51 protein-coding genes (1 of these 51 only partly in view) are annotated in these 51,851 nt (G+C 40.3%); 12 read left to right on the forward strand and 39 right to left on the reverse strand.

Annotated elements, in window-relative coordinates:
* From ACFSBH_RS21130 to ACFSBH_RS21220, 19 genes are all read right to left on the reverse strand, one after another.
* Window positions 1-345, reverse strand: partial view of a (2Fe-2S)-binding protein gene (locus ACFSBH_RS21130; RefSeq protein ID WP_251512271.1) — the 5' portion only. Its footprint begins 144 nt before the window's first position; the window shows 345 of its 489 coding nt (coding positions 1-345); the start codon lies at window positions 343-345; its stop codon lies beyond the left edge, outside the window.
* Between the two features lie 72 nt (window positions 346-417).
* Window positions 418-1,758: a 5'-deoxyadenosine deaminase gene (locus ACFSBH_RS21135; protein ID WP_379599626.1), complete on the reverse strand. Its 1,341-nt coding sequence runs from the start codon at window positions 1,756-1,758 to the stop codon at window positions 418-420.
* Between the two features lie 25 nt (window positions 1,759-1,783).
* Complete coding sequence (locus ACFSBH_RS21140) at window positions 1,784-2,926, reverse strand: M20 family metallopeptidase (RefSeq protein WP_379599628.1); 1,143 nt, start codon at window positions 2,924-2,926, stop codon at window positions 1,784-1,786.
* Window positions 2,927-3,544: a DUF1989 domain-containing protein gene (locus ACFSBH_RS21145; protein ID WP_251512274.1), complete on the reverse strand. Its 618-nt coding sequence runs from the start codon at window positions 3,542-3,544 to the stop codon at window positions 2,927-2,929.
* 12 nt (window positions 3,545-3,556) lie between these two features.
* The gene (locus ACFSBH_RS21150; RefSeq protein WP_251512275.1) at window positions 3,557-4,240 is read right to left on the reverse strand and encodes a cyclase family protein; all 684 of its coding nucleotides are present in this window, start codon (window positions 4,238-4,240) and stop codon (window positions 3,557-3,559) included.
* 10 nt (window positions 4,241-4,250) lie between these two features.
* Entirely contained in the window at window positions 4,251-6,062 is a 1,812-nt protein-coding gene (gene ade, locus ACFSBH_RS21155) for an adenine deaminase (protein WP_379599631.1), read from the reverse strand.
* A 21-nt stretch (window positions 6,063-6,083) separates the two neighbouring features.
* On the reverse strand, window positions 6,084-6,347 hold the full coding sequence (locus ACFSBH_RS21160) for a EutN/CcmL family microcompartment protein (protein WP_251512277.1): 264 nt from the start codon (window positions 6,345-6,347) through the stop codon (window positions 6,084-6,086).
* Between the two features lie 4 nt (window positions 6,348-6,351).
* Window positions 6,352-7,104: a hypothetical protein gene (locus tag ACFSBH_RS21165; RefSeq protein ID WP_379599633.1), complete on the reverse strand. Its 753-nt coding sequence runs from the start codon at window positions 7,102-7,104 to the stop codon at window positions 6,352-6,354.
* 2 nt (window positions 7,105-7,106) lie between these two features.
* The gene (locus ACFSBH_RS21170) at window positions 7,107-7,385 is read right to left on the reverse strand and encodes a BMC domain-containing protein (RefSeq protein ID WP_251512279.1); all 279 of its coding nucleotides are present in this window, start codon (window positions 7,383-7,385) and stop codon (window positions 7,107-7,109) included.
* A gap of 33 nt (window positions 7,386-7,418) precedes the next feature.
* Window positions 7,419-7,835 (reverse strand): BMC domain-containing protein, encoded by a 417-nt coding sequence (locus ACFSBH_RS21410; RefSeq protein ID WP_465264483.1) that lies wholly within the window; start codon window positions 7,833-7,835, stop codon window positions 7,419-7,421.
* 8 nt (window positions 7,836-7,843) lie between these two features.
* A complete protein-coding gene (locus ACFSBH_RS21180; RefSeq protein ID WP_379599635.1) occupies window positions 7,844-8,788 on the reverse strand; it encodes a hypothetical protein in 945 nt (314 codons plus the stop codon).
* Window positions 8,789-8,843: 55 nt separating this feature from the next.
* Window positions 8,844-9,107, reverse strand: a complete 264-nt coding sequence (locus ACFSBH_RS21185; protein ID WP_251512281.1) for a BMC domain-containing protein — start codon at window positions 9,105-9,107, stop codon at window positions 8,844-8,846.
* 30 nt (window positions 9,108-9,137) lie between these two features.
* Window positions 9,138-10,484, reverse strand: a complete 1,347-nt coding sequence (locus tag ACFSBH_RS21190) for a UbiD family decarboxylase (RefSeq protein WP_251512282.1) — start codon at window positions 10,482-10,484, stop codon at window positions 9,138-9,140.
* On the reverse strand, window positions 10,481-11,050 hold the full coding sequence (locus ACFSBH_RS21195; RefSeq protein WP_251512283.1) for a UbiX family flavin prenyltransferase: 570 nt from the start codon (window positions 11,048-11,050) through the stop codon (window positions 10,481-10,483). Before ACFSBH_RS21195 ends, ACFSBH_RS21190 begins: the two co-directional genes overlap by 4 nt.
* A gap of 9 nt (window positions 11,051-11,059) precedes the next feature.
* Entirely contained in the window at window positions 11,060-11,653 is a 594-nt protein-coding gene (locus ACFSBH_RS21200; RefSeq protein ID WP_251512284.1) for a cysteine hydrolase family protein, read from the reverse strand.
* Between the two features lie 16 nt (window positions 11,654-11,669).
* The gene (gene allB / locus ACFSBH_RS21205; RefSeq protein ID WP_251512285.1) at window positions 11,670-13,151 is read right to left on the reverse strand and encodes an allantoinase AllB; all 1,482 of its coding nucleotides are present in this window, start codon (window positions 13,149-13,151) and stop codon (window positions 11,670-11,672) included.
* Between the two features lie 378 nt (window positions 13,152-13,529).
* Window positions 13,530-15,056 (reverse strand): NCS2 family permease, encoded by a 1,527-nt coding sequence (locus tag ACFSBH_RS21210; RefSeq protein WP_379599639.1) that lies wholly within the window; start codon window positions 15,054-15,056, stop codon window positions 13,530-13,532.
* A 428-nt stretch (window positions 15,057-15,484) separates the two neighbouring features.
* Window positions 15,485-15,859 carry a Na-translocating system protein MpsC family protein gene (locus ACFSBH_RS21215; RefSeq protein WP_251512287.1) on the reverse strand — a complete coding sequence of 125 codons (375 nt, stop codon included), beginning with the start codon at window positions 15,857-15,859 and terminating at the stop codon, window positions 15,485-15,487.
* 434 nt (window positions 15,860-16,293) lie between these two features.
* On the reverse strand, window positions 16,294-17,469 hold the full coding sequence (locus ACFSBH_RS21220) for a M20 metallopeptidase family protein (protein WP_379599641.1): 1,176 nt from the start codon (window positions 17,467-17,469) through the stop codon (window positions 16,294-16,296).
* A 181-nt stretch (window positions 17,470-17,650) separates the two neighbouring features.
* Between ACFSBH_RS21220 and ACFSBH_RS21225 the strand changes: the two genes are divergently transcribed.
* Window positions 17,651-19,066, forward strand: coding sequence for a YfcC family protein (locus ACFSBH_RS21225; protein WP_379599643.1), 1,416 nt, complete (start codon window positions 17,651-17,653; stop codon window positions 19,064-19,066).
* A 70-nt stretch (window positions 19,067-19,136) separates the two neighbouring features.
* On the opposite strand, the gene ACFSBH_RS21230 is transcribed toward ACFSBH_RS21225, so the two are convergent.
* Window positions 19,137-19,370, reverse strand: a complete 234-nt coding sequence (locus ACFSBH_RS21230) for an NINE protein (protein ID WP_251512290.1) — start codon at window positions 19,368-19,370, stop codon at window positions 19,137-19,139.
* Between the two features lie 190 nt (window positions 19,371-19,560).
* Between ACFSBH_RS21230 and ACFSBH_RS21235 the strand changes: the two genes are divergently transcribed.
* Window positions 19,561-20,439 carry a PucR family transcriptional regulator gene (locus tag ACFSBH_RS21235; RefSeq protein ID WP_251512291.1) on the forward strand — a complete coding sequence of 293 codons (879 nt, stop codon included), beginning with the start codon at window positions 19,561-19,563 and terminating at the stop codon, window positions 20,437-20,439.
* 46 nt (window positions 20,440-20,485) lie between these two features.
* On the opposite strand, the gene ACFSBH_RS21240 is transcribed toward ACFSBH_RS21235, so the two are convergent.
* The 9 genes from ACFSBH_RS21240 to ACFSBH_RS21280 all read right to left on the reverse strand — a co-directional run bounded on the left by ACFSBH_RS21240 (window position 20,486) and on the right by ACFSBH_RS21280 (window position 29,928).
* Complete coding sequence (locus ACFSBH_RS21240) at window positions 20,486-21,454, reverse strand: sugar phosphate isomerase/epimerase family protein (protein ID WP_379599646.1); 969 nt, start codon at window positions 21,452-21,454, stop codon at window positions 20,486-20,488.
* Window positions 21,455-21,493: 39 nt separating this feature from the next.
* Window positions 21,494-22,534, reverse strand: a complete 1,041-nt coding sequence (locus ACFSBH_RS21245; RefSeq protein ID WP_379599648.1) for a Gfo/Idh/MocA family protein — start codon at window positions 22,532-22,534, stop codon at window positions 21,494-21,496.
* A 55-nt stretch (window positions 22,535-22,589) separates the two neighbouring features.
* Window positions 22,590-23,612 (reverse strand): Gfo/Idh/MocA family protein, encoded by a 1,023-nt coding sequence (locus ACFSBH_RS21250; RefSeq protein WP_379599650.1) that lies wholly within the window; start codon window positions 23,610-23,612, stop codon window positions 22,590-22,592.
* 50 nt (window positions 23,613-23,662) lie between these two features.
* A complete protein-coding gene (locus ACFSBH_RS21255) occupies window positions 23,663-24,379 on the reverse strand; it encodes a ThuA domain-containing protein (RefSeq protein ID WP_379599652.1) in 717 nt (238 codons plus the stop codon).
* Window positions 24,380-24,401: 22 nt separating this feature from the next.
* Window positions 24,402-25,223 carry a carbohydrate ABC transporter permease gene (locus ACFSBH_RS21260; protein ID WP_379599654.1) on the reverse strand — a complete coding sequence of 274 codons (822 nt, stop codon included), beginning with the start codon at window positions 25,221-25,223 and terminating at the stop codon, window positions 24,402-24,404.
* Window positions 25,224-25,235: 12 nt separating this feature from the next.
* Entirely contained in the window at window positions 25,236-26,555 is a 1,320-nt protein-coding gene (locus ACFSBH_RS21265; protein ID WP_379599656.1) for a carbohydrate ABC transporter permease, read from the reverse strand.
* A gap of 92 nt (window positions 26,556-26,647) precedes the next feature.
* Complete coding sequence (locus ACFSBH_RS21270; RefSeq protein WP_379599658.1) at window positions 26,648-28,000, reverse strand: ABC transporter substrate-binding protein; 1,353 nt, start codon at window positions 27,998-28,000, stop codon at window positions 26,648-26,650.
* Window positions 28,001-28,169: 169 nt separating this feature from the next.
* Window positions 28,170-28,925 (reverse strand): SDR family oxidoreductase, encoded by a 756-nt coding sequence (locus ACFSBH_RS21275; protein WP_251512299.1) that lies wholly within the window; start codon window positions 28,923-28,925, stop codon window positions 28,170-28,172.
* Window positions 28,926-28,944: 19 nt separating this feature from the next.
* Window positions 28,945-29,928 carry a LacI family DNA-binding transcriptional regulator gene (locus ACFSBH_RS21280; protein WP_251512300.1) on the reverse strand — a complete coding sequence of 328 codons (984 nt, stop codon included), beginning with the start codon at window positions 29,926-29,928 and terminating at the stop codon, window positions 28,945-28,947.
* Between the two features lie 356 nt (window positions 29,929-30,284).
* Between ACFSBH_RS21280 and ACFSBH_RS21285 the strand changes: the two genes are divergently transcribed.
* Window positions 30,285-31,382, forward strand: coding sequence for an ABC transporter ATP-binding protein (locus ACFSBH_RS21285; protein WP_379599661.1), 1,098 nt, complete (start codon window positions 30,285-30,287; stop codon window positions 31,380-31,382).
* 76 nt (window positions 31,383-31,458) lie between these two features.
* Here ACFSBH_RS21285 and ACFSBH_RS21290 read toward each other — a convergent pair whose 3' ends face one another.
* From ACFSBH_RS21290 to ACFSBH_RS21330, 9 genes are all read right to left on the reverse strand, one after another.
* Window positions 31,459-32,751, reverse strand: coding sequence for a YhfT family protein (locus ACFSBH_RS21290; protein ID WP_379599663.1), 1,293 nt, complete (start codon window positions 32,749-32,751; stop codon window positions 31,459-31,461).
* 11 nt (window positions 32,752-32,762) lie between these two features.
* Window positions 32,763-33,122, reverse strand: coding sequence for a DUF2620 domain-containing protein (locus tag ACFSBH_RS21295; RefSeq protein ID WP_251512303.1), 360 nt, complete (start codon window positions 33,120-33,122; stop codon window positions 32,763-32,765).
* Between the two features lie 12 nt (window positions 33,123-33,134).
* Complete coding sequence (locus ACFSBH_RS21300) at window positions 33,135-33,500, reverse strand: PRD domain-containing protein (RefSeq protein WP_251512304.1); 366 nt, start codon at window positions 33,498-33,500, stop codon at window positions 33,135-33,137.
* A gap of 93 nt (window positions 33,501-33,593) precedes the next feature.
* Window positions 33,594-34,745 carry a YhfX family PLP-dependent enzyme gene (locus ACFSBH_RS21305; RefSeq protein ID WP_251512305.1) on the reverse strand — a complete coding sequence of 384 codons (1,152 nt, stop codon included), beginning with the start codon at window positions 34,743-34,745 and terminating at the stop codon, window positions 33,594-33,596.
* An 11-nt stretch (window positions 34,746-34,756) separates the two neighbouring features.
* The gene (locus ACFSBH_RS21310) at window positions 34,757-35,971 is read right to left on the reverse strand and encodes a phosphopentomutase (RefSeq protein ID WP_379599666.1); all 1,215 of its coding nucleotides are present in this window, start codon (window positions 35,969-35,971) and stop codon (window positions 34,757-34,759) included.
* A 30-nt stretch (window positions 35,972-36,001) separates the two neighbouring features.
* A complete protein-coding gene (locus tag ACFSBH_RS21315) occupies window positions 36,002-37,114 on the reverse strand; it encodes an aminotransferase class V-fold PLP-dependent enzyme (protein WP_251512307.1) in 1,113 nt (370 codons plus the stop codon).
* Between the two features lie 9 nt (window positions 37,115-37,123).
* Entirely contained in the window at window positions 37,124-37,975 is an 852-nt protein-coding gene (locus tag ACFSBH_RS21320; RefSeq protein ID WP_379599668.1) for a phosphotriesterase family protein, read from the reverse strand.
* 141 nt (window positions 37,976-38,116) lie between these two features.
* Window positions 38,117-39,043: a GntR family transcriptional regulator YhfZ gene (gene yhfZ / locus ACFSBH_RS21325; RefSeq protein WP_251512309.1), complete on the reverse strand. Its 927-nt coding sequence runs from the start codon at window positions 39,041-39,043 to the stop codon at window positions 38,117-38,119.
* 311 nt (window positions 39,044-39,354) lie between these two features.
* A complete protein-coding gene (locus tag ACFSBH_RS21330; protein WP_379599670.1) occupies window positions 39,355-40,281 on the reverse strand; it encodes a threonine/serine dehydratase in 927 nt (308 codons plus the stop codon).
* A gap of 203 nt (window positions 40,282-40,484) precedes the next feature.
* Between ACFSBH_RS21330 and ACFSBH_RS21335 the strand changes: the two genes are divergently transcribed.
* The 3 genes from ACFSBH_RS21335 (at window position 40,485) to ACFSBH_RS21345 (ending at window position 44,546) form a co-directional block, all read left to right on the forward strand.
* Entirely contained in the window at window positions 40,485-41,282 is a 798-nt protein-coding gene (locus ACFSBH_RS21335) for an arginase family protein (protein WP_251512311.1), read from the forward strand.
* Between the two features lie 221 nt (window positions 41,283-41,503).
* A complete protein-coding gene (locus ACFSBH_RS21340; RefSeq protein ID WP_379599683.1) occupies window positions 41,504-43,792 on the forward strand; it encodes a penicillin acylase family protein in 2,289 nt (762 codons plus the stop codon).
* A gap of 478 nt (window positions 43,793-44,270) precedes the next feature.
* On the forward strand, window positions 44,271-44,546 hold the full coding sequence (locus ACFSBH_RS21345) for a hypothetical protein (RefSeq protein ID WP_251512312.1): 276 nt from the start codon (window positions 44,271-44,273) through the stop codon (window positions 44,544-44,546).
* 302 nt (window positions 44,547-44,848) lie between these two features.
* On the opposite strand, the gene ACFSBH_RS21350 is transcribed toward ACFSBH_RS21345, so the two are convergent.
* Window positions 44,849-45,373, reverse strand: a complete 525-nt coding sequence (locus ACFSBH_RS21350; protein ID WP_251512313.1) for a transcription repressor NadR — start codon at window positions 45,371-45,373, stop codon at window positions 44,849-44,851.
* 187 nt (window positions 45,374-45,560) lie between these two features.
* On the opposite strand from ACFSBH_RS21350, the gene nadC reads away from it, so the two are divergent.
* The 6 genes from nadC to ACFSBH_RS21380 all read left to right on the forward strand — a co-directional run bounded on the left by nadC (window position 45,561) and on the right by ACFSBH_RS21380 (window position 51,743).
* Window positions 45,561-46,406: a carboxylating nicotinate-nucleotide diphosphorylase gene (nadC, locus tag ACFSBH_RS21355; protein WP_379599673.1), complete on the forward strand. Its 846-nt coding sequence runs from the start codon at window positions 45,561-45,563 to the stop codon at window positions 46,404-46,406.
* 26 nt (window positions 46,407-46,432) lie between these two features.
* On the forward strand, window positions 46,433-47,437 hold the full coding sequence (locus ACFSBH_RS21360; RefSeq protein ID WP_379599675.1) for a TAXI family TRAP transporter solute-binding subunit: 1,005 nt from the start codon (window positions 46,433-46,435) through the stop codon (window positions 47,435-47,437).
* Between the two features lie 34 nt (window positions 47,438-47,471).
* A complete protein-coding gene (locus tag ACFSBH_RS21365; RefSeq protein ID WP_379599677.1) occupies window positions 47,472-49,415 on the forward strand; it encodes a TRAP transporter permease in 1,944 nt (647 codons plus the stop codon).
* 318 nt (window positions 49,416-49,733) lie between these two features.
* Window positions 49,734-50,300, forward strand: a complete 567-nt coding sequence (locus ACFSBH_RS21370) for a sigma-70 family RNA polymerase sigma factor (protein WP_251512317.1) — start codon at window positions 49,734-49,736, stop codon at window positions 50,298-50,300.
* 207 nt (window positions 50,301-50,507) lie between these two features.
* Window positions 50,508-51,170 (forward strand): nitrilase-related carbon-nitrogen hydrolase, encoded by a 663-nt coding sequence (locus tag ACFSBH_RS21375; RefSeq protein WP_379599679.1) that lies wholly within the window; start codon window positions 50,508-50,510, stop codon window positions 51,168-51,170.
* A gap of 435 nt (window positions 51,171-51,605) precedes the next feature.
* A complete protein-coding gene (locus ACFSBH_RS21380; RefSeq protein ID WP_251512319.1) occupies window positions 51,606-51,743 on the forward strand; it encodes a hypothetical protein in 138 nt (45 codons plus the stop codon).
* Window positions 51,744-51,851: the final 108 nt, after the last annotated feature.

A 51,851-nucleotide genomic window follows, 5' to 3' on the forward strand; every position in this document is an offset into this window, starting at 1 on the left:
GTTTATAAAAGCTTTCGCAGAAACGATAATTCCCGGAGTGCAATATCCACATTGTGTCGCACCTTCATCGACAAAAGCCTGCTGCATGACATCCATGCCCCCGACTTGGCCGATACCTTCCACGGTTGTAATATTTGTATTCTCGGTTTGGCCGACAAGCATAAGGCAGGAACAAACGACTTCACCATCAACTTCAACTGAGCACGAACCACATTCACCTTTCCCACAGCATTCCTTTGCACCAATTAAATCCAATTCATCTCTGAGTACATCCAACAGAGTTGAAGCAGGCGGACTCTTTATGGAAACCTCCTCACCATTAACTTTTAATTGAATTTCTTTCAAGCAGTTCACCCCCTACTTTCACACTGGATTAAATTACTAAATATTACAAAAACTCATTAACTGATTCTTCCTTTATACTTTCATAATGGAAGGTACTCGCTTTAATAACCTTTTTATTGATTTGTCTGCTTCATACAAGACAATATCTTTATCCACTGTTTTCACTTCGCCTTTTTCCATAACAACTTTACCATTGATAATCGTTGTATCCACATCTGCCCTTGTAGCAGAATAAACGATTCGGGAAATCGGGTCGACATCAGATGAAGGGTACGTATGAAATTTATACAAATCCAAAATCGCTAAATCAGCTTTCTTACCAACTTCAATACTGCCTATTTCATTTTCCATCCCAACTGCTCTGGCCCCACCAATCGTTGCCATCCGGAACACCGTCCGCGCGTCCATATGCGTAGGTCCGAGATGTGGCTTTTGAATCAATGAAGCAAGCCGCATTTCATTAAACATATCCAGATTATTATTACATGGTGCTCCGTCTGCCCCCAAACTGACATTCACATCTCTGTCAAGCATATCCGGTACTTCCGCAATTCCCGATGCCAATTTTAAATTGGAGCCAGGACAATGGCTCATCTTCACGCCACGTTCTTTAATAATCCTTTTTTCTTCGTCATCCAACCACACACAATGTGCGAGAATCAGATTTTCATTTGCAAGGCCAATCTGATCCAAATAAACAACATTTCTCATTCCTCGTTGCATCTCGACTATTTGAATTTCTCCTCTATTTTCGGAAGCATGGGTATGGACTTTTACCTGATAATGCTTCGATAGATCTCGGACGGCAGTTAATAGTTCTTCCGTACAAGAAACGACGAAACGTGGACAGAAAGCGTATTGAATTCGGCCATTATCGTACTGATGCCATTTTTCAAGAAGGTCGACACTTTGCTGAATCGATTTCGTCGTATCTTCTACAAGTAAATCAGGAACGTTTTCTCCCATATCCATCATGACTTTCCCAGACAGACAACGGATCCCGCTTTCCGCCATAGCCTGAAAAGCAGCATCAGTATGATTTACCGTTTCCATATCGACAATGGTCGTTGTACCACTTTGAATCAATTCTCCAAGCCCAAGCATGGCGGAATAATAGCTGGATTCCTCATCATGGGCAGCTTCGAGCGGCCAAATTTTCTTCTGCAGCCAGTCCATTAATTCCAGATCATCAGCTTGGCCACGGAATAGCGTTTGACACAGATGGATATGGGTTTGGATGAATCCGGGAATTACTGTCTTATTCTTTGCATCAATAATTTGATCCGCGGCATAACCTAAATCACCACCGACTTGCATGATTCTGTCGTTTTCTATATACAAGTCACCTTCAAGAATTTCTTCCCCAGCATTCATCGTAATGATTTGTGCATTTTTAATTAACACACTCGCCATGGAATTCCCCCAGTTTATTTTAGTTTCACTCCTTACTTGAAATCGGTTGACCGGCAAGACGTAATGCCAATTCTTTGTAAAAAACGATGGAACGCATATATGCATAGATATCAACATATTCGTTCGGCTGATGGGCAAGCTTCTCATCACCTGGCCCATAAATCAGAGTTGGAATAAGGCTCGCTGGGTTTAATACCGCAGCATCTGTGTAATAGGAAACTCCGTGTACGGAATCCTCTTCTTTCAACTGTAACGCTGTCGTAATGAGCTTATGTGACTTTTCGGTTAGAATCGATGGACGGTCCAATAACTTCATTACAGAAAAATCCGGAGCGTCTTCACTAGAAAAGATTTCTTTTAGGTTCCGTTTGATTTCATTCAGCAACTGTTCATGTGATTGCGGAGGGATGGACCGGATATCGATTTTCATACTAGCTCGGTCCGGAATCACATTCGTTTGAACTCCACCTTGTAACATCGTTATCGCCATACTGCTTTCTCCAAGCGGTTCACTGGATATTTTCCACTTCCCCTTTAATGATTCAATCATTTCCATCACGGGCTTCATCCATTCCACAGCGTTGATCCCCCGATCAGGCATGGCTCCATGAGCCGTCTTGCCATGCAGGATGATTTCCAGCCACAATGCACCTTTATGTCCAACGACAACTTTCTCATTCGTCGGCTCCCCGATAATTAATGCCTCTACATTCTCTAAACCTTCATCTTGCAAATATTCCCGAGCACCACAGCTGTCCACCTCTTCTCCAGCCGTTGCAAGAAAAACGATATCTTTCTCCAGTTTGATTTGCTCATTAAATAAAGTTTCTACAGCAAGGAACATGGCGGAGAGGCCGCTTTTCATATCTGAAGCTCCACGGCCATATAACTTGTCACCTTCGATTTCCCCAGAATAAGGAGAATATATCCATGGTATTTCTCCCGGTAAAACAGTGTCCATATGTCCGCAAAACAGAATCTTCCCCTTGCCTTCACCTTTTAATTCGATTTGGAAATTACTTCTATTCGGCTCAATTTCCGTGATGGTATAGGGGATTCCTGTTTTTTCACATCGCTCTGCTAAAAACTTTGCAACTTCATGCTCGTTTCCAGGTGGATTGCAACTATCAATTTGAATCATTTCCTGTAAGAACTTTACAGCTTTCATTTATATTGCCTCCACAATTTGCATTTTGAGAGGAGTCACTTTCCATCCATTGACAGGGGCCATATCTTGAGAACAAGTCGAACAGGCAATGACGACTTCTTCCAATGCTTTAAATCGTACATAATCACCCGGTTTCGATAGTGGTTCATGAATCTCATAATCTCCCACGTCATCCAATACGTTGTTCATGAAAATATTTATTGGATCAGGGATCGGCTCATGATCAAGTCCATAATCTTTCAACGCATTTTTTAGATTGTCATGACAGTTCGGATGGTTTTCGTCTCCGAAATCGATTTTATAGCGGTAATAGTCACATGCGGGAAAAAAGAAATCATGTTTTCCGACTGTATCCGCAGTAAAAGTCATCAGTGGACGACGGCGATTACTATAGAGTCCATCGCCGATTTTCAACCGGATACTGCTCAGTGATGCGCGCATATGGACAGGTGACACAAACTCTTTCGGATCATTTCTATTGAAGCAGACGAAATCTCCGACTTGTTTTCCTTCCACATCAATAATGATTATTTCTTCTCCAGGCTTTAATAAAGCACTTCTCCCCTCATAAGGAGGGATAAATATCTCTTCTTTGATTCTCTGTTGTGAAGAAACCATTTTTAAACCTCCTTATTCTATGAAGACCGCAACTGCCCGAATCGGTGACCCAGTTCCCTTCCGAATTTTCAGTGGCAAGCCGAAGTATAGGAACCGTTTGCCAGCAACCTCATTTAAGTTTGCCAGATTTTCCGTATTGGAGATTCCGTATTCCCTGCAGACAAGATGACCGGAGAATTTGGGATCTTTTGGATTATCAATGGCTGGCGCATCAATTCCAATATTGACAACGCCTCGTTCCGCAAGCCATCGCGCTCCATAATAATCAAGCCCAGTGTAGCGGGTTAGCCATTCATCTGTTCCATAACTTCGGTTATAGTGCCCTGTATAGAGCAGAACAATATCACCTTTTTCCAAGACTTGCTGTGATTGTTTCAATGCCATCTCCAACTCACGAGGTGTAATATAGTCGTCTGGGGAAATATGTGATACATCTAAGCAAACAGCTGGGCCATAGAAATATTCAAGAGGCATTTCATCAATAAATTTCCCATTCGGGTCATATTCGTATGTTGCATCCGTATGAGTTGCACCGTGCTCATTGATTAATAGATTATTTGTTGCAAACTCAAAACCTACTTTTTTCATACTTTCTTCATGAGTAAGATTCGGAAATATCAATGTAGGCTGATGTAATGGGAAAACCGGCATACCCTGATAAATTTCCTGTGAGAGATCAACTAATCTAACTGCCATACTAAACCTCCTATTTTACAACAGGGGATAGAATTTCGAACTTATCGACATCAATTAACCCCATATCCGTGATTTTCCATTCCGGGCTCGTGACAAGCGACCAGAAAGATAGGTGCATAAATGGCACATGAATACTACAACCTAATTCGTCCTTAGCAAGTCGCGTAAGCTCTGCTATCTTTTCACTGACCTCTTTACCGCTTAGCTCATCCGTAATCAAACCGCCTACCCTGAGCGGCAGATCACCAACAACTTTGCCATCTTTAATCATGGCAATACCGCCATCCATCGCAATGACGCGATTTACTGCAGTAACCATATCTTCATAATTCGTCCCGGTCACAATTATATTATGGGTATCATGAGCAACACTTTCGGCAATCGCGCCGCTTTGCAGTTTAAATCCGTTCAAAAACGCCTTTCCAATATTACCTGTTCTTCCATGTCTTTCCACAACTAGAACTGGCAGGACATCCTGCTGCAAGCATGGTTGGACTACTCCGTTGGATACATTTAAATCAAATTCATCGGCACCTGTCAGATTTTGATCCGGAATAGCGACAATTGCACGTACACGGGCACGGCTGCCGCTCGCTTGGATATGCAAGTCTTCCAACCGTACAGGGCCTCGCTTAACAGATTTCTTCACACTTTCAGGATACGTATATGTTCCTAGCTCTATCGTCAGTTCGCCTTTTTCAGCTGCCAAGACTCCGTTCAAATACACTTGATGAATCGTCATCTCGTTCAAATCATCAATTACCGCAATATTTGCCCGTTTTCCTGGAGCTAAAAGACCGACATCCTTGAATCCAAAATGTGTTGCAGGATTGATGGTAGCCATTTGGATAGCTTCCACCGGGTCAATGCCTTGAGCAATCGTACGTCTGACAATATCGTTCATATGTCCATCTTTCAATAAATCTTCCGGTACCATATCATCCGATACAAGAATCGCACGTCTGGAATCCATTCCTTCTTCCGTGATAGCTCGGATACATTCCGCCATATTCCTTTGGGAAGAGCCTTCGCGCATGAACACACTAATTCCATAACGCAGCTTTTCCATCATTTCTTCCTTAGTCGTCGTCTCATGACAGGAAACATGGGTGCCGCCGCTAATAATATGGGCTGCCAATTCTTTTCCAAATAATCCAGGAGCATTCCCTTCGACCGTTTTTCCAATACTGTTCGCATAGGAAACAGCTGCAACTAAATCATCTATCAATTCCGGTGCATTTTCATAAACCGGCTGGATATTACTAAAGCTCTGAATCTCACCAATGCCCTGAACATATGGATCGTTAAGCAGTTCTGCCATATGTTTACTATTGACCTCAAAACCTGCTGTTTCAAGTCCCGGAGCATCCGGTACTGCCGCAGGAACAGTAAAATAAATTTGATTCGGCAATGTTTTCGCTTCCTTAATCATTTCTTGCATGCCATGGACTCCAAGCACGTTGCCAATTTCATGCGGGTCAGCGACAATTGTAGTCGTCCCTGTTGGAATCGATAACCGGGAAAATTCTGTACATGTCAACATCGCACTTTCAAAATGCATATGTGAATCAATAAATCCAGGAGATATAAACTTCCCCCTCACATCAACAACCTTCGTCCGGCTGCCGATTAATTCGCTCGCATCACCAACCATCAAAATATGTTCACCTTTTATCGCAACGTCGGCTTCATAAATTTCTCTCGTAATCGTGTTGATGACAAAACCATCTTTTAAAACGAGGTCGGCAAATTGATTGGAATCAAGCAACACGTCGATAAGCTTTCTCCATTGGATAGCTTGTTTGATGTTTTCTGCCTGCATACGTGATCACCACCCCTAATATCATTCTAAATTGTCGATGATACCGACAATCGCAGCATCTACCGGAGAATTTTTATTTTTGACCGCTCGTGAAGCCATACTGCCCTTCACATAAATCACCCTTTCGCCAATACCTGCACCGACGGTATCCACTGTTATGATTGGCTGAGAGTCGAGGGGATTTCCATCTAATCCGATAGATTGCGTGATTAATAACTTGGTACCTACTAAATTTTCATCTTTTCTCGTTGCAGTCACTCGACCGACTACAATTCCCATCTCCATCCCATCATCTCCCTTCCTTCTCACCAATTTCCATATGGTATTCCCGGGCAGTATCACGTGCCAGCGGTGTAATGATCGTTCCTTTATCCACTTCAATATAGCGTTTTCCATCTTTTGCATAGTTCAAAATGGTATCTGCTGTTATTACTGGATTTACTCCTTTTTCAGTTCTATTCAAGAAATGTTGGAGCAAATCTTCCTCTTTTTCTATGAGTCGGATTCCTAATCCTCTGACTTTCTGTAATTGTTGTTTCATTTCTCTTTTCAAATAAGCATTCCCATGATGCAAATCGGCTTCCTGCCAAACAGGATGATACGGGTCGGCACCTTGGGAAAATGCAGTGACACTTCTTCCCTTCATCAGTGCCCATAACAATAACCTGATCGAAGTCCGGGCATCATTAAAAGAAACGAGATCCGAAACGGCCGAAAATGGCAGGTTCGGTATATAAAAATGTTCAAATTGTTCTTTATGTTTTTCGGCATTCTGCAATGTTATCCAATCATCTATCCTTGTCTGACGGGCGAGCTCCGTCACATCATAGAGTTCAAGAAGATGTTCAGCCGGACAGATTCGAATTCTGATTCCATGCTGATGAAAATCTATTAACTCCTTAAAATCCCTTTGCAGTTCGTTCATATGATGGAAAAGCAGCACTAGCATGGTTGAACGATGAGCTTGTTCCGTTCGTACATTTCTTATAAATAGTTCACGCAAAGTTGCGTCAACTACCGAACTTCGCTGCCTGCTGTGCAAACTTATTCACCTTTCAGTAATGCACGCTCAACTTCACTATGTGGCCGCGGAATGACATGAACGCTGATCAGTTCTCCAACCCTGCTTGCTGCGTCTGCACCGGCATCTGTCGCAGCCTTCACTGCACCTACATCTCCACGGACCATGACGGTCACCAGTCCAAACCCAATCTTTTCATAGCCGCAAATCTCAACATTTGCCGCTTTTACCATCGCATCTGCCGCCTCTATTGCACCTACAAGCCCTTTTGTTTCAACTAACCCTAAAGCTTCTCCACCCATTTGGAAAACCTCCTCTTATTGTAAAAAGCGTTTTTAATCTTTATTCTCATCTTTTTTATTTTTTTTAGTTCTTGGGGATGAAGTTAAATCTGATTGATTTTTTGTTCCATCATTAGCTTTCTTCTTTGTTACTCGTTTTGGCTTCACCGGTTCTGGCTCATTTTTCAACATGAATTTGCTCAACAGCTTGGCATTCACGTCATGATGTGTTCTTGCAATCACTTCTGTTGAAACGATGACTCCTACCTTTTCTGCTTGTTTCTTACCTGCTTCAACTGCTGAAGTGACTGCTGCCACATCTCCAGAAAGATGTACGGTTACACCAACATAGCCTTTTACACCTATTATTTTTTCCAGTCCGATAATCTCCACATCCGCAGCCTTTACAGCGGCATCAGCGGCCGATACCGCTGTCGTATAACCTACTGTCTCTATTAAACCCAAGGCCATCAATTACTTCATCCTCCTCTCCTATCCAAACTTATTAATCTGGCAGCCTCTCTTTTCAACTCATCTATTAGACTGGAAACAAAGTCATACTTACCAGATAACAATAAATAATTTTGTTGGATCTCAAAGTTAAAATCCTTCCCATCATGACGTTTCAACAAGGTATCCATCAGTACAATGCTTGTGTAATAGGGTATCCCTTCCAGGACAGCAATACTTTCCACAGATTTGCCAATATCTAAATGGCCAGCAAGCCATCTATCAGGGGATGACAAGGTATAGGCTTCGAAAGCTTTGAGGGAACGGCGATTCAGTTGTTGATATAGATCAAACATGACTTGCTCTAATCTACCTGTATTTTCATCATAAAGTTCCGCCGTGAAAGCTGATATAGCATCTTTCGTCCAAGACACACTGAATTTCATGCCTTGATTGTTACGGATCACTTCATTGATCATCAGCAGCTGACTCGGCAAACACTCTGTCATACTCACTACACCAACCGCCTCATTATTAAGCATTCGACCGAAGCTGCTTCTTAGTCCTGTCACCAACTGCGGGAAAAACCATACAGTACCACCATTTCTCGTCTTTCCGATGATTTTTGATGCATTCGATGAATCATTGCCTGTAAAGGAGTTTTGGTTCGGTACCTTACCTTGTGCAAGTGCCAGGGAACGCAAGGCAGATATTGATTCTTCATTGAACTGTCTCGGCTGGAGCGATGGCCGATTTTGTTTCTCTTTAGGTTTTGAGGCCATGGTGGGAGATTTCGGATTCTTTTGTTTGAAACCAAGCCGCTCCTCTTTATGCATCCGCTGGTAATTCGGCCGCTTAATATGTGCAAGAGCAGGATTTTCAGTTATTTTATTCGGTTGCTCGACCTTTCTGGAGACAATTGTTTTATTTCCTTGTAAAATCTCCTGGACGACTTGTTTCATGACATCGGACAATTAACTTCACCTCACATTCCAATTAATCTGGAGTGGCCGGCATCCTTTTAGCAGTTCAGAGAATCTTCTTCAATTCCGAATGTGGACGTGGGATGACATTAAAAGAAATTAATTCTCCACCTGCTAATTCTGGAGCCAACCTGCCTACTTCTACTGCAGCACTCACATCGGCAACATCACCTTCAATAACTACGGTGATTAAACCGGATCCTACTCTTTTCATATCGACTAAAGTGATGTTGGCCGCTTTTGCCATCGAATCCAATGCTTCTACTGCTGCTGTAAGTCCTCTTGTTTCAACTAATCCAATTGCACTCAAACTGTCTCTCCCCCTTTATGCACGAACTGACTATAGATAATCCTGCAAATTAATATGGTCGTATGGCTCTGGGACAGATGTTCTTCTGAATAATTCTTTCTCAGACAGAGGGTACGTCGCGTCTATCCCCATCTTCGCAGACACGCCTCGTAAATTATGGGACGATTCCAAGGGTGAACCTTTTGCACCTGGTATGATGAAGACATCTTGATCTGCTTGACACCTTGTAGCAATCGCCCATTCGACATCTTCAGGATTAAATACATCCACATCATCATCCACAACAACGACATGCTTCAAATCTTTATCACTGGCAAAGGCTGCAAGCGCTGCTTGTTTTGCATCACCTTCCGACCTCTTTTCAATCTGAATGACGGCATGCAACCGTGCAGCTGCGGCCTTTGTAACATGAACGGCTTTCACATTGCGGACGACTTGTCTTACCGTGCTGAATAGAGTCATCTCTCTGACGAGGCACATAGATAATTTTTCTTCAGAACTTGATGGAAAAATCGTTTGCATGATTGGATTATTCCGGTACGTCACTGCTGTCATCTCCACAATTGGTTCACGTCCATGTCCCCCGTAATATCCGCCGAGTTCACCGAATGCTCCCTCCTGATCTCGTTCATGTGGAAGAATTCTTCCCTCCATCACAATTTCCGCTTCTGCAAGAACCTCAAGATCCACCGTTTTCGCTTTGACAACATCAAGTGGATTACCAAGCAGGGCACCTGCAACATTCAATTTATCTGCATGAAAGAGGTGGGTACTAAACTGGGAGGCAAGTATGACAGCTGGAACAACCCCGAACATAACAGCGACTTCCAACGGTTCCCCTCTCTCCTCCAAGTAAGCATACTGTTCAGCAAGCTCTGGGGAGGTGATCACAATATTCGTCCGATTACCACCAATAAACTTCATTCGACGAATTGAGGTGTATCGCTTTTTCCCATCGAGATCCTTTACAACTAAAATTCCGGAAACATAATATGGCCCATCATCCTCTGCATGAAATGTCGGAATCGGAAAGAGTTCACCTAAATTAAATGGAGGCGTTATCACATTTTCTTGTACCGGAGCCTGTGTAACAAGATTGGTGGGGAGTGGATTGATGATGGAATTGACCATGTTTGGCAGTAATTCCGATTCCTCCAACCCCATACTATCCGCCATCAATTTCCGGCTGCCTCCGAGTCCTCCGACTACCGGGACGGAATAACCTTTCACCTTCTCAAACCACAAAGGCCGTTCCCCCTTTAATGCACGGAGAACTGCACCTAGTTCATACTCTGGGCTTACTTCCCGTTTCACACGGGAGAGGTGTCCGCGCTTCTCCCAATCAGCAAGTAAATCTCTCATATTTAGGGGATTCATTCTTTCTCCCCCCATCTTTCCATTAATTCATGTTCAATCCGAAGTTCGTCCAATATCCGGGCAACGACAAAATTGACCAACTCCCAAATTTCTGTCGGCTGATGATAAAAACCAGGACTTGCCGGTAAAATCGATACACCTGCTTCCGCCAAGGTCATCATATTCCTCAAATGTATGACGTTGAACGGAGCTTCCCTCGGCACGACTACGAAATTCCTTCTTTCTTTCATCACCACACCGGCTGCCCGGCTTACAAGAGAATCACCGACTCCATTGGCGATGGCACCAAGTGTATTCATCGAACAAGGTACAATGACCATGCCATCGGTTTGGAATGAGCCACTTGCAATCGCAGCAAATAAGTTTTTATTATGATAAATAATTGCATACTCCTTCAAATCCTCTATATCTACGCCACATTCAAATTGCATCACCTTTACTCCCATTTCGGTTGCAACTAAATGGACTTCAATTCCCATTTGATGAAGCGCGCGGATCAATGTGTAAGCATAGATTGATCCGCTTGCTCCTGTAATGCCGACGACGATTCTCATCTTACGGCTCATAAAGTCACCTTATATCGTTTGCTGACTTTGGGAGAATTTTTGCTTCGCAGCTTTCATATATTCATCGGTCGTCAAAATCTCTCCGAATAAATCCATATCGCGGAGACCCGCAATATGCATATCTTCATCTTTGGATGCAGTTGCATCGGATAAAGCGATGACGTTATAGCCGTGATAGAGAGCATCAGAAGCCGTACTTCTCACACATACATTCGTCCATACCCCTGTAAGCACAACCGTATCAATCGACTCTTCCCTCAAAAATAAATCGAAGTCGGTATAGCTGAATGCACTATGTCTGCGCTTCTGTACGACATAATCACCTTTATCCTCTTCCGGCTGAAGTTCTGGAATAAACTGTGAGCCCCATGTACCTTTAATCGCATGTACTGGTCTTACTCTGAAATCCGCATCATTTTTTCGGTGTGCTTCTTGAACATGGATAACCTGAATATTATTCTCATGGCAAAAATCAATTGCTTCCCTAATTTTAGGGACAATTTTTTCTCCATCTGGGCACCGTAGCGTTGCATTTTCACCAATAAAATCATTCAGCATATCGATAATCACTAGCGCATGTTTTTTACCTTTCAATTCTGCCAAGTCAACCCACCCTTTCCTAATTACTTACTAACGCTTTCTCTATTCTATGCTTCTCTTCCAGCTCTTTTGCAGATTCTTCATAAACCTCATATTTAATCTCGCGATCTAATCTCTGGATACTTTGACGTTTCACATATTCACCGTAACCCGCTTTTCCGACGATGCCGCCATTGTCTTCATCATAAATAACTTTGCCACGGACAATCGTTTGGATCGGTTTTCCTTTTAATTTCATACCATGGAGCGGATTGTATTTTGCCATGGATTCCGTCTTTTGTTCGTCAATCGTATACTCACGTTCGAGATCGATTACAGTGAAGTCCGCGTCACTGCCAAGTTCAATTGCACCCTTTTTCGGATAAATTCCATAATGGATTGCAGCATTTCTGCTCGTCACCTCTACAAAGCGGGAGAGGGACAAACGGCCTTTATTGAAACCTTCACTAACAAGGATTGGTACCATTGTCTCGACTCCAGGAATGCCCGGGAAACTGTTCCAAATCGTTGAATCTGCTGCAGCTTTTTCTGTTGCAATTTCATAAGGGGCATGGTCTGTTCCGACGAAATCAATCGTACCGTCAGCAAGCGCCTGCCAGTGAACGATATTATCTTCTTTTTCACGGAGAGGTGGTGCAATTTTCGCAAAGGTACCCCGCTCCGACATGGAATCTTGCGCATTCAGTACAAGATAATGCGGACACGTTTCTGCAGTCACTTTAACGCCACGTAATTTCGCCTCGCGAACGAGTTGCACCCCTTCCTTCGTACTCATATGAACGATATGGACACGTGCACCCGTTGCTTCCGCATAGCTGATGACGAGCTGGATTGCCACTTTTTCCGCCAGTGACATTCTTGCTTCCGCCCAAGCTGGACCATCCAATCTGCCTTCACTTTTCAATTTTTCTGTGTAGAACGTACAAATGTCATAATTCTCAGCGTGTACCCCAATCGGTAATCCTGTTGGTGCAATTTTACGGAAAATCTCCAACATTTCCCCATCAGTAACTTTTGGAAATGTCGGCACAGACGGTGTCATATAAACTTTAAATGCAACGACACCTTCTTCAATTTGCGGATAAATATTATCGAGCCAGCCTTCCCGTACATCTTCACCAGTCATGCCGCCCCAGAAACAGTAATCAATATAAGCCTGATCTCTTAGCGGCTCAATTTTTTTATAAAAACTTTCCCTATCTCTTACAGAAGGTTTACTACAGCACGGCATGTCAATATGGGTCGTTACTCCCCCTGCAGCAGCAGACCTAGTGCCTGTCGTAAATGTCTCGCGGTGGGTAAAACCAGGATCCATAAAATGTGTATGTGGGTCGATACATCCAGGTACGACGAGATTTTCTTTTATATCAATGGTTTCCTTCGCCTTCAGCGTACTCACATCGTTCGTGAAGCCTACTATCTTTCCATCATTTACGAGTATATTTGTTTTTACTTTTCGGTCTCCTTGAGGTATAAGTGCATTCGTTAAAATTAAATCCATTAAATTCTCCCCTTTTTACTAGAATAGTAGTTTAAATAAATATCAAAACTTCCAATTAGTTCTAGTTTCCGACATCCCTCCCTTCTCTAATATTTTTTCAATATAAAAAACCGCAGACCTAAAACAATCCCAAAAGGAATTATTTTAAATCTGCGGTTCAACAACTTCCGTATAACAGAAATTTCATGAAACCGCTTTATTAGGTGCTGGAACAATAACGACCTGCGCTAATGTTCCTAAGCAATAAAGGCAGTCTTATATTTGATAATTTCTTATTTTCGTTGGTTAATCATTAGAATAATAAACCTTTTCCATAATGTCAAGCCGTATTCTGATTTTTGGTACTAATACATATATTTTAACTCTTGCAACAACATGTCAATTCGCTTTTCTATCAATTATTTTTTCTTGATCAGTCATCTGTCCCTGTTGTACAAGCCTTGATTTCGACATAATCAAGAAGTATATCCCAATCAGAACATAACCGACGCTATATTCAAAAGATGCATTAAAGGCAACTGCAGAGGCATGAATAATACCAAAGAACGATAATACCGCACCCGCGAATGAAAAGAGAGATGCCTTCTTAAAATCATGATCAATCACACATACTACAATGGCACCTAAAATGATAGCCGATATTAAAGCCCCCTGCCCCAATGGAACAATTGCTGGTGAGATATTGCTGACCACTTCCCCTGCCTCGTTATTAAATCTTGTCATCAAGTAGTTGGAGAAATACGGAATCATGGCAATTGCAATTGCCGGATAATATTTACTATGTGAGGTCTGATAAGCCGTTGCAATCAAGGAAACCCCGACAAACACCATAATCGGTGCGATGGCAGCAAGCGGGATAATCGAAGAAACAACAGCGATCAAACCGAACATCGCTGCAAACATATACACAATTCCATTCAATATACTATAACCTCTTCCCGCACCCATCCATTTGGAGCCTGTAGATGCAAGATAGACAGTCGTTGGAAATGCTCCGCCAAATATTGGTCCGATCATTGTTCCAACGCCATCAGCAATCATACTTTCCTTAATATCATATTTATCTCCAAGTGCTCCAACAGCTTCTACATTGTTCATCGTTTCGATTGCATTATAAATAGTTATTGGAAGCACTACAGCAAAAATAGATACCGAAGTTCCGAACAGGAGTCCCATTCCCTCAATGGTAGCTAATGTCGGCAAGAATGGGAAAAAGCCAAATTGAGAAAGTCCCTCAGATATTCCGTCCAACTTTTCATATCCAAAGAGATAAGCTAACACCGTACCAATAATTACTGCAAATAATGAAGCTGGAATCTTGAACGGCATCGCAATCTTGCCAATGATCCCAACGATAATGATGGCTAATACAACAAGGCCGACAACAGGAATTTGCAGCGTATTGAACATCATTTCACCAGCGATAAACGTTAGAGCCAACCCCGCTAACGCACCAAGCATAGCTGCCCTTGGTATATTCCGGTGTAACCATTTACCGATAAACCCCATACTCGCTTCAATAATTCCCGCTATGAAACAGGCAGCTACAGAGATTTTCCATGCGGTCTCCGGATTATTCGTAAACGCCAATGCCGGTGCCATCACCCCGAATAAAAATACAAACATCGCAGGCGTACTGATCCCGTAAGACAATGCTGTGACGTCGGTACGCTGTTCTTTGACAGCTAGTTTTTTGGCCATATGGGCGTAATACAAATTACCAAATAATACAGCTACCGCCGCTCCCGGAATCACACGGCCAAATACTATATCTGCAGGGTAGCCCATTCCAAGCATTGCCACAGAAATGATGACAAAGTTTGCAAGATTGTTTTGAAATAATGCAAAGAAAGCATCGATATCTTCTTTCTTAAACAATGGGTAATGAAAAGTATTATTATTCATTTCTCCCAACTCCCTATTCTTTGTTTAAAACATAGCAGTGCTTACAATAAAATCATCTGCTCCCCCTTTGAATTATTTTCAAATGTTCACTAGATCGCCCCCTCCTCAAATAATCTTTCCAAATGTTTTTTCTATCTCGGTATGCCATCTGTCAAAGAGCCCAAAAAAACCGCAGACTTAGATTTAATCTAAATCTGCGGTTCAAGCAGCCTCCGTAAAACAGAGACTACATGTAACCGCTTCAAAAACAACTAGGAACAATAGACGAAAATACGTGTAATGCTCCTCGAAGATTATTGAAGTTAGATGAATAGGTTGTTTAATCATATGAAGATGTCCCATTGAACATGCCAACATTCTTTGGTTGAGATTTTATAATAAGAGGAGTAAATATTAGGAAAAACTTGAGTATAAACCGTTCACAGCTTCTAGCTCTCCAGTGTAAAGCTTTCTTTATCAAAGATAATCACACTACATGCATGGTTAGTTTCGGAATCATAATCTTTTAGGACGGCTACTACAGGATGTCCAGTCACTTCTTCGATTTCTTGTTTCAATTTAACTTTAAATTCAGCGATGAGGGCTGCATCTGCATACATTGTTAGTTCTTTATAATTTTTATTTAACACGTGAAAGGCAGCGACTCTTTTCTGTTGGGCAAAAATGATGATTCTATCATCAAAGATTTGAATCCGTTGACTCACTACACCTGTCGCATAAAACTCCTGATTGATCTTATTATAGATTTGAGCAATCGTTTTCTTTAGTAAGCGACTTTCAGCTTTGGTTAAAATAGTGTTCATAGTATCAGCCTCCTACCTGTCATTTTTTGTAATTTCATTTTGAAGATGTTTTGTATGTAAGTATTAAAATTAAGGTTATACGTAAGAAGTGTTGTTGTTGCTTTTCAATAATAGTGGCGTTATACTTTCTAGCATTATTGCTTGTACCATTTCGTAAGAGTCATTTGATTGAAGCCCAGTATTACCCACCATAGTACCATAGCAACCCCACGTTGTAAACAAGTTTTCTATATATTCTACAGATTTTGAATATTGTTTTAGTTTGTCGGTACCTGGTTTCTCTTGCGATATTTCCGTAAAGTTAAACTGATTTTGTCGTGGAGCTATCCAATAAAATTCGACATACTTCACATTAGTTCAACAGCACAAAAAACCTGATCCATAAGCTGCAAGAAAAATCAGCTTCATGGTTCAGGTTTTCTTCGATATCTACCTTATCCCAACAGTTTCATCACCGTATAAACGAACATATTAACAGAGTTTGTTAACGCATCTTCATCTATATTGAACCGTGAATGATGATGCGGGTAATCCGTTTCCTTACCTTTATTTCCGATGCCAGTGAAAAAGTAAACACCCGGTGCTTTTGTCAGATATCCGGAGAAATCTTCAGCACCCATATTTGGCTTCATAGGAACAACGGCCTCCTGGCCAAACAAGCTTTGTGCCGACTCCTCTATGATGGCGGCTAGTTTTTCATCATTAACGACTGGATCAGGCCCTTCTCGATATTCAAAAGAATAGGCGGCTCCATGGGCTTCTGTTATCCCTTTGATGATTTGCTCCATTCTTGTCTTAGCCAGGTCCCTATTTTCTTCAGTAAAAAGGCGGACAGTCCCAGCAATTTCTACTGAACCAGGCAAGACATTCATCGCTGTCCCACCGTGTATCTTTGTAACGGAGACGACTAAACTTTCAATTGGGTCTGCATTTCGGGATACGATCTGCTGCAAATTCGTCACCACTTGTGATGCAATCGTTATGGCATCTACCGCTTGATGTGGTAAACCTGCATGACCAGCGTTACCTTCAACAGTAATATAAAATGTATCGGCCGCTGCCATTACAGGGCCAGCTGCAATACCGATTTTTCCTGTTTCCAATGGTGACCATAGGTGATTCCCGATAACCAAGTCCACTCCATCCATCACACCTGCTTCAACCATTTCTAAAGCACCACCAGGGAAAACCTCTTCCGCATGTTGAAATAGGAAACGCACTTCTCCACATATTTCATTCTTTTTCGAAGCGAGTATTTTGGCAACACCTAACAACACTGCAGCATGCCCATCATGCCCACAAGCATGCATTTTTCCAGGATGTTTCGATGCATATGGCAATACGTTTTCTTCCTGAACTGGTAATGCATCAATATCTGCACGTAATGCGATTGTCTTACCTTCACCAGTTCCAACTAAACGTGCCATTACACTTGTTTTAGTAGGACGGGTTACTTCCAAACCATCAAAATTGTTTAGCGTATCGTATATAAATTGTGAAGTCTCCACTTCTTCATAAGCTACTTCCGGATGTTGATGAAAATGACGTCTCCAAGCGATAACTTCCTCTTGTATTTCTGCAGTCATATTTTTTATTTCTGCTATGTTCATTTCGTTTCCTCCTTTGAAGATCATTTAACGGTAATAAGCAGAGTCCATTCTATAATGAATTAGTATACCATTAATTTTGCTGAAAAATTAAAAGATACACCCAATAGCTAAGATTATTATTGTTTTTTTCTAAATTTAATGGTAAATTCAATAGAAATAAACGAATAAAAGGTGATTATTCATGCAAAAGACGGAAAAACATCATATTGAACCTCAGAAAAAATCCTGGGTACCTCATATTTTTGTACTTCTATTTGTACTCATATTTTTAGCCTCCTTAGCTACTTACATTGTACCAGCTGGATCATATGAGCGTGTAACGAACGAAGAAGGAATGGAAGTAATTGATCCCGAATCTTTCGAGTATATCGACCGTACTCCAGTTGATTTATTTGGCTTTATGCTCGCCATACCAAATGGACTTATTGAAACAGCGGAAATTGTTTTCGGGATCATTATTATCGGTGGGATGTTTGCTGTTATCGAGAGGACTGGCATCATCAACCTCGGTGTCGGAAAACTCGCAAACACCTTTGCCAATCGGGGTTTAATTGTTATTCCCATATTAATGATACCTTTCGCACTTATAACTGCATTTACAAGTCAAATCGAATTATCATTAATTTATTTACCTGCCATTTTACCTCTCATCTTACGACTAGGTTTTGATAAAGTTACAGCAGCTGCAACAGTACTCATAGCTACGGTTGCTGGGTTTACTCTCGGAATCACTTCACCCGCAAACGTCGGGGTTGCCCAGCAAGTATCCCAGCTTCCATTATACTCCGGTATGAACTACCGTATTATCATGCTGATCACTATACTGACCATTGGAATTTTCTATGTCATGCGCTATGCGAAGAAAGTACGTGATAATCCTGAATTAAGTGTTACATACGATGAATACGAACGGATACAAAATAATGTAGTGGAAGATAATGGCGAACAAAAAGCGACGAAGCGACAAATCGCCGCTTCGTTCATTTTACTAATTGCATTTGGTGTTTTAATTTGTGGACTCCTCGTACATGGCTGGTATTTCCGTGAATTGGCAGGTTTGTACATTCTGACAGGTGTTGCTGTTGGGATTGTTGGAGGTCTCAACGGAACACAGATTGCGGAATCTTTCGTCGAAGGATTTAAAAATATTATTCTCGGCGCCCTTGTCGTTGGGATTGCCCGTGGTATTGCCGTTGTTCTCAACGACGGGAACATTATGGATACCCTTATCTATGCTGCCGGGAACGTAGTAGCGTCGATGCCGAGTGAGATTACAGCAGTCATTATGTTTGTTGTGCAAGGAATCATCAACTTCTTCATTCCATCTGGAAGCGGACAAGCCATGGTCACCATGCCAATTATGTCGGGACTTGCGGATTTATCTGGTGTAACGCGACAAGTGGCTGTACTTGCCTTCTTGTTTGGAGATGGATTTGCCAACATCTTCTACCCGACTTCTGGATATTTCATGGCTGCATTAGCAATTGCTGGCATCGCATGGGAGAAATGGGTGAAGTTCATTTGGAAACTTCTCCTCATATGGTATAGTCTCGCCATCGTCTTCCTGCTTATCGCTCAATGGATGAACTATACATGACTTGAATGTCAAACATCCTTTAAACCACAAAAAACTCGCACAACCGTGCGAGTTTTTTTGTATTCCTTTCTTACCTTGGATTCCTACACATTCCCGGTAAAAGAAAGATATCAATAAACAACCATAAAAATAGAAAACCTAACGGAACATATCCAATTAATATCCAGGTCGTTCCCCAACCGATCAAGCCTAACAATAATTGCATGATACCAGTTGCCACTCTGCCTGTATAAAACCGGTGAATCCCAAACGTCCCTAGGAAAACCAATAATACATAAGCAAGTGCTATATTTTTTTGATACATTTTGTCGCCTCCTGACATAGTCCATCTCTTTATGGTATAAGTATTTCCCTAATTTTATCATGAACACTCCAAAACCTAATGATTAATCATCAATCCTTTCCTTATAGTATGTTAAAATAAATGAAATACCAAAAATTTTAAAATAATTATAGCTCGATATAGAGTGAATCACCGAAAGGAAGGTGCAACTATGAAAGACAAACTAAAAAAACACTTTCCATCTTTGCAATACTATGAATCAATTCCAAGAAATCTCAATCAACAACTTACATGGTTCATGGCAGATAATGGACATGTCATTGGAATCGATCCTATAGAATTAAACGACAAGGAATTGGCACTTTTACATATGTTCCTCCAGCCATTGGAAGATGAATTCCCTCCCATGACGGAAGAAGAAAAATACTGGTCAACACTCATTGAATCAGAAAGCGAAGTCCATGATCTTGAGACACCATTTCGCTTTATTTATTTTCAATTTCCTAAAAAGCAAATCCAACCTACGACCTTTAAGGATGCAATCAATCAATTATTTGAACGAGATGTCGTTATTCTATGGAAGAGTAAAACAGAAGGAATCATTGTGGATTTCAAGGAAGATGATGGAGAAGAGCTTATTTCATTAAGCGAAATTATTGACGTTTTAATGAGTGACCTTTACATCAACATTCGTTTTTTTGTAGGTCCTTATCAAACCAGTTTGCGTCACACGAAGCATCATGTTGAACGCCTCGTTTCCCAAGCGGAAACCGTATTTTCTTACTCGGAAAATAATGTCGTTGCTTACGTCGAAGCAATCCCTTTTATGCTGATTGAGCAATTGACACCTACTTTAAAAGAAGATTTGAATCAGTTAGTATCGCAAGAATTTAAAGATGATCCCGAGTTCCTGAACATGATGGAAGTATTTCTGAAAAGCGATCTCAATGTATCTGTTGCAGCGAAGAAGTTGTACATGCATCGTAATAGCCTGCAATATCGGATTGAAAAGTTCCACGAAAAGACAGGTTTGGATATCCGTAAGTTCCATCACGCATTGACAGCCTATTTGGCATTGCTTATTAAATAATAGAAATATGGAGCTGGAGGATAACATATCTTCCAGCTCCATTGTACTATGCCCACCACATATCTGCAGGTTTTTCTACTATATTCACCTGTTTCAAATTCTTGACTGCTTGGGCAAATCCTTCCTCAATCGACATGATCGGATCTTCATGTTCTACACTGATGACATAATCATAACCATAGGTCCGTAATGCACTGACTATATTAGTCCATTCCTGAATACTATGGCCATAACCAACCGAACGGAACGTCCACGAACGTGTCTGTACTGAGGAATAAGGCTGCATATCAGTAAGTCCGTACATGTTCACATTATCTTGATCGATATAAGTGTCCTTCGCATGGAAATGGTGAATCGCATTTTCTTTACCAAGTATTTTTATTGCAGCAACAGGGTCAATCCCTTGCCACCACAAGTGACTCGGATCGAAATTCGCACCAACAGCGTCATTCGTTGCTTCACGCAATTTCAACATCGTATATGGGGTATGGACGAGGAAACCGGCATGTAATTCAATTCCTACCTTCACTCCATGGTCCTCAGCAAACTGTCCTGCCTCTTTCCAATACGGAATAAGTTTCTCTTCCCATTGCCACTTCAAGATATCACTGTATTCAGTCGGCCAAGGAGTGACTGGCCAGTTTGGATATTTCGAATCCTCATTCGACCCAGGAGTGCCTGAAAACGTATTAACTACTGGTACTCCCATCAACTCTGCCAATCTTACTGTCTTCACAAAAGTATCATGTGCTGATTGTGCTTGCTTTTCATCAGGTGAAATAGGATTATCATGACAACTGAACGCACTAATCGTAAGGCCACGGGAATGGATTTTCTCTAGATATTCTTTGCGCTTGTCTTCACTTTCCAGCAATTCATCGAGATTGCAATGTGCGTTTCCTGGATTTCCACCAGTCCCAATCTCCACTGCCTGTAAACCTGCATCTCTTACATAATCCAGCATGTCATCCAATGACTTATCCGCAAATAGAACAGTGAATACACCTAGTTTCATATATAATCCCTCCAAGTGATAATATTTATATTCTCAGGTTCAATTAAGCTTGACGCTAGTCCCCGTTTCACTGCTTTCATAAATCGCTTCAATCACCTTCGTCACCATTAAAGCCTGCTCCGGTTTGACGACTAATTCCGCATTTCCTAAACAACTATCCACAAAATTTTCAGCTTGGTGATAACCAGCCGCTTCCTCGTTGAGTTCAGCCTTCGCTTCACTTGTTACAAAAGTTCCGAAATTCGGCTTGTAAAGTTCAAACGGAAAAACATTTAGCCCCCCTGCTGAACCCGAAATGCTTAAGTGATTTGTATCTTCCTTAATATTGGCTGCCCATGAGCATTCAAACAGCATCGAAGCTCCATCAGCAAATTTAATATATGCAGAAACATGATCATCCACATTAAATGTCTCTGGATTGAATGAACCCCATTCATTGATCTGACCAGGGGTTTTACTTAACCGATTATATGTCGATCCCATGACTTCCACTGGCTCCGATTTATCGAGCAGCCACAGAGCTAAATCAAGGAAATGACAACCATAGTCAATCAGACTGCCACCACCTTGAAGTTCTTTATTCGTAAACACACCCCAGCCAGGAACCTTCCTTCTACGAAGAGCTTGCACCCTTGTGACTAATGGATCACCGATTTCATTCGCCTTCACTGCTTCTTTTGCTACCTTACCGGCATCTGTAAAACGATAATGATAAGCGATGGCTAATAGCTTTTTCGTCTTCCTTGCGGCGGCAATCATTCTCTCGCATTCTTCCACGGATACCGCCATCGGCTTTTCACATAACACATGGACTCCAGCTTCCAATGCAGCAATTGCAGCTTCTGCGTGGAATTTATTTGGTGTACAAATCGTAACTGCATCGACTGCGGCAAATAAATCTTGGTAGTGCTCGAATACCTGTGGAATATTGTAACGCCGAGAAACTTCCTTCGCTCGCTCCACGTCGATATCATGAACCGCAATCAACTCCACCTTTTCTTGGAGCTTCTGATAGGCAGGGATATGGCGACCCTGTGCAATTCCCCCAACTCCGATAATGCCCATTTTCAATTTTGTCATAAGAAACCCTTCTTTACTAAATTGACTTTTTCACTATTCTTTAAGGACAGAACGTTTATCCAACAATACTTTTCTTCTCTGCGGATTCAAGCGCAGCAAGAATTACTTCCAATGACTTTTTACCTTCTTCTCCGTTTATCAGCGGCTCCGTGTCATTTAGTATGGAATCGATAAAATGGTCAATCACATGTGTTGTTGTCTGACCACCCTCCTCATTAGACTGGATGCCGCTTAACTTGTACTTAACAACCTCTCCGTTTGTATACTCTACAATTAGCGAGTACTCCGGATCATCTTCTAATCTTAGAATCGCTTTTTCACCATAGATCACTGTGGAGTTATCTTCTTTTGCATTAAATGCCCAGCTCGCTGTCAACGTTCCGATAACACCACGCGCAGATTTTAGGATGACAACCGCTTGATCGTCCACATCAGTATTTTCTTTCGCCGCTGTTTCCACAAAAGCAGCAACTTCAACGAATTCATCATTTAATACGTAGCGGATTAAATCGGCCTTATGTACACCAAGATCTCCCATCGCCCCAATAAAGGCTTGCTCTTTATTGAAAAACCAACTGTTTGCTCCGTCAGCACTCCAGTTTTCCGGACCACCATGGCCAAAAGTCGTTCGGAAACTGTAAATTTTACCGGCGTCTCCATTTTCAATCAGCTCTTTTGCTTTTTGATGTGAGGAGACAAACCGCTGATTATGTGCTATCATCAGTTTCTTACCATTTTTCTTTGCCGCTTCTATCATCTGGTCGGCTTCTTCTCTTGACGTTGCCATCGGCTTTTCGCATAATACATGACAGCCTGCATTTAGGGCTGCAATGGAAACTGGTGCATGCAGGTAGTTCGGAAGACAAACACTTACTGCATCAATATTTTCTGTTGCAAGCAGTTCTTCATAATCTGTATAAGCAACAGCTCCGTATTGTTCCGCCGCTGCTTGTGCCCGTTCCTCAACAATGTCACACACAGCTACAATATCCACATTAGGATTGTTGGCATGTTCCACTAAATGGCGATGTTTTGCAATGCTGCCACAACCAATGACAGCAATCCGTAACTTTGTCATAGATATCCACTCCTCATTTCATTGTATAATCCTATATCATTCTTTAGTAATTATCTTGATAAATCTTCCAACGGCTCTGCATTTCCACGTACCGGTTTTGGCGTATTGTTATTCGCAGCCCAGTTTGCTGCATTTTTAATGACTTGCTGAATGTCTTTCTGATGATAGGTTGGATACGTTTCATGTCCAGGACGGAAGTAAAAAATCTTACCTCGACCCCGTTTGAATGTTGCTCCGCTGCGGAAAACTTCTCCGCCTGCAAACCAGCTGACAAATACAAGTTCATCGGGTGTTGGAATATCAAAATGTTCACCGTACATTTCTTCTTTTTCAAGTTCGATATATTCACCTAGTCCTTCTGTAATCGGATGTGTTGGATCAACTACCCAAACCCTTTCCTTCTCATCAGCTTCCCGCCATTTTAAGTCACAGGAAGTACCCATCAACTTTTTGAAAACCTTGGAAAAATGACCGGAATGCAGAACGATTAAGCCCATCCCGTCGTGGACACGTTGTACCACTTTTTCAACAGCGGTGTCATCCACTTCATCGTGTGCCACATGTCCCCACCAAACTAAAACATCGGTTTCTTGTAGAACAGTGTTAGTAAGACCATGTTCAGGCTCGTCCAGTGTAGCAGTTTGCACTTGGTGTCCAGCATCCTCTAAAAATGCTGCAATCGTACCATGAATACCTTCCGGGTAAATTTCCGCTACAACCGGGTTGGTTTTTTCATGGCGATTTTCATTCCATACAGTAATTTTCATCGTAATCACTCCATTATATTGGTTACTCTTTTACAGATCCTGAGGTCAATCCAGATACAATTCGACGCTGGAAAATCAATACAAGAATGACGATTGGAATCGTCACAATGACTGTCGCGGCGGTAATGTCTCCCCATGGAATTGAATACTGGCTTTGATACATAGAAATACCGACTGGTATCGTCCTCCATCTGTCGTCACTATTAATGGTCAGCGCGAATAAGTATTCATTCCAAGCCGCAATAAAAACTAGAATTCCCGTTGTAAACACTCCTGGTGCCGCCAGCGGAAAAATAACTTTTCGAAACGTTTGAAAAGGTGTGGCTCCATCCAGCTTTGCTGATTCGTCCAACTCAAACGGAATTCTCTTGAAAAAAGTAGATAAAATCCATATTGCTAAGGGCAATGTAATCGTTATATACGGAAGCACTAATCCTGGATAACTATTACGAAGTCCAAGATCCGTAACTAAATTAAAGATTGGTGAAATAATTGCAATTTGTGGGAACATGGATGATGCGAGAACAAGCCCGAGAATCAATCCTTTCCCTTTAATAGGCAGTCTTGTCACTGCATATGCAGTAAAAGAAGCAAATGTCAGTGCCAATACCGTCGTCACGCCCGACACGACAAAGCTGTTCAACATATACCTGAGCAACGGACGGTTTGTTAGTGCAGCCTCATAAGAATCCAGTGTCGGATTCGTCGTAAACCATTTATAAGATGAGAAAATCTCCCCCACTGGCTTTATCGATGTCAAAAACACCCAGAAAAATGGAAACATGACGATAAATACAAAGATAATCAAAAAGAAATAAAAACCAAATCCAGTTCGTTTATTCATCTGCTACCCTCCTCATTTCGCTCCTCTATCAAAGAGATCAGAACCGATGATTTTCACATACGCAAAACTGATAATAGCTACACAAATGAAGACAATTACTGAAAGTGTGGATCCTTCACCAAAGTTCTGTTGCGCAAACAACGTTTTATATGCGTATACGGAAATGGATTCTGTAGCATTTGCTGGACCTCCACCTGTCAACACATAGATCAAGTCGAACACACGGAAAGCATCCAACGTTCTAAACAGTAATGCTACTAAGATAGCAGGCTTCAGCAACGGTAATGTAATTTTCCAAAATTGTTGCCACTTATTGGCTCCATCCACATTTGCCGCTTCATATAATGAATTCGGTATCGTCTGTAAACCTGCCAATAGCAGAAGCGCCATATACGGTGTTGTTTTCCAAACATCTGCTAGAATAATAGAAAACATACCACCAGATGAAGTGGATAATAACCAAGAAGCACCTGGGATGATATTTAAGGCACTTAGATAATGCGCGACAATACCTGACTGCCCATCATATAGAAAGCCCCACATCATCGCAGCAACTGCCGTCGGAATCGCCCAAGGGACAAGAATGGAGGTACGAACAAGCCCCCTACCTTTAAAAGCTCGGTTGATTAGTAGAGCAACTCCTAGTCCTATTGCCAACTCAAGGGATACGGACACAACCGTAAAAAATGTAGTATTCCACAACGAACTCCACATCCGAGCATCCTTCAAGTAGTCTACATAATTGGAAAATCCAACAAAATTCGACTCAAGAATGTTTCCGGATGTTGTATGTAATAAATCTGCCGTTTGCTGGAATTTTTCGTTACCGCTGGATTCAGCAATAGCTGACAATTCTTCTGAATAGGACAATAAGTCTTGTCGATAATCTTCCGCAAAATCATTGTCAATTTTGGCATATTTCAATTCTGAATCCCGTACAGGAGTAAAACTCATCAACAGTTCATCAATCTGCTCCACCTTTGAATTGATTTCTTCGTCACTGATCAACTCTGAGTGATGCTCTTCCACTCCTTCGTGAATCGTACGAATACTTTGTTGGATGTCTGCATCGTCTGTTTCATTGCTTAGATTATTCAACTGACTATTAATATAAAAGTAATTATCGACATAGCGTTCCAAATCAATATTGGAACTTAACATACGCTGGGATCGCGTCGGATCGTTCAACCGATAATCAAACAAGCTATTGTAAAAAGATTGAGCTACCGGCCACAACACAACAGCAAAAATCAGAATAAGCGATGGGAGGACCATAGCATATCCGAGCTGTTTTTCACTTAATTGGAATGAACGCCGATCTCTCTTTTTCATAGGATACCCCCTCGCTTGAGAACAATAGATTAATAGAAAAGCAAGATGAGAGTAATGCCCATCTTGCTTTTGTTTTTCAATGCACTACAGACTTACTCCTGCATCGCCTCTTCAATCTTCGTCTGCATGTTCTTAGCAGCCTCTTCCGCTGTTTGATCTCCTGTCAACGCTTTGGAGATTTCAATTTGCATAATATCAGATACTTCTGGATAAATCGGTGAAACTGGTCTTGGTACAGCATTTTCGAGAGTGGCAACAAACTCAGGATTTGCAAACAATGGACGTGCATTCTTCACTTCTTCATCCTCATACAGTTCTTGAAGTGTTGGAGCTGAACCACCCTCGATTGCTGTGATTTTTTGCCCTTCTGGTCCCGTCATAAATTTCAGGAATTCCCAAGCTTCTTCTGGATGTTCTGTATAGCGGTTGATCATGCCCATCCAACCACCTAATGAGGAAGCTACTCCCGCATCGCCCGCTGGTAGTGTTGCAATTTCTACATTTCCAACGACTTTAGATCTTGACTCATCTTCAGAAGACGCTTGCATATACGGCCAGTTACGTGCAAAGACCGATTTTCCTTCAATAAACGCATTCTCAGTCTCTACTTCTTGGAAATTAAGAATATTGTCAGGTACAAAATCAGAATTTACGATTTCCTGCATTTTTTCAATTGCTTTAACGGTTTCTGGACTATCGACAACTACATTATTATCTTCATCAATAATTTGGCCACCGTAGGAAGCAATGTACTCAATTGCTCCTGTGATCAAACCTTCATATTGAGCTGCTTGCATAATATAGCCAAATTCCGTGCCTTCTTCACCTTGCAATTCCGCTGCCATTTCAATCAATTCATCCCATGTTTCCGGAGGACTGTCTACGATATCTGATCGATAATAAAATACTCCTGCATCAGTGAACTTCGGCATGGCCCATTGCTTACCGTTATAATTTCCAGCAGCAACTGTTCCTGGGAAATAAGCATCCATATCTATGCCGTCTCTTTCAATGAAGCGGTCCAATTCTAATATATAGTTAGCTTGTGCAAATTCAGCCGGCCAAATGACGTCCGCATCGAACACATCAATTTCAGAACTTTGCGAGCTGAACATCGTCACGTATTGATCGTGGGATTCTCCAGTATCTGCTGGCATCTCACGGAATTCAATCTTAATGTGAGGATGTTTTTCTTCAAACGCTTGAACCAACTTTTCACTTGCACCCGTTGTATCCAAACCACGAGCATAAACTAAAGTGACTTGTTCTTCATCACCTTCAGCTTCCTCTTCTGACTTACTTTCCGTTTCAGTCTCCGCTTCCGTCTGATTATCGTTGTTTGACGTATCATCGGCTTGTCCATCCTCTTCATCACCACATGCAACAAGTACTACAGCTAGAACAATGATAAGTAAAAATGCTAGAAACTTCCTCGTTAATTTCAATTTGTCCCCTCCTATTGATAAAGCGTTTTCATGACACTAGAAAAAAGTGAAATGTAATCGATTACATGTTTACCCATAATTATAAGATAAAATAGACACTTGTCAATGGTTTTCATTAAAATAATGAAAAGATTCTAAATACATAAAACGGAAATGACTATATCATTGCCTACTTTCTATAGAATCCACCTTCCGAATTAATAACTTGTCCTGTTATCCATTCCGCTTCTTCACTCGCAAGGAACGCAACCAACCGTGCAGCATCTTCAGGTTGGCCAATTCTCCCCATTAAAAACTTCGGCAGCAACTCCTGTTTCAACTGCTCCGTCATCCAACCCGTATCGGTTGGCCCTGGATTCACTGCATTTACCGTAATCCCAAGCGGTGCCAACTCTGCAGAAAGGGATAGCGTAAATGCTGATATTGCTCCTTTTGTCGCGACATAGGCCAACTCTCCTGTCATAGGTCCTAATGCTTGGCCGGAAGTCATATTAATAATACGCCCATAAGTTTTGTTATTCTGTTGAAAACGTTTGGCAAATTCGGTACTGAGTAAAATAGGGGTACGCATATTGACGGCATAATGATCATCGAGCAGCTTTACATCAAGATTCTTATATCCGTCATTTAAGGAGTAAGCTGCATTATTTACAATAACATTAGGAAGCCCCAGTGTGCGTTCAACTTCATCAAGCAGCTGATAGGGAGCATCTTCATGCGCCAAATCAATTTCCATTCCTGCACAACGGACTCCCGAATCCCTGATTTCTTGAATAAACTGATTGGGCCAGTCTGACTTTGTTTGCCAATAAGTGAAGAAAACATCATATTTTTCTTCTGCCAGTTTTTTACTGATCGCCCTTCCTATTCCTTTTTCATGACTCACTCCAGTAACTAAAGCAATACGTTCAGTCGTTTGGTTCATATCTACACCCCCAAAAACTTTATGTCGATTCACGAATAACGAGTTCGTGCTCTAAAATGACACTTTCCACTGCTTTTCCCTTAATTTTATTAATAAGCATATTCGCGGAAATGGACCCCATTTTATACATAGGCTGTGAAATCGTAGTTAAAGTCGGATGGGTCATATTGGAGAAAACGATCTTATCAAACCCTACCAGGGCGATATCCTCCGGTACACGTATTTGATTGATATTAAGCTCTTTTAAAGCTCCAATCGCCAACACATCAGATACCGCAAACACTGCAGTCGGCCGTACTTCTTGTTTTAATAATCCTTTCATCGCTTGTTGACCATCTTCAAATTTTACGTTTTCCATATTAAGGATCCACTCTGGACGAATCGGCAACTCAAATTCTTCCATCGCTTTTTGAAATCCACGGTAACGTTCACGGGCGTATAAAAATTTTTCATCCGAATTGATGAGAGCAATTTTTTCATGACCCAGCTTGATGAGGTGCCTGACCGCATGATAAGCTGCCAGTTCATTGTCGATGGATACATAACAAATCGTTCCATCTTCATCATATTCACTGCATTGTACGATTGGATAATCTTTGGCAAGGTCAGTCAATGTTTTTTTATTCACCGTGGGGTCCATTGAAATAATTCCTTCAGCCAATCGGTTTTTCACCATATTAAAATAAATGTTTTCCCTTTCAGGGTTGGAATCCGTTTCACAAAGGAGAATATTATATCCCTCTTCAATCGCCGTATCTTCAATTCCATTAATGATTTCTGTATAAAATGGATTAGAAATGCTCGGCAACAAGACAAGGAGTAGTCTGCTTCTAGAAGTCCTTAGATTCCTGCCAAGTGCACTTGGCTCATAATTCAATTCATGAATTGCTTGTTCCACTTTGGTTCGCGTTTTCAACGTTACAACATCCGGATTGTTTAATACTCTTGAAACCGTTGCAACAGATACCCCGGCTTTTTTTGCAACCTTTTGTATGTTTGCCATTAAATCACCCTTTGACTATCTCTAAACAAATGTAATCGATTTCAATATTAATTATTAGTATATATTTTTTCAGTATTAAAGACAATGTGATTATATGACTATCTAGTTTGCCATTTATTCTTGGATAATTAAGCCTTTTGATATATTCATCGTATGATAATTCTTCATGATGGATGGAACATCATCTAATTATAGCAAACCCAGTAGCAAAAATAATAGAAAAATTGGCCTTCTTGTAAATATGCATAAAAACGCTTTCACTCTTTGTGCACGTTTACTATTTAACAAATCAACTAATCTATTATAATTAGAATTAGATAATGAAACGCTTTCAAAATTGATAGGGGGAGTATTCAATGGCAGAATTAGTATTGGAACATATTCAAAAGAAGTATGACAAAGAAGTAGTCGCTGTAAAGGATTTTAATCTACATATTCAAGATAAGGAATTTATTGTATTCGTCGGACCTTCAGGTTGTGGAAAATCTACTACCCTACGGATGATTGCCGGCCTGGAAGAAATTACGGAAGGAAATTTATATATCGATAATAAAAGAATGAATGATGTCCCTCCGAAAGACCGAGACATCGCAATGGTTTTCCAAAACTATGCGCTTTACCCGCATATGAGTGTATATGATAATATGGCATTCGGATTGAAACTCAGAAAAATGAAGAAAGCTGAAATTGATCGCCGAGTTCAGGAAGCTGCAAAAATTTTAGGATTGGAAGAATACTTGGACAGGAAACCGAAAGCACTTTCTGGAGGACAACGTCAGCGTGTTGCTTTGGGTCGTGCGATTGTCCGTGATCCTAAAGTATTCTTGATGGACGAACCTTTATCAAACCTTGACGCTAAGCTACGTGTCCAAATGCGTACAGAAATTCAAAAGTTGCATAGACGTCTGCAATCAACAACAATCTATGTGACACACGATCAAACGGAAGCGATGACGATGGCAACCCGCCTCGTTGTAATGAGAGATGGGGAAATTCAGCAAATCGGAGCACCCGCAGAGGTTTATGAGAATCCGAATAATGTATTTGTCGGCGGCTTTATCGGCTCACCTTCCATGAACTTTTTCAATGGAGTAATCCAAGACTCTTACTTTGTAATTGGTGACGTTAAAATTAAAATACCAGAAGGAAAACTGAAAGTACTGAAAGACAATAATTATATCGGTAAGGAAGTCATACTTGGAGTGCGTCCAGAGCACATCCATGATGAACTTGTTTTCATCGAATCCACACCGGAAACAAAGATTTCAACTGTAATTGAAGTTGCGGAATTAAACGGTGCTGAAACGTTCTTATACTCAAAAGTGGGAGATCAAAACTTCGTAGCACGAATTGATTCACGTACTGATGTTATGGCTGGAGATACGATGGACCTAGCATTCGATATGAATAAAGCTCATTTCTTTGATGCGGATACTGAGGAAAGAATTAAGTAATACACACTATGGGAAAGCCATTCAAGGCTTTCCCATTTTCATTCTACATTCAGAAAAAATAAATAATCACCCTGGCCTACTGCGGAATAGTCATGAGCCCAAACGCAACTAAAATGTTTGCAATTATACCAACAGCAATCGCCCCTACCGGTCCAACCGCCATCCTTACTATTGGACGACCTGCTACTTCATTTAACAGATAGAAACCTGCAATGAAGAAAAAGCCGAAACCTGGCGCAATCATATTAGAAGCATTTGCACCACCAATTAATAATGCAACTTCAAGCAACTTTGTCATCGCATTACGGATGTTTTCCCCAGAATTACGAACTCCAGGATATTTATCTAGGAATCTAGCAATATAACTTAATAGCATTACCTCCGCGAAAATAATTGCTGCCCCAATAATAAGTGCCAGCCAAACATTTGGAGAGAAGAATCCGACTACAAAAATCAAGGTAAATCCAACAGGACTGTAAACACCAGTAGCAATTGCTGTACTTGCGACTAGTGGAATAAAACCAATCGCTCTCGCCGCTGCAGCGATTCCCGCATCCGCCGTTTGGCCTTCAGATAATAGATTCAACGAGATTGGATCACCAGCCATTAACATAAGGTTTGTAGCACCGGCAATCAGACCACCGATAACCATGAAAAAGACTACATTCTTTTTAATTGATCTTACTTTATCACTAAAGAGAGAAGCTAAATCGACAGATGACCCTTCTGACGCTTTCTCTTTGATTGCATATACAAATAAGAAAATCATTCCAACAATTAATGCCATACCTTCTTGGTTGATGGAGACTACATTATCACCAATTGTAATTAAACCTTGCTCGTTCACAAATACTGCCAGTTGCCTAACGAGTGCTGCTACGACGAAGGTTAGAACACCTTTCTTAATCCCGAATTGCATTGCTACTGCGAGTGCTGGAAAAGCCATAAATGTAACGACAACAGGGGTTCCAACTTCACCTAATGGCTCTAAGAAATTAACCGGCAAGTAATCAAATAATTTTACAAATCCCTCTAACCCTGCAATAAGTCCCCAACCATATAGTCCTCCAATTAATGCGGCAACAGGGGTACCCCATTTATTTTTAGGAGTCAAAAGTCCGATGATATCTGTTCCTAATAAAATACTATGAATCAAAATAATACTAGCGGATATAGTGAACGGTATACCAAATCCAATTACTAATCCAAAACTCATTGCAAAGGCAGTTAATCCAAGTTCTCTTCTATTAAGTCTACCTTCAATATGTTCGGAAACAATCGGACGTAATCCATCGTTAAAAACAGCAATATTTCTATTGGCTAAAATGGCGGCAACCATCCCAATTAAAACGACAAATAATGTCTCCATGGAAAATCCTCCTATCTATTTTCTTTAATGGCATTAATAATCATAGGCACTGCAGCATCCACATGATCTCCTGTAAATCCGAAAGCTTTTTTTCCACTTTTTACCGCTTCCATTACACTTTCATTCTTAGGCTTTTTTCCTGGCATCGATACGGTTTCACATTTGTCTCTACCAATTATCGCAATCGCCATTGCCAAAGCTCCCCCGCCTCCGGTATGACATGCTCCAAGATAATAATCCGCTTGGTTTGTTTTCATTATCATAGCTGCTTCCAAATCAGATTTGATGACCGTTTCAATTGATGAATCTAATTCTTTAATCAGGTTCTCAATTTCCTTCTTCTCAACTTGACCACCAATTACAATTTTCATTTTATTTCCTCCTCATAAATTTATATTTAATACATTTGTGAAATGCATATATAGAAATTGTTTTTCTCCTTCAGGTAGAGAGTCATCCAATAGTTCTTCGACCATTCGTACTTGTTCCACGGCAAAATCATAATGAATGGAACCTTTAACTTCTCGCTTAATTTCTAAACTTGGCGAAGGGAATTCTTCCCCTTTTTTTCTTCTTTCCAACGCCATTGGTAAATGAGTGAAAAGCATTTCCGCTTGCTCGATATCTGTTTTATCGATTGCCTCCATTAATTGTTCGAAAGCTTGTAAAGAAACATCATATGATTTTTGGCTAATCACTTCTTGCTCCAACAAGATTTGTAATCTCTCTTTATACGATTCTAAATTCATTGCTTTTCCTCCTCTAGTCATGACGCCTTTTAAAATCCACTCCAATTAATCAGTTTCCAAAAATAAGACAGCGCTTTCAAAACTCTATAAACTTCATCTAATCTGATTCCCCATAGCATCATAGATTCCAATTAACTCAGGTTTTGAGTTAAGATTTTTTACGATAGCTAATTGGGCATTGGTCACAAATGCTTGGGTTCGAAATGCATAAATAACGGTGTCCCCAACCCTTGCTTTATTTGTATTTAATGTTCCATAATAATCGATATTAGATGGATTATTTTCAATAGCTTCCACCTCTTTAACATTATTTATATTTGTACCTAAAAGAGCGTGCTCCACACGGGATCTAGGATAAAATCCACCACCAAAAACATAAGAGTGCCGATCATAAACGTGAGACACTTCAGAGACATATACCATTGCAGGACACTCCGGTAAATCTTTCGCTGCATGCAAAGGGGTTGAACCTGTAAATGCATGTCCTGGCTCTCCTTGGGTTGCACCTAGCTCCTTCAATAAAGGGAGAGTATCTGTAGATGTTGCACTAGGCATATTCATTTCAATGTTTGAAAAGCCTTTTCGTTTCAATAATTCTTTTGCCTTTAACATGGATTGAACATTCGGTGTTGGTTCCACTTCATCTTCTTTAATCAGCAAACATGGAAAGCTTGTCAAGCCGGCAATTTCTATTCCTTCCAGTTGTATTAGTTCATCGATTTCCCGTAATAATTGTTGATTTGTAAAACCGCCTTTTTGACCGTCATAAATAAAATTATCCAGATCAGCAATGCGTAGAAATACTTTTTGCCTCCTACCCACTTCTAAAGCAATATCACTAATTATCCGAGCATTTTCATAGCTGAAAACAGTAATATAATCCGGATGAAGTGTTAGAATGCTATGGACCATACACTTTGGAATTTGAACAAGATGGCCGACATGACCTATAGGGATCCCATGATTATACAATGTTATTGCCTCCCAAGGATCTACTGCTACAGCTTTCTCAATCCCCGCTTCTACAATTGTCTTTGCGACCAATGGATTCCGACCTAACTGTTTTGTCATAAAGAACAGTTCAATATCCTGTTTTTTGGCTTCTCTGGCCAAAATTGTAGCATTTTGTTTTACTGTATCCAGGTCTACCACATATGTGTTAGGAGAAATATACCCTTGGTGATGAAAATCGATGGATGCCTCAATTAATTTACTGTTTCTCTTCCAAGTAGCTTCTAAAAACATGTTTTCTCCTCCTACGGTTTCGACATTAAAGAGAGAAATGATGTGCCATTTTCAGGTTTATTGAGCTGCAAAAAATCTGCTCCAGTTGCTGCGATATCTGATAATGTCTTTCTTTCATCAAGAAATGCGCTCTTTGCTTTTTTCTGGTAAGCTAATAGAAATGTTTTTTCTCTTGTATGCTGATTATGCCCAATGGTCGGGTCATTCCCATGGTCAGCGCTCATAATCAATAGATCTTGATCGGTCATTTTATTTAACAATGAAGTTAAATAATAGTCTACCAATTCAATTCGATTTGCATAGCGTTTTGGATTCTGAGCATGCCCAGCCAAATCAGTTTCTTGAACAGTTGCAGCTATAAGTCCATGCTTGATATGGTCCATTTCAGATATGATGTCTTTCATAACTTGCTCTGTATCTACTCCAGGAAACTTGGAAGCCCCTTTACAATAAATGACATCTTGCATTTTACCAATTAGCGAGACATCTAGCCCTGCATTTACAGCGATCATGGGTAACTGATTTTCTGGTGATATACCGAACCCCAAGTGTCTTACTTGATATCCCTGTTTATAAACATTCGATTTCGGTGAGTTTACTCCAACCAGACCGTCATCTCTTCTTTCAACAACCTTTTGTAGCTGTTCTGAAGTAACATTTTCCCCGCCTAGAGCGATCACCCGGTTAACTTTAACATTTTGTCTAACGCATTTACCGATTTCCAAAACTTCCTCGTATGATATTTCGTCCAATGGTCCAGTGACATTATAAATTTGCCCATAGTCTGTTTCGATATTGTCTGCAACAATCACCCGATCATTTACCAAAAGATAAGGCAACTCTTGTTTCGGTATCGTTACTTTGAATCTTTCCACTTCTAATGCTCGCTTAACATGCTGTAAATTATCTATAAATGGTGCTCGATATGTTTTTTTCGGCTTAGTCCCCATAATCTCGTTATGCCCCTCAAAACTATCGGCGCCCGGGTGCATTAGGTTAAGTTTTCCATAACTAGCTAATGGGCCCTCTTTCTTTGTTAATGCTGGGTGGTTTAAAATATTATTGATTCCTAACTTTTCCATATTTGGTATGTTTATGGATGGGATACTGTCAATGATATGGCAAAAAGTATTAGCTCCGAGGTCTTCAGGATGGTATTCCTCCACATCTTCCATTGTCCCAACGCCAAGACTATCTAAGATTAAAATAATTACCCTACGTTCCACTGCACTCCCCTCCTTTTAGTATATTCTCAACTAATACTGTGAATTACTTTTTATTGTTTTAATGGAGGTATCAATAATGCGTATTACTGTATCAGGACCACTTCGCATTGGATTAATCCGAATCATCCTTTTACCCAGCGTGGGATCAGCAGATAGGAATGTTCCGGATACTTTATAGAACATCGGTACAAATTCATATTTTGATTCAGCACCAATCGGATTTGGCGCCGCTCCTAACTCATTTGCATATTTGAGAACTTCCTCAGCTATCGGCTCCTCAAATTCTACTAGCAACACTTTGGATTGGGCATTTGCAAGGAAAGCCCGTTTAATACCAGGAATAATTCCTTCATTCAATCTATCAACTAATTTCTCATTGACTTCAGCTTGTATGGCCAACATGACAGGTGCGTAAATGAGGCCTCTAAGCGCTTCCAATGCTTCGTAGCCTTGAACTTGACTACCACCTGAATAGTTCAATTCCTCAATCTTTTCAATGTGCTCTGTCTTGCCAACAAGGAGACCAATCCCCTCTGGACCCAACAATTTAAATAAAGAGAATGTAGACAAGTCCGCTCCGGCTTGTGCACCTATATGCTTCACCTTCATTGCCGCATAATTGTCATCAGTAATGATCGTGAGAGATGAATTAGCGGTTTTGATTGTTTTGATGACTTCATCTATTTCATAGTTGTCATCGATTTTTTGTCGTGTATGCTGAACCAAAGCCCCTTTTATGTCTGGATTATCACGGATTGTCTTTATTAATTGTTCATTATCATGGAAGTCAACAGCTACCGGTATAATCGACATGGAATCTATTGTAGTTTTACTCGTTGGGTAAATGGGTGCATCATGTACCAATATCTTCTCATTTGGTTTGAGAAAGCTCATCAAGCCGTATCGTAATGCCCCAGTACCCGCACCGCGAACAAGCTTTGCTTTCTCCACTCCAAAAAATTCTGCTAGTACTTCTTCAACTTTCTTTGTATAACGGGGTTTATTCATCCCTCTTACTACACCTAAATCTCCTAGCGAAAGTATCTCATCTCCCTGAAAATGTTTGGTGACAATATCAACCAAGGAAAATTGCATTCTCTGCGCTTCTTCCATTGAGATACTTTTTAGTGGTTTGGTTTTCATGATTTCACCTCAACCATTCATAAATTCAGTTGGATTTTTAAGCAACATTTTCTCAATCGACTCAGTTGAAAGCCCTGTCTGTTCAAGAAGGGGAACGAACGAATCGAGTAAATAAGAGTATCCGAGGCCACCTTGGTACTCTAGATGGGATTTTCTAGTTATATCCATCGATAGTAAAACCTTATCGATATAACCCTTCTGTTGAATCTCCCACAAGATATCTGCACGTACTTGATCCGGCATATAACTTTCCTTGCCAATCGTATCAAACTCTACATACGCCCCTTCTTTTAACATATGAAGAATATAATCTGCATCCCCCGTCAAATCGACATGACCTATTATTACTCGATTTAGATCCACTCCATGTTGTTTAAAAAAGGCAACCTGTTCGTGGCCTAATGTACCTAAAGTAGTATGAGTGGTAATTGGTTTATTCGTTTCCTTGTGAGCAATGACAACCGCCTCAAAAACTTTCTTTTCTGTTTCCGTCCACTTATTATGGCTCGTTCCGATTTCTCCAATAATTTCCGCTTTCGTATTTGTTCCTTTAATCCCTTCCGTTATTTCTATTAACATCCGTTCAGCTAACTCATCTCTCGATTCTCGAAAGACCTGAATAGGATAAAACTTTTCTTGATAAAAACCAGTAGCATGAATAATATTTATCCCACTTTTTTCGGCAACCTTTTCAACATACGGGATGTTCCTTCCCATTCCAAAATTGGTTACGTCAACAATATTACGAACACCTTTATCAAATAATTTTTGATATTCTTTTACTGTTTCTGAGAATACATCAAGTTGGCAGTCTTCACTTTTTTTCACTTCAGAAAGATCAATTGTTGTATGTTCATGCATATAGGTAATCCCAGGTTCCAACACACCTCTCACCCTCTTTCTTCGAATCTATAACTATGAAGTTAGCTATGGTTAGGAAGGAGTAATGCCGTATACCTGTAAAATCATACTCATTCCTCACCTAATGTATAAACACACCCCTTAATATTTCGGCATTTTGACTCCTTTTTCCACTTGTCTCTGGATATCTAGAATATCTTGTAACTGTACGGAACCCCATTTTTCAATGAATTCTTCTTCTCTTTCACCATCAATAACAATGACAGCTTCCGAAGTATCTTCGGATAGTTCTATCGTTCTTGGAACCTTGAAGCCAATCGACGGAAAGGCCTTCATTAATCTCTTATCATCACTGCTCCACACTGCAGCATCAATCTTCTTGGAATCTAACATATCAAACAGTTGCATATAATTTATGTGTACATATTCAACAGACAAGCCATTGAATTCACTATAAGTCAACTCCGTTTGGTCCGTAGATTCAACATCGACCCCTACCCTCATTCCATCGTAAATCGTGTGATCCTCCCGGTTTGCTAAAAATATTTTATGAGAGGAGACATAGCTTTCAACGCCAAAGCGTTTGAATATTTTTAGATTGGGATATTTTAATAGAATATTATCTGCTGTCATTTTGGAAACAATTGCGAAATCACTACGCTTTGTCCGGACTGTTTCTAAACGATTTAATCCCCCTCGCATGTATGATAAGGATATTTTTTTACCTGCTCCTTCAAACGCTTCAAATAAGCCCGTTGCTAATCCTTCATACTTTCGGGAGTATGGTAACGGCATGGATCCTATCAAAGGAGAAATTCCCGCAATCTCTTGCAACAATTGGTCGTCCTTATCAATTAAATAAGTACCTAGATGCCCTCGAGCCTCCAAACGAATTGCTTTTAGCTCTTCTAATAAGCCTAAAGCAATTTGAACCGTTCCTCGTCCTATGGAAAGTTTCACGCTATAATCAGACACTCGAGGGATTTTACTTCCAATCTCCAATTCTAATAACTCTTTTGCTATATGCTTTGCTGCTAAACCGTTTTTTGAATATAATTTTTCCCACATATTTATATACCTCACCAATATACTATTTTTCGTACATTAATAGTATAGAATCATTCTATATTCAAAGCAATTCTAATGCAATATATTCAATCTTGCTTAATCTATTCCCATTATTTATTTTCTTGCTCAATACATACTTAATCCCAATATACTATATTTTGTACAACTGTATTGTAAGTGTTTACATTTTAAAACTCAAGTAATTAATTTGGAAAAATTTAAATAAGGGAGTGGATGACCACTCCTTCATTTCCTTGTGAAATATAACAGCTAATTTATCTATCATGCTCTACTCCTGAAGACAAGACTTGTTATCTAACATCCACATTTCCTCCCGTCAGTACACATACGACATTTTTATCCTTCACATGCAGCTTACCATGCATCGCTGCAGCTACTGTAGTCGCACTCGACGGCTCAATCAGCTGTTTCATCCGCTCCAGGACAAGAAGTTGTGCTTCCTTAATGTCATCGTCCGATACTAGCACAATATCATCTATATAGCGCTGAACGACTGGAAATGTCAGATAACCTGGTTTTATCGCCCGAAGCCCATCGGCAATTGTAGTTGATACCGGGATCTCCGTCAGCTCCCCATTTTTTAATGATAGATACGTATCATTTGCTGTTTCTGGTTCTACACCGATTACTTTTACATTTGGCTTACTCTGCTTTATTGCAGTCAATACGCCGGAGATCAATCCACCTCCGCCAATTGGAACGACAACCACATCTGTCTCTGACAGCTGCGCTAATATCTCTAAACCGACTGTACCCTGCCCTGCCATGACAAGTGCGTCATTATATGGAGGAATAAACACACCATGATTCTGTTCTGCTACCTCCTCAGCCTTTATCAATCTTTCTTCGGATGTTAGACCATGTTTTGCAACCGTTCCACCATAGGCGTTTATCGCTTTCAATTTACTTTCCCTTACATCTTCAGGCACTACAATAGTTGCCGGCACCCTTAATTGATTTGCAATATAGGCAACTGCCTGTCCGTGATTGCCGCTGGATGCCGTCGTGATAAATCTAGCTTTCCCCTTTACTGCCTTTTTCACTTTATTCGTCGCGCCACGGATTTTAAAGGAGCCAGTCTTCTGAAGATGTTCCGCTTTAAAATACATGTTATTGCCACAGATTTCACTTAGCTGTGTGGAATGCAAAATTGGCGTTTCATGGATAACATCTTGTATCTCCTGTTTAGCTTCTAGGATCTCTTTTAAACCAATCATTAGTAAGCCTCCCTTTGCCAATAAGTAATTCGTATTTTTACCCTCTTTAAATCTATGTTTCTAAAATAATGATATTGTATATGTCACTCAAATAATTTTTGAGTCGTTTATATCAATCTAACATATAATCTTCTGAAAACAGCCAAAAGTGATATAATAAAGAGTACAGCTTCATATTATTCCTAGAAAGGGGTTAGGTAACAATGAATGAAAAGATTACCGTACTTAACTTTGATAACACATATCAAAAACAAGCCTTTCTGCACAAGGAAAATGTTGATTGGGTGGACCTGCAATCGATTGCCAACACAAATCTTTTTTGTGAACGAGCTACATTAAAGACAATTGAACATAAGATTTCCCACCTGAGAAATAACATCACTCTGATTGGAAATGGAAACTACCACTACATCACCTATCTGCTGTTAAAACAAGTTCAAAAACCTTTTACCCTAATTTTATTTGACCATCACACCGATACATTAAAAAGCCCTAGTGAGGATCTGATTTCCTGTGGTTCATGGGTACTTGAATCCCTTGAAACTAATCCCTACTTGCAAAAAGTTTTGATTATCGGGGTCAGTGAAGAAGGAGAAACACAAATCCCCCCTTCCATAGAAGGAAAAGTACGTCTTTATACAAAACACCATCTCCGCTTGAATTTCAAGCGTGCACTCCACTCCATCAACCAAGAAATTCAAACCGACGAAGTTTACCTTAGTATCGATAAAGATGTCCTCGATAAAAAAGACGCAATAACTGCCTGGGATCATGGGAATATGCGTTTACGTGAGCTCTTGAGAGTCGTTAAGGAAATTATTAAAAACAAAAACATAAGTGGAATCGACATTTGTGGGGAGTATCCTTCAAATTCAGATGAGTTCGGACTAGAAACTAAAGAAGCTAATGATAAAAACAGTTTTGCGAATCGATTTATGCTGGAGTATATAATCCGATGGCTGCGGCAGGCAAACCATTCTTCTGAGGTTTTACATGCTTAATCATTTAGTGCTGAGAACTAAATATAATTCTTAACCGACTTTAATACCTGATTATTTCCATTCTCAAAAATAAAGGATTTCCCTCCAACAAAGAGAATCTATACTTTAAAGGAGGGTTACAATTGGAACAGGAAATAATAAACAAAGGACAAAAAAAGAGACTAACCAAAAGGAAACTATTCTTGTTTATTATCGGAGGAATTATTTTAGTTTTACTCTGCATGCTCTTATTCGCAAATATATACTTAAATCGCTCGGTAGCACAGGTTAAAGGCACGATTAATCTTCCAATTTTACAAGATGAAGTCACCGTGTTGACGGATTCACACGGAGTACCTCATATACGTGCTCAAAATGAGCAGGATTTATATATAGCACAAGGGTATGTTCAGGCGCAACATCGAATTTTCCAAATGGAATTATCCCGAAGACAAGCATCTGGAACGCTAAGTGAAGTTGTCGGTGAGGCCGCAGTGAACCAGGATAAATATTTCAGGACACTAGGCCTAAGGCGTGCTGCTGAAGCATCGTATGAGATTTATTCCGAGGAAAGCAAACAAGTCTTGAATTGGTTTGCTGATGGTGTAAATGCATATATTGAAGATGCTAAAATTGCAAACCGGCTCCCAATTGAATTTCAATTGATGGATGCGGAACCTGCAGAATGGACCCCGATTGATTCGCTTACAATCGGAAAATTTATGGCATTCGATCTAGGCGGGAATTGGGAGCGGCAAGCATTTAATTACTATGCGCTGAGCCGTTTCTCGGAGGAGAAAGCTTACGAGCTGTTCCCCGTTTATCCCGAAAACCGGCCGACCATCATTCAGGATGAAGAAATCGATATAGCCAAAAGTTTTGAACACGCGGTAATTCCACATGAATTCAACGGAAGTAATAATTGGGTAGTAAGCGGGGAAAAAACTGCATCCGGTGAACCAATGCTCGCTAATGATCCGCATTTAGGATTAGCAACCCCTTCCATTTGGCTTCAAATGCATTTGCAAACAGATAATTTAAATGTGAGTGGAGTAATTTTTGCAGGTGTACCTGGAATTATTTTGGGACATAACGAGGACATTGCATGGGGCGTGACCAATACAGGACCAGATGTACAGCAGCTCTATTTGGAAAAACAAAATCCAGAAGCACCAAATGAATTTTTGTTTGAAGATGAATGGGAAGAAGCGGAAGTAATTCCAGAACCGATTCACGTTAGAGATGGAGAAACGATTGATTATGAAGTTGTCGTGACACGGCATGGACCTGTCATCTCCGAATTTGCAGAGGAAAGTGGTTGGGGGACGGTTCTGTCCTTACGCTGGACGGCACTCGAACCGACAACGGAACTCGAAGCAATTTTAGAGATGAATAAGGCGACCAATTGGCAGGAATTTGAAAAAGGGCTCGAAAAGTTCCTTGTGCCGGCGCAGAATTTTGTATTTGCTGCAAAAGATGGAACAATTGCTTATAAGGCAAACGGAAATATTCCACTTTATAAAAACCCTGGAGATGCCCTCCTCCCTCTTGAAGGTTGGCTTGCAGAAAATGAATTGAACGAGTACATCCCATTTGATGAACTGCCTACTGTGGTAAATCCGGAGAAGGGTTATATTGCTACAGCGAATAACAAAGTTGTAGGTGATGACTATCCATATCATATCAGCAACGTCTGGGCACAGCCGTACCGCTACGAACGAATTTCCGAGGTGCTGGAGGAGAGAGATAAACTGACAATAGAAGATATGCAGAATTTACAAATGGATCAAATGAATCTACAAGCAAGGGAATTTGTTCCTTCTTTTTTACAATTAATCGAGGATAATGATTTATCGGAAAATGAAGAAGCAGCTTTGGAAATTATTGCATCTTGGGATTATGAGGATGATGCTGGTGAAGCAGCACCTTTAATTTTCCACCAATGGATGTATGAAGTGGAAAATGTATTATATTCGGGACATTCGGGATTTCCAAGCTCAATGATGAATATGTTCACTGCGAGAGGACAAACGACGGATAAGATCATAAGAAAAGGAATCGTTGGAGAAGAGTCGATTTGGCTGGATGAAAATGGCGGATTGGAACATGTGTTGATTGAATCTTTAACCCAAGCCGTCCAAAAGCTCGAAGTGGAATTTAGAGAAGATTTTTCTGCTTGGAAATGGGGAGATTTTCACCAGGTGGAATTCCGACATCCGCTATCAAGCATTCATCCAGTATTGGAGTTTTTCTTTAATCGAAAGGACCCTTTGCCGATCGGAGGAAGTGCAATAACCCCGATGGCAGCAGCTCATAATCGTGATACAGGAGAAGTTGAGCACGGTGCTCCTTGGAGATTTGTAATTGATTTAGCTAATATTGAAACTGGATATCACATCAACGGCCCTGGACAAAGTGGTCATTTCAGAAGTGATGCGTATCATGATAAAATTAACGATTGGGTGAATGGTATGTTTTATGAAACCCGATTGAATGAGGAAGAAGGGAAAGTATTGCGGTTTGCAAAATAATGCCATTGGAAAAGGGATACTCCTTCAATCTGGAGTATCCCTTTGATTTTCAGTAACATATAAGTTTATTTTTATTAATCCCGATTGTTTCGGGTGGGAAATTCTTAAGATTATCAGCTATAATGGATAGCTTTTAGAAAACGCAGCATGTATTCAAAGTTAAAGAATTTCACTTTACCGCGGTATATGTTCCACTGGATGTTCTCTGACTTAAGCAACACAAGCCCTACCTGCTCTTGCGTCCTTGCGACCCCTTAGTCGCTCCAGTTTGAATAAGCATCAACAAAAACATTGTAGAATGCCAGAATTACTTAGTTGTTACTAGACTATTAATAATATCATTCACTAAATCATTTGTCAAATTAATCTTAGATACTCTTTTTTTCTAGACAAAGTAAATCATTCCATCAACCTCCCGGCAGATGAAAATGATCTAAGCATTGGCTTTTCATATGAAAGTTTTTTATGCTCGGACGATATGGATGAGTGGACATATGACCTTGAGCAACGGGAAGCCTTTGAAAATGACAAGATAGAAAGATTTTATGGACACGTGGAATACGCACACAAACAGATGGTATTAAAACATAATGATATTTGTTACAGCACTTCTATTTTCACAGAGGATGGGTACCATGAATCTGATAAAAGACTGTTTGAATTGTTGGCAAATACATTTAAGACAGAAGAAGAAGGAGCTTATGACCCTATTTATTCCGGGGTCGGAGGCAAGAGGCTATCAAGGCGGAGATAACCGTTCAAAACTGCGGGAATTGCAAATTACGAAGCTTGATATTTCTTCTAATTCAAGTTCCAGAGGGCACGTGAGAACCCCTTGCGTTACCCCTCACTTCTGAATCCTACTCCAGAGGGTACATGAGAATTTCTTACGTTACCCCTCACTTCTGAATCATGCTCCAGAGGGTACATGAGAACTTCTTACGTTACCCCTCACATAGAAATATTGTTCCAAAGGGAACGTGAAAACTCCTTGCTTACCTCTAACTCCAAAATTCTGTCCCAGAAAAAGATCTGGCTCCAGAACATCATAAAATATCAAACCAAAATCCCTGCCCTCTCCAATTCCCTGCAAGCTGCTTCAATCTTCTCTATTGAATCCGCTTCTAACGTATGAAGATGCAAACCTTCCGTTAACGATGATAAATGAGAGGCTTTTGGATCTTGCAGTTTTTCATAAAACAAGTCTACCTCTTTTCGATTGCTCACCATGATCGAGGCTGTCAAGTCACCATATACCGGATGCTCCACACTCACATCCTTGACTGTAACGCCATGATCAACAATCATATACAACTCTTCTAGTGTTTGCTCTGGAGTATGTCGGACCACAATCGTCCGTCGTTGTACACTATCCTCCGCCTTCTCCCTTAAATAAACATATCCTTGACTCGTAGCGATAATTGGTTCGTTTTTCGCTTTTAGGATGGAAACATCTTGAACAATAACTTGTCTGGAGACATTCGCTTTTTCAGCAAACTCTGAAGCTGTAATTGGTGTGGATGCACTTTCTAACGTTGTGATAATTAACTTTTGACGTTCTTGGGGCGACATTTTTTTCATATTTTTACACTTCCTTATGGTTATGCCATTCTAAAATTCTACCATGTGCATGTAAAATTTCACTTGATATAATATTAAATCTATGTAATGATAGTTGTCAAGACATCTAAATATACAACCAAATAAACACCCATGAATTCATTGTGAAAAATTTCACAACTAACTCAATTTATAAGGAGATATAAAGATGAATCAACTAAAGTTAAAGAAAATGCTAGAATCATTTTTACTAGAAGATATTGGTGATAATGACTTAACAAGCAACTCTATCTTCCCTATCGAACAACAAGGTAAAGGGATTTTCATTTCGAAAGAGGATGGAATTATTGCAGGACTTGAAATCATCCAAGTTGCTTATCATTTGCTCGATCCACAAATCGAAGTTAAATTGCATTTTGCTGATGGAGATAGGGTCAATCAAGGAGATACGATTGCGGAAGCTTTTGGTCCAGTAAGACCCATCCTGACAGGCGAACGTGTCATTTTAAATTTACTCCAGCGGATGAGTGGAATCGCCACATTAACGAAAACATGTGTAGAGACTTTAAATGATCCCTCCATTCAAATCTGTGATACAAGAAAAACAACGCCAGGCCTAAGGATGCTGGAGAAATATGCAGTCACCGTTGGCGGTGGGAAAAATCATCGTAACGGCTTATATGATGGTGTCATGATTAAGGATAATCATATTTCTTATTGCGGATCCATTACAAAAGCAGTTGAGCGAGTACGTGAATCTGTGGGCCATATGGTAAACATCGAAGTTGAGACGGAAACGCGGGATGAAGTGTTAGAAGCCGTTGAAGCAAATGCAGATGTCATTATGTTTGATAATCGCAAACCTGAAGAAGTGAGGGAATTTGCCAAACTTGTTCCACCTCAAATTATAACCGAAGCTTCTGGAGGGATTAATCTATCAAATCTAGCATCTTATGCCAATACCGGAGTTCGATATATATCTTTAGGTGCATTGACGCACTCGGTTATAGCGTTAGATATTAGTTTACAAGTCAAAGAAGGAAACAAAAAATAATTTCCGACTAACAGGAGAGCTAGAACATGAACAAAAAAACATTCATATCTATTCTATTACTGCTATTCCTATCTATTCTAGCTGGCTGCGAAGAAGAAACAGAAAGTTCTGATTCGAACGGCATCACTACTACTATCAAGGGCGGTCGGACAGGTGGTGCATGGGCAGTATTTACAGAAGGAATTGCCGAATCGGTCCGTCGTGAAAATGATTCCTCCTATATTACAGTGGAACCTGGCAGTATAGTAGAGAATCCTCCCATGGTAGGTCTCGGCAGGGTTCCATATGGTTTGTCTTATGCGATGACCGCCTATGCTGCTTATCGAGGAGTAGAGCCATACGATCAAGCTTTTGAAAATATTCGTGCGGTTAGTGTTGTTATTCCAGCTAATTATTATCAATTCTTTGTGAGAAAAGATGTGCCATACGATTCACTTCATGACATTGTGGAAAACCAAATACCAATTCGTTTGGCTGTGAACCAAAAAGGATCAGATGCTGAGCTGATCACCCGGGAAACATTCCATCATTTTGGAATAACCTATGAAAATATCATTTCATGGGGAGGGTCAGTCGATTATCTGTCCGGGTCAAAGGCGTTTGAAATGATGGCGGATGGAAGAATTGACGCTGCTGGAAATGCCGAGTCTGCACCTTCAGGTAATATTATTGAAGCCTCTACAACCATCGATTTAAAAATGGTTTCCTTGGATAAGGAAACTATTGAAACGGTATCCGAAAAACTCGGAATGGAGCCCAACACGATTCCTGCTGGGACCTATGACTTTCAAAAAGAAGACATTGATACGGTCAGTACCCCAGCAATTCTTATCGTTCATAAAGACGTTTCTGACGAAGAGGTGTACGCAGTTACAAAGAGCATCTACAACAACTTGAATTATTTACAAACCGTACATGATGAATTTAAAGAATTGACAGAGGAAAGTATGATAAACGTTGGAGAGCTCCCTCTCCATCCAGGAGCCGAGAAGTTTTATAAAGATATCGGAATACTTGCTAAGGATGAATAAACATCTTATTTTGCCAAGAAGGAGTTAGTTCCTTATGAACATAAAAGGATTTGTTGTAGGTTGGTTTGGTTATGGATACCGACGGCAATTATCATCATTCCACATAAAAATATTCAGCTGCACGGCCTTCATTTTATCTATATACCAAGTCTGGTCTGTAATCTGGGGAAAACTAGATCCGTTGAACCAGATGGCCATTCATCTATCTGTAATATTGGGCCTGACATTTTTGATGTACGGCTATTCAAGAAAACATAAAATCAAGCAAGCACCCACTCTATATGACTATGCCGCTGCACTGTTAGCATTATCTTCAGGAGTGTATTTTTCAGCTCAAGCAGAACGGATTTCAGTAAGGATTCCTATCCTAGACCCATTAAGTACACTTGACCTCTTTTTTGGCGTTATTTTTGTGGTCTTAACGATAGAAGCTGCTCGAAGAACGATGGGATTTCCAATCATTGCAATTGTGTTTATTGGCCTTGGTTATAGTATATGGGGACATCATTTTTCAGGTTTATGGCACCATCGTGAATTTTCCATTTCAGAGATCATTAATGATGTAGCCTATAGCTATAATGGAATTTGGGGATCTCCACTCTCAGTTGCTGCAACATTTGTGTTTATGTTCCTTTTATTTGGTGCATTTTTGAAGCATGCCGGTGCGGGTCAATTTTTCTTTGATCTATCGGCCGCCATTGCAGGAAGAACAAAGGGAGGTTCAGCTAAAGTAACAGTCTTAGCCAGTGCATTCTTTGGTTCCATTTCCGGGAGTCCGACAGCCAACGTCGTTACGACTGGGTCCTTTACTATTCCAGTACTCAAAAAAAGTGGTTACAAACCCTCCATGGCAGCAGCAATTGAAGCAGCTGCATCAACAGGAGGGAGTATTTTACCGCCAATCATGGGGTCTTCCGCTTTCTTGATGGCGGCAGTTACACAAATCCCCTATGGAACAATCGCGATAGCTGCCGTCATCCCTGGGATCCTTTATTATGTATCCTTACTTGTGATGGTCCATTTGGAAGCTGTACGATTGGATTTACCAACACCTGAGGAAGAAAGTATTCCACGATTAAAAGAGGTATTGATAGAAGGTTGGTATTATTTTATTCCATTAATTGTTTTAGTGTATTTTCTCATGAGTGGATACAGTGCATCAAGGACAGGATTTTACAGTATTCTTGCAGTTATTCTTGTCAGTTGGTTCCGTAAAGACACACGGATTGGATTCAAAACAGCATTCCACGCGATGGTCGACGGCGCAAAGTCTTCCATTCCGGTAACCGCTGCCTGTGCCGCAGCAGGAATGATTATCGCAGGAATCATGTCTACAGGTCTCGGTGGAAAGCTGACAAGTATTGTTCTAGGGTTCACCGACGGACTACTCGTCCCTACCCTATTTTTAGTGATGCTCATTTGTATTGTTTTGGGGATGGGAATGCCAGTAGCAGCTGCCTACATATTGACAGCCATGTTGGCGGCTCCAGCTTTAATCGGATTAGGTGTCTCACCACTTGCAGCACATTTGTTTATCGTGTACTTTTCTATTTTTTCTGCAATAACACCACCAGTTGCAGTTGCAGCCTACGCAGCTGCAGGAATTGCAGATGAAAATCCGAATACTGTCAGTATCGAGGCTGTTAAGCTAGGAATTGTTGGTTTTATTATCCCATTTATGTTTGTTTTGAAACCAGCTCTACTGATGGAAGGTTCATGGACGGAAATTATAATAGCAACATTTACCGCAACACTAGCAATTATTGCACTTGCAGCAGGAACAATCGGATTTCTGAAAACAAGCACTACCATCTGGGAACGGATAATATTAATTGTAGCTGGCTGTATGTTCGTATACCCTAGTTTCTTATTGAATGGAATCGGAATCATTTTATTGATTACAGTATTCTTGTTCCAACTGAAACGAAGGATCGGAAGTTCAGTTTCTAAAGGAGCACAAAATATACCAAGAATTTAACAAGATGTGTTTTTAAGCTGAGAGAAATTCCAGCCTCTCCTCAAAATCCCACCTCAGTTCGTTTAGTTTACGAACAGGTGGGATTATTTTTCATAATATGACCATATACAACGAACATCCATCTCCCCCTAACTATCCTTTTTATTCTTCTAAATTCTTTTATCTATTTTACAAAATTAACTTTACACGAAGGAACAAACGTTCTATAATAATGTTAATGTTTTCTGATTCTTTCATAACTTCTAGTTTTTACGCCCCCTTTTATGGAGTTCATTCGATTATGATTATAAGGACCCATAAGAGGAGGAGTGTATATTCTTGAAAAAGCAGAAATTTACCTTCGAAGAGATATATGAACAAAATGAGCGGAGGATCCATTACCATTTGCACAGGTTGAACATACGAGATCACCATCAAGAGTTTTATCAGGAGGGGCTTATTGCTATGTGGAGTGCATATAAAAACTATCAGCCAGATAAAGGTCCACTATCCACCTACTTCAATTATATGATCCGCAATCGTTTAATCGATCTCATTCGAAAAGAAAGTCGCAGGTTGGAAAATGAGAAACTGGCAACATCGGAGGACGAAGGTGCAAATGATACGGCTACGTATCATCAAGTAAGCGAAACGACTCAGTCTCACATAACCACTCATCTAGACAGCAACATGGATGATTATATGTGGAAGCAAATAAGAAACATACTGACGGAAAAACAGTGGAAATGGGTACGATATTACATTATTGAAGATATGACACTAAAAGAGATTGCTGAGAATGAGGGTGTTTCCATCGAAGCGGTAAAAAGTTGGGCAAAGGAAGCAAAGAAAAAACTGCGGAATATCGATATGAAAAAGATGATTACAGAAAACCTGAATTCCTAGTTTCACAAATTGATATTCTCCAACAGTCCCTTTTGCCTATTTCTTAGTATCCAATACGGGAAAACAACCTACTACATCCTTACCCATTATGTACATTTACATTTACATCCAATGTTGTTAATATTTCAAATAATAATGTTTATATTGGGGGAAGAATATACCTTTTTCAGCAAATATCCGACAAACAAATAAAAGGAGAATCAGCATATGGCAAAGCTTGTAAACATAGGGATGATCCAAATGAATGTAACACTGGGTGATGTTCAAGGAAATTTAGAAAAAGCAGCTCAATTCGTTGAGGATGCTGCTGAAAAAGGAAGTCAGATTATCTGCCTGCCAAAACTATTTTCCACTGGTTATCATTTGAATTATCTAGGAGAAAAAACAGTGGAACTGGGTTTAACATATTTTCAGGATAGTGTGCAATTTTTATCCAACGTAGCACGTAAAAATAAAGTATACCTCATAGCCCCTATCCCTGAAGAAAGGGAAATAAAAGGCGTTCTTTATAACTCAGCTTTATTATTTAATGATGAAGGCGACCTGGAAGGATCCTATGCTGCACCCCATTTACAGGGGGAAGAAGCGATATATTTTCGGGAAGGCAATGAATTCCCAGTATTCGAAACGAAGTATGGAAAGATTGGAATTGCTATGTTTTACGATGTTGGATTTCCAGAAGTGAGTAGAATCCTCAGCCTAAAAGGAGCCGAAATGATTTTTATTCCTGGAGCTTGGAAGGCCCAAAACATGGATATGTGGGATTTGATTTTGCCGCAGCGAGCACTAGAGAACTTAGTATATACTATTGGTGTGAATCATATATCTGATGATCACGGACTGGAGCTATTCGGCAAAAGTAAAATATGAAATCCGAGAGGTAAAGTGATTAAAGAATTACCTGTGAATGAGGAATTTATATCAAATACGATGATAGATTTAGATGAGGTATACAAACATCGGATAAAGATCGATTATTTAAAGGACAGAAAACCATATCTTTATGAAGAATTAACACATACACAAAATGAGTAAAACGCTTGAACCATAAAGAGCCGAGTCATTTAATTCTCGGCTCTTTAATTTGAATGGATTAGTTTAATAGCCAGCCAGAGACGGTGTTCAACTCCAGTCTAACAGTTTATTATACATATACTATTTTTCTTAGAGAGAGAAATATGTTACTACCCATTATTTTAGAGTCTTATTTTATATCCATGTATTTAACGAAGTCTTTTGTTTCGGCTACATAATAACTGGGTAACGATAATTAATCTATTCTAAACTAATCTGTGGTGAATCAATATGGATGAGCATAAAGAGATTGAAAGAACGGAAAAGAAAACGGATTCAAGCAGAGTTGCAGTTGCCTTTATAAAATATGCCGCAATCCTGATCATCTTCTTTGGCATTCTATGGTTTGTTATTAACTATATATTATAGTTTCAAAAAGAGGCTGGGACATAACTAGCCGAAAACAGTAATTAAAAAGGATCCAAGCAATCAAAACTTTGCTAGGATCCTTTTTTGAGTCAAATTTATCATTATCGG

The organism is Oceanobacillus luteolus, assembly GCF_042678205.1.
Classification (GTDB): domain Bacteria; phylum Bacillota; class Bacilli; order Bacillales; family Amphibacillaceae; genus Oceanobacillus; species Oceanobacillus luteolus.

Bases quoted from the DNA above. Each gene is read 5' to 3' on its own strand.
- ACFSBH_RS21320 (WP_379599668.1), bottom strand. From the start codon at position 37,975: ATGCATGAACATACAACAATTGATCTTTCTGAAGTGAAAAAAAGTGAA.
- ACFSBH_RS21255 (WP_379599652.1), bottom strand. From the start codon at position 24,379: ATGAAAATTACTGTATGGAATGAAAATCGCCATGAAAAAACCAACCCG.
- ACFSBH_RS21380 (WP_251512319.1), top strand. From the start codon at position 51,606: ATGGATGAGCATAAAGAGATTGAAAGAACGGAAAAGAAAACGGATTCA.
- ACFSBH_RS21195 (WP_251512283.1), bottom strand. From the start codon at position 11,050: ATGAGCCGTAAGATGAGAATCGTCGTCGGCATTACAGGAGCAAGCGGA.
- ACFSBH_RS21170 (WP_251512279.1), bottom strand. From the start codon at position 7,385: ATGGGTGGAGAAGCTTTAGGGTTAGTTGAAACAAAAGGGCTTGTAGGT.
- ACFSBH_RS21135 (WP_379599626.1), bottom strand. From the start codon at position 1,758: ATGGCGAGTGTGTTAATTAAAAATGCACAAATCATTACGATGAATGCT.
- ACFSBH_RS21145 (WP_251512274.1), bottom strand. From the start codon at position 3,544: ATGGTTTCTTCACAACAGAGAATCAAAGAAGAGATATTTATCCCTCCT.
- ACFSBH_RS21295 (WP_251512303.1), bottom strand. From the start codon at position 33,122: ATGAAAATTGTAATTGGTGGTCAAGTTGAGAAGAAGGAAATTGAGAAC.
- ACFSBH_RS21245 (WP_379599648.1), bottom strand. From the start codon at position 22,534: ATGACAAAATTGAAAATGGGCATTATCGGAGTTGGGGGAATTGCACAG.
- ACFSBH_RS21375 (WP_379599679.1), top strand. From the start codon at position 50,508: ATGGCAAAGCTTGTAAACATAGGGATGATCCAAATGAATGTAACACTG.
- ACFSBH_RS21275 (WP_251512299.1), bottom strand. From the start codon at position 28,925: ATGAACCAAACGACTGAACGTATTGCTTTAGTTACTGGAGTGAGTCAT.
- ACFSBH_RS21150 (WP_251512275.1), bottom strand. From the start codon at position 4,240: ATGGCAGTTAGATTAGTTGATCTCTCACAGGAAATTTATCAGGGTATG.
- ACFSBH_RS21305 (WP_251512305.1), bottom strand. From the start codon at position 34,745: ATGTTTTTAGAAGCTACTTGGAAGAGAAACAGTAAATTAATTGAGGCA.
- ACFSBH_RS21220 (WP_379599641.1), bottom strand. From the start codon at position 17,469: ATGAACATAGCAGAAATAAAAAATATGACTGCAGAAATACAAGAGGAA.
- ACFSBH_RS21330 (WP_379599670.1), bottom strand. From the start codon at position 40,281: ATGATTGGTTTAAAAGAGATCCTAGAAGCTAAACAGGAGATACAAGAT.
- yhfZ (WP_251512309.1), bottom strand. From the start codon at position 39,043: ATGTGGGAAAAATTATATTCAAAAAACGGTTTAGCAGCAAAGCATATA.
- ACFSBH_RS21335 (WP_251512311.1), top strand. From the start codon at position 40,485: ATGAATGAAAAGATTACCGTACTTAACTTTGATAACACATATCAAAAA.
- ACFSBH_RS21315 (WP_251512307.1), bottom strand. From the start codon at position 37,114: ATGAAAACCAAACCACTAAAAAGTATCTCAATGGAAGAAGCGCAGAGA.
- ACFSBH_RS21350 (WP_251512313.1), bottom strand. From the start codon at position 45,373: ATGAAAAAAATGTCGCCCCAAGAACGTCAAAAGTTAATTATCACAACG.
- ACFSBH_RS21215 (WP_251512287.1), bottom strand. From the start codon at position 15,859: ATGAACACTATTTTAACCAAAGCTGAAAGTCGCTTACTAAAGAAAACG.
- ACFSBH_RS21285 (WP_379599661.1), top strand. From the start codon at position 30,285: ATGGCAGAATTAGTATTGGAACATATTCAAAAGAAGTATGACAAAGAA.
- ACFSBH_RS21210 (WP_379599639.1), bottom strand. From the start codon at position 15,056: ATGAATAATAATACTTTTCATTACCCATTGTTTAAGAAAGAAGATATC.
- ACFSBH_RS21225 (WP_379599643.1), top strand. From the start codon at position 17,651: ATGCAAAAGACGGAAAAACATCATATTGAACCTCAGAAAAAATCCTGG.
- ACFSBH_RS21230 (WP_251512290.1), bottom strand. From the start codon at position 19,370: ATGTATCAAAAAAATATAGCACTTGCTTATGTATTATTGGTTTTCCTA.
- ACFSBH_RS21260 (WP_379599654.1), bottom strand. From the start codon at position 25,223: ATGAATAAACGAACTGGATTTGGTTTTTATTTCTTTTTGATTATCTTT.
- ACFSBH_RS21235 (WP_251512291.1), top strand. From the start codon at position 19,561: ATGAAAGACAAACTAAAAAAACACTTTCCATCTTTGCAATACTATGAA.
- ACFSBH_RS21360 (WP_379599675.1), top strand. From the start codon at position 46,433: ATGAACAAAAAAACATTCATATCTATTCTATTACTGCTATTCCTATCT.
- ACFSBH_RS21365 (WP_379599677.1), top strand. From the start codon at position 47,472: ATGAACATAAAAGGATTTGTTGTAGGTTGGTTTGGTTATGGATACCGA.
- nadC (WP_379599673.1), top strand. From the start codon at position 45,561: ATGAATCAACTAAAGTTAAAGAAAATGCTAGAATCATTTTTACTAGAA.
- ACFSBH_RS21250 (WP_379599650.1), bottom strand. From the start codon at position 23,612: ATGACAAAGTTACGGATTGCTGTCATTGGTTGTGGCAGCATTGCAAAA.
- ACFSBH_RS21265 (WP_379599656.1), bottom strand. From the start codon at position 26,555: ATGAAAAAGAGAGATCGGCGTTCATTCCAATTAAGTGAAAAACAGCTC.
- allB (WP_251512285.1), bottom strand. From the start codon at position 13,151: ATGGATTTAATTTTAACGAATGCACTTATACCTCAAGGAGACCGAAAA.
- ACFSBH_RS21300 (WP_251512304.1), bottom strand. From the start codon at position 33,500: ATGAATTTAGAATCGTATAAAGAGAGATTACAAATCTTGTTGGAGCAA.
- ACFSBH_RS21140 (WP_379599628.1), bottom strand. From the start codon at position 2,926: ATGAAAGCTGTAAAGTTCTTACAGGAAATGATTCAAATTGATAGTTGC.
- ACFSBH_RS21290 (WP_379599663.1), bottom strand. From the start codon at position 32,751: ATGGAGACATTATTTGTCGTTTTAATTGGGATGGTTGCCGCCATTTTA.
- ACFSBH_RS21160 (WP_251512277.1), bottom strand. From the start codon at position 6,347: ATGGAGATGGGAATTGTAGTCGGTCGAGTGACTGCAACGAGAAAAGAT.
- ACFSBH_RS21345 (WP_251512312.1), top strand. From the start codon at position 44,271: ATGGATGAGTGGACATATGACCTTGAGCAACGGGAAGCCTTTGAAAAT.
- ACFSBH_RS21340 (WP_379599683.1), top strand. From the start codon at position 41,504: ATGCTCTTATTCGCAAATATATACTTAAATCGCTCGGTAGCACAGGTT.
- ACFSBH_RS21280 (WP_251512300.1), bottom strand. From the start codon at position 29,928: ATGGCAAACATACAAAAGGTTGCAAAAAAAGCCGGGGTATCTGTTGCA.
- ade (WP_379599631.1), bottom strand. From the start codon at position 6,062: ATGCAGGCAGAAAACATCAAACAAGCTATCCAATGGAGAAAGCTTATC.
- ACFSBH_RS21240 (WP_379599646.1), bottom strand. From the start codon at position 21,454: ATGAAACTAGGTGTATTCACTGTTCTATTTGCGGATAAGTCATTGGAT.
- ACFSBH_RS21190 (WP_251512282.1), bottom strand. From the start codon at position 10,484: ATGAATCCCCTAAATATGAGAGATTTACTTGCTGATTGGGAGAAGCGC.
- ACFSBH_RS21410 (WP_465264483.1), bottom strand. From the start codon at position 7,835: ATGGCCTTGGGTTTAATAGAGACAGTAGGTTATACGACAGCGGTATCG.